This window comes from Streptomyces krungchingensis, assembly GCF_054729265.1.
This window is the reverse complement of the sequence record NZ_JBPUKY010000001.1, coordinates 4,742,464-4,800,134: the sequence shown is the minus strand read 5'-3', so window position 1 is coordinate 4,800,134 and position 57,671 is coordinate 4,742,464. Positions and strand designations below refer to the sequence as shown.

Here is a 57,671-nt window from a genome sequence, read left to right as displayed (position 1 = left end):
GAGGAAGCCCTTGACGGCGTCGCGCTGGACGGCCTTCGGGATCGCGAGCTCGGTCTTGCCCTCGATGTCCAGGGACAGCAGGACGTTCGGGGTGCGCAGCGCGAGCAGCAGCTCGTGGCCCGGCAGCGTCACGTGGATGGGGTCGGTGCCGTGACCGTAGACGACACCGGGAACCTTGTTCTCGCGGCGGACGCGGCGGGCGGCGCCCTTGCCGAACTCGGTGCGGGTCTCGGCGGTGAGCTTGACCTCGGACATCTTCACTCCTCGTAGATCTCGGGGATGGGGTCACCCGGCCAAACCATCGGCCTGCTACGAAGAGCGCGTCGATAACGGACCGCCGTGTCCGCATCTGAACGCGGAACGGCCTCCCTCGCCGAGCAACTGTGACAGCTTACGCGGCGGGGAGGCCGTATCCGAAATCGATCTCGGCGGACCGGGGCCGGCCCGGTCCGTCGACCGGTGCGGGCGAGGCCTACTGCTCCTCGAACAGGCTCGTCACCGAGCCGTCCTCGAACACCTCACGCACCGCGTTCGCGATCGTCGGCGCGATCGAGAGGACCGTGATCTTGTCGAGCTCCAGCTCGCCCGGGGTGGGCAGGGTGTCCGTGAAGACGAACTCGCTGACCTTGGAGTTCTTCAGGCGGTCGGCCGCCGGACCGGACAGCACGCCGTGCGTGGCCGTCACGATGACGTCCTCGGCGCCGTGCGCGAACAGCGCGTCCGCGGCGGCGCAGATGGTGCCGCCGGTGTCGATCATGTCGTCGACCAGGACACAGACGCGGCCCTTCACGTCACCGACGACCTCGTGCACGGTGACCTGGTTCGCGACGTCCTTGTCACGGCGCTTGTGCACGATCGCCAGCGGCGCGTCCAGACGGTCGCACCAGCGGTCGGCGACCCGTACCCGGCCGGCGTCCGGCGAGACGACCGTGAGCTTCGACCGGTCGACCTTGGCGCCCACGTAGTCCGCGAGGATCGGCAGCGCGAACAGGTGGTCCACCGGGCCGTCGAAGAAGCCCTGGATCTGGTCGGTGTGCAGGTCGACCGTGAGGATGCGGTCCGCGCCCGCCGTCTTCATCAGGTCCGCGATCAGACGCGCCGAGATGGGTTCACGTCCGCGGTGCTTCTTGTCCTGCCGCGCGTAACCGTAGAAGGGCACGATCACGGTGATGCTCCGCGCGGAAGCCCGCTTGAGAGCGTCGATCATGATCAGCTGTTCCATGATCCACTTGTTGATCGGAGCCGTGTGGCTCTGCATCAGGAAGCAGTCGGCGCCGCGGGCGGACTCCTGGTAGCGGATGTAGATCTCGCCGTTCGCGAAGTCGAAGGCCTTCGTCGGGACGACCCCGACACCCAGCTGGTGGGCGACCTCCTCGGCAAGCTCGGGGTGGGCGCGGCCGGAGAAGAACATCATCTTCTTCTCGCCGGTCGTCTTGATCCCGGTCACAGCACTGTCTCCTCAGAGGTGTCTCAGCTGGGTGATGAGAGGTGGTCTCAGCTGGGGATGCGGGTGCACGGTGCGGATGTGCACTTATCACGGTACGCCGTGTCAGACGTGCCTGTTTCCGGTCAGGCTTCGCCGTCCTGCTCCCGGGAGGCCGCCTCGGCCGCCTTCGCGGCCGCGCTTCCCGGACGCTTGCGGGCCACCCAACCCTCGATATTCCGCTGCTGGCCACGGGCCACGGCCAGTGAACCGGGCGGCACGTCCTTCGTGATCACCGAGCCCGCCGCGGTGTACGCGCCGTCCCCGACCGTGACGGGAGCCACAAACATGTTGTCCGAACCGGTGCGGCAGTGCGAGCCCACCGTCGTGTGGTGTTTGTCCTTTCCGTCATAGTTCACGAAGACGCTGGCGGCGCCGATGTTCGAGTACTCGCCGATCGTCGCGTCCCCCACGTACGACAGGTGCGGCACCTTGGTGCCCTCGCCGATCGAGGAGTTCTTCGTCTCGACGTACGTGCCCACCTTGGCCTTCGGGCCCAGGCGCGTGCCCGGCCGGAGGTAGGCGAACGGGCCGACCGAGGCCTGCGGGCCGACCTCCGCGCCGTTCGCCACCGTGGTGTCGACGCGGGCTCCCGCGCCCACCGTGGTGTCCGTCAGGCGGCAGTTGGGGCCGACCTCGGCGCCCTCGCCCAGGTGCGTCGCGCCCTGGAGCTGCGTGCCCGGGTGCACGATCGCGTCCTGCTCGAACGTGACCGTGACGTCCACCCACGTCGTCGCCGGGTCGACGACGGTCACCCCGGCGAGCATCGCCTCGGTGAGCAGCCGGTCGTTGAGGATCCGGCGCGCCTCGGCCAGCTGTACGCGGTTGTTGATGCCGGCGATCTCCCGGTGGTCGCCGGCCACGGCCGCCCCCACGCGGTGCCCCGCCTCGCGCAGGATCCCCAGGACGTCGGTCAGGTACTCCTCGCCCTGGCTGTTGTCCGTGCGCACCTTGCCGAGCGCGTCCGCGAGGAGCTGCCCGTCGAACGCGAACACCCCGGAGTTGATCTCGCGGATCGCCCGCTGCGACTCGCTCGCGTCCTTGTGCTCCACGATCGCGGTGACCGCGCCGCTCGCGCCGTCCCGCACGATGCGGCCGTAACCGGTGGCGTCCGGGACCTCCGCGGTCAGCACGGTGACCGCGTTGCCGTCCGCGCTGTGGGTGGCGGCGAGCTCGCGCAGCGTCCGGCCGCTCAGCAGCGGGGTGTCGCCGCAGACCACGACGACGGTGCCGTCCACCTGGCCGCCCAGCTCCTCCAGACCCATCCGCACGGCGTGCCCGGTGCCGTTCTGCTCGGCCTGCACCGCCGTCCGTACGGCGGAGTCGGTCCCGGCGAGGTGCGCGGTGACCTTCTCGCGTGCGTGGCCCACCACGACGACCAGATTCTCGGGCTCCAACTCGCGGGCCGCGGCGAGTACATGACCCACCAGGGAACGGCCGCACAGTTCGTGCAGGACCTTGGGTGTGGCCGACTTCATACGGGTGCCCTCACCCGCTGCGAGGACGACGACGGCTGCCGGGCGATTGGCGCTCACGGGACTGCCCTTCGGCTTCGGATGACTGCGGGGTCTTGGGGGTCTTCGGGGGGTGTGGACATCCGCAGGATACCGGGGCGTATCAGGGGCGACATGGGAGTGGGCCCTGACGATGCTGTCAGGGCCCACTCCGTGCGAGCTCCCGGGGAAGGAATCGAACCCTCATTCAATGGACCAAAACCATTTGTCCTGCCATTAGACGACCCGGGATGGATCGCGCGCCATGTCCGTATTGGTTGATCGGCGCAGTGCGCGGACAACACTATGCCGTACCGGGCGCCTTCGGTGCGACGGTGCGAGTGCGCGCTTCGGCGAACTTCGGCGAACTTCCGTGAACTTCGGCGAGTGGGCGGTCCGGCTTCGGTGAGCGGGGTCCGGCTCGGGCTGACGGTCCGGCTCGGGTGGGCTGATGGTCCGGCCTGGCGGGAGGGAGTACCCGGGGCATACCGGCCGGGCGGAATGTGGCGTTCCGTGGTCGAACGGTGATCGATTCAGCAGTTCGAGGGATAACGGGGAGTTTCGCTTCTGTTCGATTTCACGGTGTGGTGTAGGCCAGTAGCCGAAACTCACCGGAAAAGGGGCGGGGCGCGCCCGTAGGCTGGAGACATGACCACGACGGGGGAAGAGCACACCACGGCCGGGACCGGGCCGTGGTGGTGGGTCAGGTGGCGCAGCGCGGTGCTCGACGGAGGCCTCGCGCTGGCGTCGGCGGCCGAGTGCGCGGGAGAAGGAGTCCGGTTCGCGAACGACGCGGGACTGCCCGTTCCGGTGGGAGTCGCGTTCGGGGCGATCGCCGGGTCGGTGCTGCTGCTGCGGCGGAAGTGGCCGATCGCCGTCGTCCTCGTGTCCATCGCCATCACACCCGCCCAGATGGGGTTCCTGATGGGACTCGTCGGGCTGTACACGCTCGCCGCGTCCGAGCTGCCGCGGCGCATCATCGGGGCGCTGGCGGGGATGTCCTTCGCCGGCATGCTCATCGTCACGTTCGTGCGCGCCCACCAGGGCGTGGTGCGCGGCGACGTGACCATGGGGGACTGGTTCGTCCCCTTCATCTCCATCACGACCGCCATTGGCATGACCGCTCCGCCCGTGCTCCTCGGGCTCTACGTGGGGGCGCGGCGCAGGCTCATGGAGAGCCTGCGGGAGCGGGCGGACTCGCTGGAGCGGGAGCTCCAGCTGCTCGCCGAGCGGGCCGAGGAGCGGGCCGAGTGGGCCCGCAACGAGGAGCGGACGCGGATCGCGCGGGACATGCACGACGTGGTCGCGCACCGGGTGTCCCTGATGGTCGTGCACGCCGCCGCCCTCCAGGCCGTGGCCCGCAAGGATCCGGAGAAGGCCGTGAAGAACGCGGCGCTCGTCGGGGACATGGGGCGGCAGGCGCTGACCGAGCTGCGCGAGATGCTCGGTGTGCTGCGGACCGGGGAGGGGACGGACACGCGGGCCTCGTCCGCGGCGGTGCCGCCCGCACCCTCCGTGCCGCTCGCGGCGGTGGGGGCGGCGGCCGCGGCCGCGGCGTCGCGGGCCGCCGACGACTCCGTGGACGGGCCCTGTCTCGCCGAGCTGGACGAGCTCGTCGGGCAGTCGGCCGCGGCGGGGATGGTGGTCGAGCTGTCGGTGCACGGGGACGTACGGGACTACGCGCCCGCGGTGGAGCAGACCGCTTATCGCGTGGTGCAGGAGGCGCTGACGAACGTGCACAAGCACGCGGCGGGCGCGAAGACGCACGTCCGGCTCGCCCACCGGGTCTCGGAGATCGCCATGCAGGTGGAGAACGAGTGCCCGCCGGAGCCGGGGGACGTGTCGTCCGTGCGGCTGCCCAGCGGGGGGAACGGGCTGCTGGGGATGAAGGAGCGGGTGGCCGCTCTGGGGGGTGTGTTCGTGTCGGGGCCCACGGATGCGGGCGGGTTCCGGGTGTCGGCGGTCATCCCGGCCTAGGCGTCGGGCCCGCCGGGCCGGGCTGTTTCGCCTCCGGCGCGGGGGGTGGGGCTCGGCTCTGGTCCGGTGGGGCTGGCCTCGCCGTCTGTCCGGTGGCCGTTTCGCCGTCTGTCCGGTGGGTGGGTCGCGCCTTCGGTTCGGTGGGTGGGTCGCGCCCTTCGGTCCGGTGGGTCGGTGCCGGTCCGGTGGGTGGGTCGCCGCCGGTGCGGTGGGTGGGTTGCCGCCGGTCCGGTGGGTGGGTCGCGCCTTCGGTTCGGTGGGTGGGTCGGGTCCGTGCCGGTGATCCGCCCGTTGCAGCCGTCGTGTGGTCCGGTGGTTCAGTGCGGTGGGGTCGTGTTGCCGTCCGCAACGGGCATGTGATGCACCGGCACGGCCCCTTCTGTGACAGGGCGAGTGCGGGTGCGTGCAACGTGGGTTCCCGCCACATCCCACCTGTGCGGCACCGTGTGCCCGCTCCGCCCGCTCCGCGGAGTTCCCTTCCGGTGCTGGCCCCGGCCCGCCCCGCCCCGCCTCGCGGCGGTTCCCTTCCGGCGCTGGGCCCTGGCCCGTCCGGCGGCGGTTCTCTTCTGGCCCCGGCCCGTCCGGCGGCGGTTCCCTTCCGGCGCTGGCTCCCGGCCCGTCCCGTCTTGAGGGCAGAGAGCCACCTCTCAGCCCGTCCCGCGTTTGAGGACGAGGCCGTTCAGGCCGAACGGGGGTGCGGGGGCGGAGCCCCCGGGGGTTCGGGTCGGGTAGGGGCGGAGGGGGCGAAGGACGGTTAGACGGCCGTCAGGCGGGTGGGTTCCGTGCCGGAGAGCAGGGCGGTGAGGGCGGTGTCGATGTCGGGGCCGAGGTACCAGTCCCCGGTGTGGTCGAGGGTATAGACACGGCCCTCCGCGTCGATGGCGAGCAGGGCACGCGAGTCGGCCTCCTCACCCAGCGGGCACACCTCGGTGTCCAGGGCCCGCCCGAGGTCACCGAGCGTGCGCGCCATGTGGAGCCCGTGCAGCGGGTCGAGATGCAGCGCGGCCGGGGCGAGCTGCCGCCCCGGCCCCGACGCGGCGACCCGCAGGCCCCCGAACTCTGCCCAAGCCTCCACCGCGGCCGGGAACACGGTGTGCCGGTGCCCGGCGGGCGACTCATGCCCGCGCAGCGCGTCGGCCCAGTACTCGGCCTGCTTTATGTCCCAGCGTCCGGGCTGCCACCCCGCGGAGCGGAGCGCGGCGTCCACGGGGACGGAGAAGCGTGTGGAGGAGCGGTCGGCGTGCATCTGCCCTTCGTTCGTCGAGGGTCGGGACATCGGCGTGCGGGGACGCCGTCGTACGGGGTGGCGGAGTTCACTCGTCCGGTGTCGTCGGGTCGACGATGCGGACGCCGAAGTGGTCGCTGAGCGCCGTGCAGGAACGGCAGGGCTCGGCGAAGCTGCCGTGCAGCGGGTCGCCGTCCTCCCGGATGCGCCGGGCGGTGAGCTTGGCCTGCTTGAGCGCCTTGCGTGCCTCGCCGTTGGTCATCGGTTTACGTGCCGCGCGTTTGCTGCGGGTGGCGTCGATGGACGCGATGTGCCGGGAGATGAGGATCGCCTCGGCGCAGCGGCCGGTGTAACGGTCGCGTTGGGCGCTCGTGAGGGTGTCGAGGAAGTCCTGGACGAGGGGATGCAGCGCGGGCGGCTGGTCGCCGCGGGCCGCCGTGCCGGTGAGAGTGGCGCCGCGCACGGAGAGCGCGGCGGCGACGGTGGGGAGTATTCCGTCGCGGCGGTGCAGGAGGGCGGGGGCCTGAGGCGCCTCGGCGCTGCTCCAGCCGACCCGAGGGTCCCCGGACGTGCCCGTATGCGTCGCGTTCATGATCGTTCTTCCCTCCCATGCATCCCCCGGTGCGGAGACAGACTGCCAAATGGCGTGGCGGGTGCGGAAGCTGGGGCGGTGCGACACGCCCGGGCTTCGTCGTACGGTCACGGCGGGGTGACGGCAGGTCACGGAACCGGAGGCCCGGTGACCGGTGTCGTACAACCGCATAGGCTGTCGACATCCGCGATCCATCCAGCTACTGAGAACGCCGCAGGGGGCAACCGCCATGACGACAGGTCGGCTCGGGCAGCAAGCCGCGCCGCCGAACGCGGCCTACGCCGGGCAGGTCGTGCATTTCCCGGACCCGGTCCGGGCCGCTCGCCATCCCAGAGGTGTTCGGGTCGACGCGCACGGCTACCCCGACTTCTCGCTCTACGCGCGTGCCGCGGCGGAGATCGCCGAGCCCCCGGAGGGCTTCGGCGTCGACGAGTTGCGGCTGACGGACTACGTGTCGGCGAACGCCGCGCTGGCCGCGACCGGCCACGACCTGTGGGACACGATCCCGGCGGTGGCCACCCCGCACGGCTGGACCTGGCACCACGTGGTGGGCACCCGGCGGCTCGAACTCGTGCCGGTCGAGGTCAAGGCGCTGCTGCGGCACCACGGCGGCATCGCGACCGCCATGGTCGACCACGACAAGCGGGGCACCCGGCCGTTGCAGGAGACCCGTCCCGCGCACTTCGGACTGCCGAAGTCGTCGGTGGCGGTGACCGAACAGCAGGTGCTGGGTGTCGAGGAGGACCTCGGCTACCGCCTGCCGGGCGCCTACCGGTCCTTCCTGAAGGCGGCGGGCGGCTGCGCGCCGGTGGGTGCCGCGCTCGACGCGGAGCTCGGACTGCTGGTGGACCAGCCGTTCTTCACGGTGCGCGACGAGGCCGCGGTCAACGACCTCGTCTACGTCAACAAATGCCTGCGCGACCATCTGACCAAGGACTACCTGGGCGTCGGTTTCGTGCAGGGCGGCCTGCTGGCGGTGAAGGTGAAGGGCGAGGGGCTCGGCTCGGTCTGGTTCTGCGCGTACGACGACGCCCGCGACCAGGACGCCTGGCCGCCGGCCGAGCGTGTGCAGCGGCTGCTGCTGCGGTGCGGTGACGACTTCGACCACTTCCTGTCCCGGCTCGCCGGCAATCCGCCGGAGCTCCGGACGGTGGCGAACCTGATGGTGGACGGCGGTTTCGCACGCGCCGTGCCCGTCTCTTCAGTGTCTTCGGTGGGGGAGTGAACGTCCGATGGTGACCTTCGCGCAGGCGCAGGAGCGCGCGGAAGAGTGGATCAACGGGGACGTGGCCGCGTACCAGCACCGTGAGGTGCGGGTACGGGAGTTCGAACTCGGCTTCGTGGTGTGGGGCGAGGACCGCGCCGACGGCCCGCGCTCCGACGGGGGAGCGCAGCGGCTGGTCATCGCGCGGGACAGCGGTGAGGCGACGCTGTGGCCCGCGCTGCCGGTGGGAGAGGTCATCCGCCGGTTCGAGGAGGAGTACGGGGTGACGGACGCCTCCCCGGAGCCGGCACCGGCGCCTCCGGCCCGGGTCGACCTGAACCAGACGTCGTTCCTGCTGAGCCCGCCGGAGTGGCTGCAGGAAGCCGCGGACAAGCTGGGTATTCCGGACCGGCGTTCGGGGTCCGACGGGTCCGGGCGCTCCGAACGTTCCGAGCGGTCCGACGGGGCGGGGGGCCGGCCGGCCGCCGCTTCCGCGCCCGGTGCGCCGTCGACGCCGGGTGCGGGGACGCCGTGGCCCGCCGCGGCGGCCGACGAGCCTGCCCCGCCGCGGGACGCCGTGCCGGCGGGTGCGCCGGCCGACGCGACGCCGTGGGCCGGGACCGACACCAACGCCGATGCCGGGGACGACCGTTCCGTACCGCTGCCGGCGACCGTGTTCGCGCCGCCGCTGACCGACGTCGACGTTCCCGACACCCCGCCGCCCGGGGTGACGTCGGACGCCAAGACCGCCCTGATGTCCGGGGGCAGCCAACTCCCGCGTACCGCCGTGTCACCCGCGGTCGGCGACCCCGACTCGGCCGCGCCGTCCGGTGCTTCGCGGGGCGGCCAGGGCGCACCGCAGGGCACGCCTTTGCCGACCGCGCCCTCCTACGGTCATCCGCAGGGACCGGGGACACCGCCGCCGGGCGCGCCGCAGGGAGCGGCCGTTCCCGGTACGCCGCCGCCCGGCGCACCGCAGGCCGCGGGTGTCCCGCCCACGCCTCCGCCCGCCGCGCCGTCGCGGCCCCTGCCGCCCAACGCCGGTGACATCGCGGACGCCGCCACCAGCAAGGCGTCGCCGCCCGCCCGCGGGGCACGGGGCGGTGGCGCGAGCACGCCGCATCCGCCGAGCGCCCCCGGCGTGCCGGGCGCGCGTCCCGGGGCCGCACCTCCGGCGTCCGGGCCGGGTGCCCCGGGGACCCCGGCGGGCGGGTACGTGCCGACGCAGCTCGTGTCGCAGCTCGGCCCCGACGGCCCCGAGGGGCCCGCTGGTCCTGCTGGGGCGCCCGCCGCTCCTGGTGCTCCGGGGCAGCCGGGTGTTCCCGGTGTGCCGCAGGCGCCGGGTGGTACGCCTCCGGGTGGGGTGCACCATGCGGCGACGATGCTTGCCGGTCCTTCTGTGGGTGGTCCGGGTGCGCCGCAGCCGCCTGGTGCGCCTGGTGTTCCGGGTGCTCCGGGGCAGCCGGGTGTTCCTGGTGTGCCGCAGGCGCCGGGTGGTACGCCTCCGGGTGGGGTGCATCACGCGGCGACGATGCTTGCCGGTCCTTCTGTGGGCGGTCCGGGTGCGCCGCAGCCGCCTGGTGCGCCTGGTGTTCCGGGTGCTCCGGGGCAGCCGGGTGTTCCTGGTGCGCCGCAGGCGCCGGGTGGTACGCCTCCGGGCGGGGTGCACCATGCGGCGACGATGCTCGCGGGTCCGTCCGTCGGCGGTCCCGGCGCGCCGCAGCCCCCGCAGGCCCCCGGGATGCCCCCGGGCGCCCCGCAGCCCCTGCCCGGCCAGCAGCCTCCGGCGTACGGCTACCCCCAGGCGGGGCAGCCGACCGTCGGCCCCGGCTATCAGGCCGTGCTGCGCTACCGCGCGCAGGACGGCTCCGAGCAGCAGCTGATCAGGCGTTCCGCGCCTGGTACGCCGCACCCGGAGTGGCAGATCCTGCACGAGCTGCGCGCGATGAACGTGCCGCCGCAGCAAGTGCTCGAACTGCACACGGAGTTGGAGTCGTGCGAGCTGCCGGGCGCGTACTGCGCGCGGATGATCCGGGAGAGCTGGCCGCAGGCGCGGATCACGAGCATCGCGCCGTACGGCACCGATCACGCGAGCCGGCAGCAGGGCATGCACCAACTCCTCGCGCACCAGGGTGAGTTGCACCAGGTCGCGGACGGTCCCGCGCGCCCGGCGCCGGTGCGGGCGCCGATCCCGCCGGTGCAGCCCGCGCCGCCGGTCCCGCCGGAGGCGATCGGGCAGGAACTGGCGGCGGCGTTCGGGCCGGGCGTGTTCCGCTTCGACCAGGCCGCCGTGTCGCGGCAGGGCGTGCCGAACATCGTCGCGCACACCCTCGTCGTGGCCGGACTACCGGTCGACATGGGCCCGTTCTTCTGGGCGCAGGCCCAGCCGGGCCGCCCGGTGCCCACCCTCGCCGAGCTGGCGCAGGAGCGCGGGGTGCAGCCGGCCGCGGACGCGGGCTCGTACCTCGTCATGGGCAGCGACTTCGGCAAGGCGATCTGTGTCCAGTACGGCACGGCGAACATCGTCGCGGTGCCGGTGGAGGCCGGACCGGGTGGCGCTCCCGTCCCGCCGCAGTTCGTGAACAGCGGACTGCCCGAGTTCGCGCGCTGCCTCGCCCTGCTCGGCCGCATGTGGCGGCTGCGCTTCGGCCTCAACCAGGAGCAGGCGGGCCGCTGGACCGTGGACTTCCAGGCCCAGCTCGCCTCCCTCGACCCGGCGGCCCTCGGTTCGCCGGAGAGCTGGTGGTCGGTGCTGCTGGAGCAGATGTGGGACGGCCTGTTGTAGTCCGTCGGGGGTACGGGCGCGTACGCGTCCGCCCCGCGTGATCGAGGCGTCCGACCCGTTCGACGGGTCGGGCGCCTTCGTCGTTCCCGGCCGAACAGGGCTGCGCGGGGCGCCTGATGACAGCAGAGCTTCTGTTTTTGACCTCGAAGAGCTCATCTCCGACCGAATGGGTGGGCGGAGTGTCGCGTTATGAACACTTCCGTGCGATCCATCAAGATGTCCGCGAAATCAATGATGTGCGCGAAATCTGCATTCCGGGACCGTCGTCCCGGGTGCTCCGGGCGGAGAAGGGGTCCAAGGATGAGCAGCGCACCGGGGTCGCCGCACGGCTTCAAGGCCGTACGGGGGCGTGGTTACCGTCCCGACCAGGTCGACGCCTACGCGACGGCCCTCTCCCGCGACCGCGACGCCGCCTGGGAGCGTGCCGCCCGGCTGACCGTGCTGGCCAAGGAGATGGACGCGGAGGCCGAACGGCTGCGGCAGACCGTGGCAGGGCTCGCCCCGCAGACGTACGAGACGCTCGGGGAGGGCGCGCGCCGGATCTTCGAACTCGGCACGGAGGAAGCCGGGACCTTGCGGGAGAACGCGCGCGGCGTAGCCAGGCAGCTCCTCGACGACGCGGAGGCGGCGGGCCGTCAGGTGGACGAGGCCGCGCAGGCGTACGCCGACGAGGTGCGCCGTGCCGCCGAGGAGTACGCCGGGGAGCGGCTCCTCGCCGCCCGAGCGGAGGCCGACGAGGTCCGGATCTCCACGCGGCGCGGCATCAAGGAGAGCCGCGGCGAGGCGTTGGCCGCGCTGCGCGAGGTGCGGCAGCGCACGCAGGAACTGCTCGCCGAGCAGGAGGAGGTGCACGCCGAGCGCTGGGCCGAGGCCGAACGGGAGGCCGTCGGGCAGGAGGCCGAACTCGACGCCCGGCACGTCGAACTCGTCGTGCGCGCCGAGGCCGCGCTGTCCGAGGCGGTGCGGGAGTTCGCCGAGGCCGAGGAGTGTGCTCGGCACCGGCAGGAGGACGCCGCGGGGCGGGCCGCGGAGGTGCTCGCCGAGGCGCGGGTGAGTGAGGAGCAGGTCGCCCGGGAGACCGAGCGGGTGCTGCGGGAGCACCGGGAGCGGTGGGAGGACGTGCGGGCGCAGATGGACCAGGTGCAGACGAGTCTGACGTCTCTGACGGGGCGGGCCCCGGCGGAGTAGCCCCCCGAGGGGGGGGGCCGCTGTCCACCGGGGTTGCCCGCTCCGCGGTGTGGTGCTTCTCCGCTCCGCGGGGCGGTGCTCCCCGGCTCCGCCGGGTGGTGCTTCCCCGCTCCGCGGGGATACTTCGCCGCTCCGCGGCGGGGTTGCCCACCCGCCCACCCGTCTCGGTCGGGTGTCAGGTTCGCCTGCGTACCGCTCCTGCCAGGATCCAGCCCTCCACCGCTTCGTACTGGCGGCGTTGTTCGTCGGACTTCCTCCGGCCGGAGACCACCGTGCCGAGCCAGCCGTAGGCGAAGCCCAGGGGGATGGAGACGATGCCCGTCGTGGTGAACGGGAACCAGTTGAAGTCGACGCCGGGGAACGCGGAGGTGGGGGAGCCGGAGACGAGGTTGGTGCCCGGCATGAGGACGAGGACGGTGAGGGTGCCGCCGATGAGGGTGGCCAGCAGGCCCGCTCGGGTGTAGCGGCGCCAGAACAGGCTGTAGACCAGGGCGGGCGCGATCGCGGAGGCGCCGAGGCAGAACGACAGCGTGATCAGGGGCTGAAGGCTGTGGTGCTGGACGAGCGTGGCGAGCAGGATGGCCCCCGCGCCGACCGCGAGGGCGGACAGGCGGGCCAGGAGCATCTCGTGACGCGGTGACATCTCGTCGTCGTGGCGGCGGGTGCGGAAGAGCCCGCCGCGTGCGAACACGTCGTGGGCGAGGGAGTTGGCGCAGGCCAGGATCATCCCGGCGACGGAGGCGAGCAGGGTCAGGAAGATCGCCGCGGTGACCGTGGTGAACAGGAGGGTCTCCGCCGTCGACACGTCGGGGCCGAACGCCGCCCGGGAGCCGAGGAGATAGGCCGTGTTGCCCTGCGGGTCTGCGGCGGCGATCACCTTGCGGCCGATCAGCGCGGTGGCGCCGAAGCCGATGACGCTGATGACGACGACGAACAGGGCGACGCAGGTCACGGCCCAGGACATCGAGCGGCGTACCTGCCGGGCGCTGTTCGCGGTGTACATCCGCATGGTGATGTGGGGCAGGCAGGCTCCGCCGAGGACGACGGTCAGCTCCGAGGTGATCATGTCCAGGCCGGGGCTCGCGCCGCCCGCGAACTGCAGGCCGGAGCGCAGGAACGCGGAGCCGACGCCGCTGTTGTGGCCGGCCGCGGCCAGCAGGGCTCCGGGGCTCCAGTCGAAGCGGTGCAGGATGAGGGCGGCGACGACGGCGCCCGATCCGAGCAGCATCACGATCTTCATGATCTGGATGAGGGCGGTGCCCTTCATTCCGCCGATCGCCGCGTAGCTGATCATCAGTGCGCCGAGTCCGATGACGCAGCCGGTCTTCAGGGAGTCGTTGGAGAAGCCGAGGATGAAGGCGAGCAGATCACCGGCGCCGGCGAGCTGGACCAGCATCAGAGGGAGCAGCGCGATCAGGGTCACCGCGCACGCGGTCATGCGGACCGCGCGGCCGGGCATGCGGCGTGCGAGCGCGTCGCCCATGGTGAACCGGCCCGCGTTGCGCAGCGGTTCGGCCAGCAGGAACATCAGCAGCATCAGGGAGAGCGCGGTGCTCAGGGCGAGGACGACACCGTCGTAGCCGGTGAGCGCGATGATGCCGCTGGTGCCGAGGACGGTGGCGGCGGAGATGTAGTCACCGGCGATGGCGAGTCCGTTGCGCATCGGCGACATCGACCCGTATCCGGTGTAGAACTCGTCGAGGTCGTCGCGGTCGGGTCCGGTCATCACGCACAGCAGGAGCGTGACGGTGGCCACCGAGGTGAACGCGACGAGCGACATGGCCTGTGCGGAACTGCTGAAGCCGGTCATCGGGCTGCCTCCCGCCGCGCGTCCAGTTCGGTCTGCTTGCGGATCCGGTCGGCGATCGGGTCGACGGTCCGGCGGGCCGTGTACTCGTACAGTCCGATGGCCAGGCAGGTGACGGGGACCTGGAGCAGCCCGAGGAGCAGTCCGGTCGACAGTCCGCCGGAGACCGTGTTCGTCATCAGGGACGGGGCGAACGCGGACAGCGTGAGGAAGAGGACGAAGTAGCCGAGCGCGGTCAGGGTCGCCACGCGCCGCTGCCAGCGGTAGGCGCCGCGCAGCAGTCTGATGTCGCTGTGGTGTCCCAGAGCCTGACGGCGCGGCATGCGCCGGGGTTCGGGTGCGGGCTTGGGCGGCGGTGGCTGCCAGGGGTAGGTGACGTGGGCGGGGGAGACGCTGTTCGGGTGCGGTGCGTGCTGCGGTTGCGGTGCGTGCTGCGGGTACTGCGGGTACTGCGGGGACGGTGGCTGTGCGGCGGGCTGTGCGGTGGGCGGCTGGGCGGACCGGGGCCGTTGGTGGCGGGGCTGGTACGGGGGCTCGGCCGGTGTGGGGAACGGCCGTGGGTGAGGCGGCTGGTACTCGGGGGACGAGAACGCGTCTGGCATCCCGTTTCTCCTTGCGTGGCTCGGGTCCGGTGCGGACCGCAGGGAGCTGGGGGGTGAGCAGCGCACGCTACTCGCAGGTATCCCGGATGCGCTGCACTTTCATCAAACTGAGCGGTCGGTATGCGCTTACTTCGGTGACCTGGGGTGTTACCCGCGTTTACAGGGGTGTGAGTGTCTGGACTCGGGGTACACGAGGGCACCGCTGATGCCCGTGTTGCCGCTGGTGGGAGCGGATGTCGCCCCCCCCGCGCGGCCCGGTCGGGGAACCAAGTCGCCCGCGCCGTAACGATGGTGTGTGCCCCGGGCCGGTGTTGTGTCCGCCGGTCCGCCGGTCCGACGGTCCGCCGTGTCGCGTGGACCGGCCGACTGGCCGACCGGCCGTGCGGGCGGATCGCGGCCCGCGTGCACTGCGCACCGGCCGTCCGCGGGAGCGGATCGCGGCGGTCCTCACTCCGCGGGAGGCTTCAGCACCGGGAAGCGGCGCGGTGCGACGAACAGCAGGACCAGGAAGGCGAGGGCGGCGGCACAGGCCGCGCCCAGGTAGACGGCGTGCACGGCGTCGGCGACCGCGTGCCGCAGGTGTTCGGCGGGCGCGCCCGAGTCCAGCGCGCGGGTCACCGAGTCGAGGTCGCCCGCGCCGCCGAGCCGCGCGGCGAGCACCCCGTTGGCGACGGCGCCGAACAGGGCGGCGCCCACGGTCTGTCCGGTCTGCCGGCAGAAGAGGACGGAGGCGGTCGTCGTCCCGCGTTCGGACCAGCCGACGGTCGACTGGACGCCGATGATCAGCGGCAGCTGGAACAGGCCCAGGGCGCCGCCGAGGAGCAGCATGAGGAGCGCGGGCTGCCACGGCTCGCCCGGATAGGGCAGGAAGGGGAAGGCGAGCAGCAGCAGGGTCGCCGTGCCGATGCCGAGCATCGCGGTGTTGCGGAACCCGATGCGCCGGTAGACGTGCTGGCTGAGCGCCGCGGACACCGGCCAGCTCAGCGTCCACACGGAGAGCACGAAGCCCGCGGCGATCGGGGCGAGCCCGAGGACGGCCTGCGCGTAGGTGGGCAGGAAGACGGTGGGCGCGACCATGAGCAGGCCCAGGGCGCCGAGGGCCAGGTTCACCGCGGCGATGGTGCGCCGGCGCCACACCCAGCCCGGGATGATGGGTTCGGCGGCGCGCCGCTCGACGGCGACGACGACGGCGATCAGGGCGAGGCCGGCGGCGAACAGGGCCAGGGAGGGCGCGGACAGCCAGTCCCAGGCGACACCGCCCTGCACCAGCGCGGTGAGCAGGACGCCGCCGCACGCGAAGACGGCGAGGGCGCCCGCCCAGTCGATGCGGGGGCGTCGCGCGATGTCCCGTTCGCGTGTCGGTTCGTGCAGGTGACGGACGATCAGCCACAGGGCGAGTGCGCCGATCGGCAGGTTGACGAGGAAGATCCACCGCCAGTCGGCGTAGGCCGCGAGGACTCCGCCCAGCGCGGGCCCGGCGACCGCCGAGGTCGCCCACACGGTGGACAGCTTCGCCTGGATCCTGGGACGTTCCTGGAGCGGGTAGAGGTCGGCGGCGAGCGTCTGCACGGTGCCCTGGAGGGCCCCGCCGCCCAGACCCTGCACGATGCGGAACGCGATGAGCGCGCCCATGTTCCAGGCGGTGGCGCACAACAGGGAGCCCGCCAGGAAGAGGACGGAGCCCGCGACGAGGACGGGTTTGCGGCCGAAGGTGTCGGAGAGCTTGCCGTAGACGGGCAGCGTGACCGTCACGGCGAGCAGGTAGCCGGAGAACAGCCAGGAGAACACGGAGAAGCCGCCGAGGTCGGCGACGATCTGCGGGACCGCCGTGGAGATGATGGTGGAGTCGAGCGCGGCCAGCGCCATCGCCAGCATCAGGGCGGCGACCACGGCGCGGCGCCCGCGCGTTCCGTTTCCCGCTGCGCCGGCCGGCGTGCCCGCGGGCCGTGCGGCCGGTATCTGCGTCTCTCCCTGGCCCACCCGGATTCCTTTCCCCCTGCATCCATCCGCCCCGGACAGCTTCCCACTTGACCCTCACGTCGCGGGAGGGTGGACGCTGACTGGGCCCGAGGGTGGATCTGACCCCGAGAAACAGTCCACCGAAGGGTGGAGAGCCCCTAGGGGTACCTCCGTACCAGGGGTCGGGGAGGGTTCGTACCGGCGGAGGACGAGACGGGCGGGGACGCCTCCTTAACCTGGCTTTACGCCGCTGGGGAGCGCGTCCGGTCGTACGGACCGCACCCACGGGGGTGGGGTTTTCCCCAGCAGAAGACTGGGCCGGGCACCAGAGCGCCGGGGCCCCCGCCGCCACCAGACTTACCGACGTAGCCAGACGCACTTCGTCCAGGACTCAGATCCGGCAGACATCGCTGCCGACCGACATAGGAGATATACCGTGACATCGGCTGTGACCATTCCCAGGCACGGGGGCACTGGAGGGCGTACGGCCGTTGCCGCGCGGGCGCGGCAGGTCGTGAAGGCGTACGGGTCCGGGGAGACCCGCGTCGTCGCCCTCGACCACATCGACGTGGACATCGCACGCGGTCAGTTCACCGCCATCATGGGCCCCTCCGGGTCCGGCAAGTCCACGCTGATGCACTGCCTCGCCGGACTCGACACCGTCACCTCCGGCCAGATCCACCTCGACGAGACCGAGATCACCGGCCTCAAGGACAAGAAGCTCACCCAGCTGCGCCGCGACCGCATCGGCTTCATCTTCCAGGCGTTCAACCTGCTGCCCACGCTGAGCGCGCTGGAGAACATCACGCTGCCGATGGACATCGCGGGCCGCAAGCCCGACAAGGCGTGGCTGGCCCAGGTCGTGGAGACCGTCGGGCTCGCCGGCCGGCTCAAGCACCGGCCCAACCAGCTCTCCGGCGGCCAGCAGCAGCGTGTCGCGGTGGCCCGCGCCCTGGCCGCCCGGCCCGAGATCATCTTCGGTGACGAGCCGACCGGAAACCTCGACTCGCGGGCCGGCGCCGAGGTGCTGGGCTTCCTGCGCCGCTCGGTCGACGAGCTCGGCCAGACCATCGTGATGGTCACGCACGACCCGGTGGCCGCCTCGTACGCGGACCGGGTGCTCTACCTCGCCGACGGCCGCATCGTCGACGAGATGTACCAGCCGACCGCCGACCAGGTCCTGGACCGCATGAAGGACTTCGACGCCCGGGGGCGCACGTCATGACCGTCCTGAAGACCTCGATGCGCAACTTCTTCGCGCACAAGGGACGCATGGCGCTGTCCGCCGTGGCGGTCCTGCTGTCGGTGGCCTTCGTCTGCGGCACGCTCGTGTTCACGGACACGATGAACACGACGTTCGACAAGCTGTTCGCGGCGACCTCATCCGACGCGACGGTGTCGCCGAAGGACGCCAAGTCCGACGACACCCCGCAGAACGGCAAGCCCGACTCGATGCCGGCCTCCGTGCTCGCGCAGACGAAGAAGGCGGACGGCGTCAAGTCCGCCGAGGGCGCCGTCAGTTCGATGAACGTCACCGTCGTGAACAGCGACAACAAGAACATGGGCTCCAGCAACGGCGCCCCGACGATCGCCGGCAACTGGACCCGCAACGACCTCCGTTCGATGGAGATCACCGAGGGACGCGCCCCGCGCGGACCGACCGAGGTGATGGTCGACGCCGACACCGCCGACAAGCACCACCTCGGCATGGGCGACGAACTGCGCACCATCGCCGTCACCGGCGACTTCAGGGCGAAGATCGTCGGCATCGCCTCCTTCAAGGTGACCAACCCCGGTGCCGCCGTCGTCTACTTCGACACCGCCACCGCACAGCGTGAACTGCTCGGCTCCACCGGCCGGTTCACCCACATCAACGTCACCGCCGCGGCGGGCGTCACCGACGCGCGCCTCAAGCAGGACGTGGCCGCGACGCTCGGCGCGGGCACCTACAAGGTGCAGACGCAGAAGGAGACCGCGGACGAGAACCGCAGCGACGTCGGCTCCTTCATGGACGTCATCAAGTACGCCATGCTCGGCTTCGCCGGAATCGCCTTCCTCGTCGGCATCTTCCTGATCATCAACACCTTCTCGATGCTGGTCGCCCAGCGCACCCGCGAGATCGGCCTGATGCGGGCGATCGGCTCGTCCCGCAAGCAGATCAACCGCTCCGTCCTCGTCGAGGCGACCCTGCTCGGCGTGTTCGGCTCGATCCTCGGCGTCGGCGCGGGCGTCGGCCTCGCGGTCGGCCTCATGAAGATCATGTCGTCGATGGGCATGGAACTGTCCACCCGCGACCTCACCGTCAAGGCGACCACCCCGGTCGTCGGCCTCCTCCTCGGCATCGTCGTCACCGTCCTCGCCGCCTACCTCCCCGCCCGCCGCGCCGGCAAGGTCTCCCCGATGGCCGCGCTGCGCGACGCCGGCACCCCCGCCGACGGCAAGGCCGGCCTCGTACGCGGCCTGATCGGCCTGGTCCTCACCGGCGCCGGAGCCGCCGCCCTCTACGCGGCGGCCACCGCGGACAAGGCGAGCGACGGCTCCCTCGTCCTGGGCGCCGGCGTGGTCCTCACCCTCATCGGGTTCGTCATCGTCGGCCCGCTGCTGGCCGGCGGAGTGGTCCGGGTGATCAGCGCGGTCCTGCTGCGCGCCTTCGGACCCGTCGGACGCATGGCCGAGCGCAACGCACTGCGCAACCCGCGCCGCACCGGCGCCACCGGCGCCGCCCTGATGATCGGCCTGGCCCTCGTCGCCTGCCTCTCCGTCGTCGGCTCCTCCATGGTGGCCTCGGCGACCAGCGAGCTCGACAAGTCGGTCGGCGCGGACTTCATCGTCCAGGGCAACCAGCGGATCGTCCCGCAGGCCGAGAAGGCCATGGAGACGACACCCGGCCTCGCCCACGTCACCCGCTACAAGGACGTCAAGGCCACGCTGACCTCCCCGGACGGCAAGACCGACGACAGCGGCATCACCGCCGCCGACCCGTCCTACGCGGACGACCTGCGCCGCGAGACCACCGCCGGCGAGCTGAGGGCCGCCTACGGCAAGGACGCTCTGTCCGTCGGCTCCGACTACGCCACCAAGCACCACGTCAAGGTCGGGGACACCCTCACCGTCGCCTTCGACCACGGCTCCACCGCGAAGCTCAAGGTCGCCGCGATCACGGACGACGACACGTCCATCGACCAGGGCGCCCGCTACACCAGCATCGCGACGATGAAGAAGTACCTCCCCGCGGACCGCATCCCGCCGAACGAGATCATGTTCGCCAAGGCCAAGGACGGCCAGGAGAAGGAGGCGTACGCGGCCCTGAAGAAGGCCATGGAGCCGTACCCGCAGTACCAGGTACGCGACCAGACCGACTTCAAGCAGGAACTGAAGGACCAGGTCGGCCAGCTCCTCAACATGGTCTACGGCCTGCTGGCCCTCGCGATCATCGTCGCCGTCCTCGGCGTGGTGAACACCCTCGCCCTGTCCGTGGTGGAGCGCACCCGGGAGATCGGCCTCATGCGGGCCATCGGCCTCTCCCGCCGCCAGCTGCGCCGCATGATCCGCCTGGAGTCCGTGGTCATCGCCCTGTTCGGCGCACTCCTCGGCCTGGGCCTGGGCATGGGCTGGGGCGCCACCGCCCAGAAGCTCCTCGCCCTCGAAGGCCTGAACGTCCTCGACATCCCCTGGCCGACCATCATCGGGGTCTTCATCGGCTCCGCGTTCGTGGGCCTGTTCGCCGCGCTGATCCCGGCGTTCCGCGCGGGCCGGATGAACGTCCTGAACGCGATCGCCACCGACTGACCCGACAGCCACCGTGCACGGGGGTCACGGGGGATGAGGCCGAGCCCGGCCCGGAGAACACCACTCTCCGGACCGGGCTCGGCCCTTTCCCGTACGGTGCCGCGCGCGGCATCTCAGCCCGTCCGGCGTTCGAGGACGAGGCCGTCCAGGCCGTCCAGGCCGATCCGGGGGTCCGGGGGTCCGGGGGTCCGGGGGTCCGGGGGTCCGGGGGCGGAGCCTCCGGGTACGGGACGGGAGGGGGCGGAGGGGGCGAGAACCACCCGGCCCGGCCCCCGGCCCGGCACGAGCGCGGGCCCGGCACGAGCACCGAACCGGCACGGGCGTGGCCGGCACGAGTGCCGGCCACGACGAACCGCACCGACCACGACCAACTGCACCGGCCACGTCGAAGGCACCGGCCACGACGAACCGCACCGACCACAACCAACCGCACCGGCCACGTCGAAGGCACCGACCACGCCGAACCGCACCGAGCAGCTCAGGACAGGCCCCGCCCGGGACGCGAAGGCCGGCGCCGTCCACGGCCCGGCCGGACCACGACGGGACCGGCGTCAACAGCGCGGCCGGCGCCGCCGCAGGCCCCGCAGTCCAGGCAGGGCCGGGCAGCCGCAGGGGCCGTTGTCCACAGCCCCGGCACAGCCCAGCCCGGCGACGTACGCTGGAGACCCCCGGCCCGTCCCACGTGTCGGGCCCTTCGCGTTGCCCACCCTGGGATGGAAGCCCTTCATGAGCCTGCACGGTCTGCTCGACGCCGTCGTCAAGGACACCGCCCTCGCAGAAGCGGTGAAGGCCGCCACCGACGGCAACCGCATGCACGTCGACCTGGTCGGCCCGCCCGCGGCCCGCCCCTTCGCGATCGCGGCCCTCGCCCGCGACGCCGCCCGCCCCGTCCTGGCGGTGACCGCGACGGGCCGGGAGGCCGAGGACCTCGCCGCCGCCCTGCGCTCCCTCCTGCCGTCCGAGACAGTCGTCGAGTACCCGTCGTGGGAGACCCTCCCGCACGAGCGCCTCTCCCCGCGCAGCGACACCGTGGGCCGCCGTCTCGCCGTCCTGCGCCGCCTGGCCCACCCGCGCACCGACGACCCCGACACCGGCCCCGTCTCCGTCGTCGTCGCCCCCGTGCGCTCCGTGCTCCAGCCCCAGGTCAAGGGCCTCGGCGACCTGGAGCCCGTCTCCTTGCGCACCGGCTCGACCGCGGATCTCGGCGCCATCGTCGAGGCGCTCGCGGCAGCCGCGTACTCCCGGGTCGAGCTCGTCGAGAAGCGCGGCGAGTTCGCCGTCCGCGGTGGCATCCTCGACGTCTTCCCGCCTACCGAGGAACACCCGCTGCGCGTGGAGTTCTGGGGCGACGACGTCGAGGAGATCCGCTACTTCAAGGTCGCCGACCAGCGGTCCCTCGAAGTCGCCGAGCACGGCCTGTGGGCGCCGCCCTGCCGCGAACTGCTCCTCACCGACGACGTACGGCAGCGGGCCGCGGCCCTCGCCGAGGCCCACCCCGAGCTCGCCGAACTCCTCGGCAAGATCGCCGAGGGCATCGCCGTGGAGGGCATGGAATCCCTCGCCCCCGTCCTCGTCGACGACATGGAGCTCCTCCTCGACGTCCTGCCCGAGGGCTCCATGGCCGTCGTCTGCGACCCGGAGCGCGTCCGGACCCGGGCCGCCGACCTCGTGGCCACGTCCCAGGAGTTCCTCCAGGCGTCCTGGGCGGCGACGGCCGGCGGCGGAGAAGCCCCCATCGACGTCGGCGCCGCATCCCTGTGGTCCATCGCCGACGTACGGGACCGCGCCCGCGAACTGGACATGATGTGGTGGTCGGTGTCCCCGTTCGCCGCCGACGAGGAACTCGACGCGGACACCCTCAAGCTGGGCATGCACGCCCCCGAGACCTACCGCGGCGACACCGCCCGGGCCCTCGCCGACACCAAGGGCTGGCTCGCCGACGGCTGGCGCACCGTGTTCGTCACCGAGGCCCACGGCCCCGCCGCCCGCACCGTCGAGGTCCTCGGCGGCGAAGGCATCGCCGCCCGCCTCGACACCGAGCTGACCGACATCAGCCCGTCCCTGGTCCACGTCTCCTGCGGCTCCATCGACTACGGCTTCGTCGACCCCGCGCTCAGACTCGCCGTCCTCACGGAGACCGACCTCTCCGGACAGAAGGCGGCCGGCAAGGACGGCGCGCGCATGCCCGCCCGCCGCCGCAAGACCATCGACCCGCTCACCCTCGAAGCCGGCGACTACATCGTCCACGAGCAGCACGGCGTCGGCCGCTACATCGAGATGGTGCAGCGCACCGTCCAGGGCGCCACCCGCGAGTACCTCGTCGTCGAGTACGCCCCCGCCAAGCGCGGCCAGCCCGGCGACCGCCTCTACATCCCCACCGACCAGCTCGAACAGATCACCAAGTACGTCGGCGGCGAAGCACCCACCCTGCACCGCCTGGGCGGCGCGGACTGGACCAAGACCAAGGCCCGCGCCAAGAAGGCCGTCAAGGAGATCGCCGCCGACCTCATCAAGCTGTACAGCGCCCGCATGGCGGCCCCGGGACACGCCTTCGGCACCGACACCCCGTGGCAGCGCGAACTGGAGGACGCCTTCCCGTACGCGGAGACCCCCGACCAGCTGACCACGATCGCCGAGGTCAAGGACGACATGGAGAAGACGGTCCCCATGGACCGCCTGATCTGCGGCGACGTCGGCTACGGCAAGACGGAGATCGCCGTGCGCGCCGCCTTCAAGGCGGTCCAGGACGGCAAGCAGGTCGCCGTCCTCGTGCCCACGACGCTCCTGGTGCAGCAGCACTTCGGCACGTTCTCCGAGCGCTACTCGCAGTTCCCCGTCAACGTGCGGGCGCTCAGCCGCTTCCAGACCGACTCGGAGGCCAAGGCCGTCCTCGAAGGCCTGCGTGAGGGCTCCGTCGACGTCGTCATCGGCACCCACCGCCTGTTCTCCTCGGAGACCAAGTTCAAGGATCTCGGCCTCGTCGTCGTCGACGAGGAGCAGCGCTTCGGCGTCGAGCACAAGGAACAGCTCAAGAAGCTCCGCGCGAACGTGGACGTACTGACCATGTCCGCGACCCCCATCCCCAGGACCCTGGAGATGGCGGTCACCGGCATCCGTGAGATGTCCACGATCACCACCCCGCCCGAGGAACGCCACCCCGTCCTCACCTTCGTCGGCCCCTACGAGGAGAAGCAGATCGGCGCCGCCGTCCGCCGCGAACTGCTGCGCGAGGGCCAGGTCTTCTACATCCACAACCGCGTCGAGTCGATCGACCGCGCCGCCGCCCGGCTGCGCGAGATCGTCCCCGAGGCGCGCATCGCGACCGCCCACGGCCAGATGTCCGAACAGACCCTGGAACAGGTCGTCGTCGACTTCTGGGAGAAGAAGTACGACGTGCTCGTCTCCACGACGATCGTCGAGTCCGGCATCGACATCTCGAACGCCAACACGCTGATCGTGGAGCGCGGCGACAACTTCGGCCTCTCCCAGCTGCACCAGCTGCGCGGCCGCGTCGGCCGCGGCAGGGAACGCGGCTACGCCTACTTCCTGTACCCGCCGGAGAAGCCGCTCACCGAGACCGCCCACGAGCGCCTCGCCACCATCGCCCAGCACACCGAGATGGGCGCCGGTATGTACGTGGCGATGAAGGACCTGGAGATCCGCGGCGCGGGCAACCTCCTCGGCGGCGAGCAGTCCGGCCACATCGCCGGCGTCGGATTCGACCTGTACGTCCGCATGGTCGGCGAGGCCGTCGCCGACTACCGGGCCTCCCTGGAAGGCGGTGTCGAGGAGGAGCCGCCCCTGGAGGTCAAGATCGAGCTCCCCGTCGACGCGCACGTCCCCCACGACTACGCGCCCGGCGAGCGGCTGCGCCTCCAGGCGTACCGCTCCATCGCCTCCGCCAACTCGGAGGAGGACATCAAGGCCGTCCGCGAGGAACTCGTCGACCGCTACGGCAAGCTGCCCGAACCCGTGGAGAACCTGCTCCTCGTGGCCGGCCTGCGCATGCTCGCGCGGGCGTGCGAGGTCGGCGAGATCGTCCTGCAGGGCAACAACATCCGTTTCGCCCCCGTGGAGTTGCGCGAGTCGCAGGAACTGCGGCTGAAGCGGCTCTACCCCGGGACGGTCATCAAGCCGGCCGTCCACCAGATCCTGGTGCCCCGCCCCAAGACCGCGAAGGTCGGCGGCAAGCCGCTGGTCGGACGCGAACTCCTCGGGTGGACGGGCGAGTTCCTGGCGTCGGTCCTCGGGTCGTAGGGGCCGCGGGAGCGTACGGGCGCGGGGGTGTACGGGCCGCGGGCGCCACGGCCGGACGGGACTTTCGGTCCGGCGTGCCTGCGGCCGTGACACCTGCGGCCGTGACACCTGTGGCAGTGACACGTGCGGTCGTGACACCTGTGGCCGTGGCACCTGTGGCCATGATGCCTGCCGTCGTGACACCTGCGGCGGGCGGGCTCGGAGGTGCCTCGGCAGATGACCCTGTGACGGTGCCGGGGTCTCGGCGGGCGCGCCCGGACCCGTGGGCGTGCGTCGGCACGCCTGGGCCCGGGGCTCCTACGGCCGGGGCTGCTGCGGTGAGGACGTCCCGTCCTCGCGCGGCCGTGACTGGAACAGCATCCCGGTGAGCGCCCGGAACACCTCGTCCGGGTCCTGCTCGCCCACCGGCCCGTCCAGGTTGTGACTGAGGAGCAGCGTCGCGAAGCCGTGGGCCAGTGACCAGGCCGCGACCCCGGCGAGCCGGCTGTCGGGGCCCCGGCCCTCCTGCGGCACGGCGGAGACGGCACTGCGCAGCCGCTCGCCCGCGAGGGTCCTGGCCGTCGTCAGCTCCAGGTCGTTCGCCCGCAGCAGCTCCGGGGAGAACATGACCTGGAAGTAGGCCGGGTGCTCCCGCGCGAAGCGCACGTAGCGGACGCCGGCGTCCCGCAGGTCGTCGGCGTCGGCGAGCGCGGCCGCGAGCAGCTCGTACCCCTCCGCGGCGATCGCCGTCAGCAGGCCCGTGCGGTCCTTGAAGTGGTGGGCCGGGGCCGCGTGCGAGACACCCGCCCTGCGGGCCAGGTCGCGCAGGCTCAGCGCGGACGGCCCGTCGGCGGCGATGGCGTCGAGCGCCGCCCGCAGGATCGCGCGCCGCAGATCGCCGTGATGGTAGGGGCGTTGGGGCCCGGTGTCCCCGGAGCTCCCCGTGGTCTCGGCGGCCCTGGCGGTGTTGGCGGTGCGTGCGGTCCCGGCGGCCCCCGTCGCCGGGCCGGCCCCGTCGGCGTCGGCGGTCCTGCTCGTCCCGGTGTTCTTACTGGTCTCGGCCATGCTCAAAAGCCTACGCGGAATCTAGGCATTGACAAGTTCCCCCTCCTTCGGCAATCTAGTCAATGTCAAGTTACGCATCGAGCCGGACCGTGACGAGGGGATGAGTCATGTCGGAGAGCGTCAGCACGACCAGCGCAACCAGCAAGACCGAAGGGACTGCCCGGACGGGCACCGGCACGGACGTCGAGCTCGGACGGGTGCGCCAGCTCTGGCACCTCCTCGAACCCCTCCACGCCGTCTTCTACTACGCACCGGAGACCTTCGAGGAAGCCGCAGCCCTCGGCTACGACACCGAGGAACGCTGGCCGAGCTACTTCCCCTACCGCGCAGCCCCGCTGGGCACCGCCGGCAGCGAACGCGTCACCTCCGCCTTCTACAGCTTCAGCCCACGCATGGTCGCCGCACACATGAAGTCCGCCTGGAAGACCGCGAGTCCGGAGCAGGTCCTGAACGCCCGGGAGCGCGCAGTCGACCGCGCCTACCGCGCGATATTCGGAGACCGCATCACCTCCCCCGAACTCGCCGAGGCCGCCGCACTCGCCCGCAGCGCAGCGGAAGCCGCGAACACCGCGGCCCGCCCACTCGCCGCGGCCAACGCCGAGTCGGCCTGGCCCGAAGCCCCCCACCTCCAGCTGTGGCACGCGGCGACGATCCTGCGCGAACACCGGGGCGACGGCCACCTCGCCGCACTCCTCGTCGCCGGCCTTGACCCCGTCGAAGCCCTCGTCTCCTTCGCGGCGATAGGCGCGGCCTCCGTGGAACGCTTCGAAAGCCGCGGCTGGAGCCAGGAGGAATGGACCGCCGCCCGCGAACGCCTCACCGCCCGGGGCCTGGTGGACGAGGACGGCATCGCCACACCCGCCGGCCGCGAACTGCGGCGCCAGGTCGAACAGCACACCGACGAACTCGCCGCCGCGCCCTGGCGTGCGCTCGGTCCGGACGGCGCCGCCCATCTCGCCGACCTGCTCGGCGAGTTCTGGGTCGCGGCACTCGGCTCGGGCCTGCTCCCGTCGGAGACGACCCTGGGCATCGGGAAGGTGTGACCTACGGGCACGCCCAGCAGGCACTCAGCAGCACAGGGGGAGGGGGAGGGGGGAGGGGCCCCATGGGCATCGAAAACGTCGCCGGTCCCCTCCCGCACCGAAAGCCGCCCGCCGACCTCATGGTGTCGGTCTCGGCGGACGGCTCGGGTTGCGGGGGTTCAGTCGATCCGGCCGGCGCTGGGCTTCTCGAGTCCTCGGCGTTGGCGTTACGGCTGGTCGGGGCGGTCACGCTTCAGGCCTGCCGCGCCTTCGATCCTCTGTTGCGCGTCGTCGACCTGGTCCGTGTACTTGTCGCCCGTCTTCTCGTTGACCTTCTTCTCCGCCACGTCGGACATTTCCTTGGCCTTGTCCTGTCCGTGGCCCCTGAACCTGTCGAAGATGCCCATCCAGAGCTCCTTCCCGAGGTGACTCACCACCGACGATACGCCCGGCGTGCACCGATTGCCCGTTGGGTCAGGTATGGGGGAGGAGTACCGGCGGCTACGGTGGGCACTGGGAAAACGCGCCCGTCAGGGGCGGATCCGGGGAGCTCGGGGAGGGGTGGCGTGGTGCGTCTGAGGGGTGGGGCGGTCGCGGCCGCGCTGATGATGTTCGCCGTGGGGGCCGGTGTCGCCGGCTGCCGCACGGGGACCGAGGACTCGCCGGGAGCGAAGGGGACGGCGGCCGGTGGTGCGGCTCTCGCCGCCGTGGACTCGCTGACCGTCAAGGGGCGAGCGCCGAAGACGGGATACAGCCGGGAGCGGTTCGGCACGGCCTGGGCCGACACGGACTCCAACCGGTGCGACACCCGGGACGACATCCTCAAGCGGGATCTGAAGGACGTGAAGTTCAGTGACGGCACGTGCAAGGTGTCGTCCGGGCTCCTCACCCCCGACCCGTACGGCGGTCAGGACGTGAAGTTCGCCCGCGGCCGCAGCCTGGTCGACATAGATCACTTGGTCGCGCTCTCGGACGCCTGGCAGAAGGGCGCCAAGTACTGGGACGCGAGCAAGCGGATCGCGCTGGCCAACGACCCGCTGAATCTGCGTGCCGTGGGCGCGAGCGCCAACCGCAGCAAGGGCGACGGTGACACCGCGACCTGGCTGCCGCCCAACAAGGCGTACCGGTGTACGTATGTCGCCGCGCAGGTCGCGGTGAAGAAGAAGTACGAGCTGTGGGTGACGAGTGCCGAGAAGGCGGCGATGAAGAAGGTCCTCTCCGGCTGCCCCGGTCAGAAGCTTCCCTCGGGCGGCAACCCGACGAGCGCACCGGCCCGCTTCCACGCGAACTGACGGCGTCCCGGGCGCCGGTCCGCATCCGCCCGCCGCGCCCGCGGGACGCCCGCCTTCCCCCTCACGCCCGCACTCTCGGCTCCCCGGAACCCTCGGCTCCCTGGAACTCGCGGCTCCCCGGATCTCTCGGCTCCTCGCAACTCCCGGCTCCTCGCAACTCCCCGACTTCCGTCCCCGGCACTTGGGAACCCCCCCCGGGGAACGCGCTACCGGGCGTGAACCCGTTTCGCCGTGTTGGACAGGCGCCTACGGTGACGGGCATGGAGCTGAAGGTGTCGAGTCTTGCCGAACGTCCCGAGATGCTCGGGCAGGTGGTGAGGATGGCCAACAGCTGGCCGGAGTTCCTGCTGCACGACCCGGTGGGCAACTCGCACTACGGGCGGATCGCCACCGAGCTGCCGCAGTACGTGCTGTTCGCCGAGGACGAGCACGGGCGTGTGGTGGCGCACGCGTACAGCGTGCCGTTCGCTCTCGCGTCCGAGGAGCGGGGCGAGCTGCCCGCGCGGGGCTGGGACGAGGTGTTGTCCTGGGCGTTCGCGGATCTGCGGCGCGGTACGCCGCCGGACACGGTCAGCGCCGTGTCGATCGTCGTCGCCCCGCATGCGCAGGGCGGCGGGCTGTCGGCGCGGATGCTCGCCGCGATGCGGGACAACGCCCGGGCGCACGGTTTCGGTGAGGTCGTCGCGCCCGTGCGTCCGAGTGCCAAGCATCTGGAGCCGCGTGCGCCGATGGAGGAGTACGCGTTCCGGGAGCGTGCCGACGGGCTGCCGCACGATCCGTGGCTGCGTGTCCATGTCCGGGCGGGCGGTGTCGTCGAGGCGGTGGCGCCGGCGTCGATGACGGTGGCGGCGTCGCTGGAGGAGTGGCGTGGCTGGACGGGGCTGCCTTTCGACACGGTGGGCCTCGTCGAGGTGCCGGGCGCGCTGGTGCCGGTGCACTGTGAACCGGCGCGCGGATACGCCGTGTACGTCGAGCCCAATGTGTGGGTGCGGCACACCCTGTGAGCTCGACGTACGGCGTGGGTCCGGGGTGGGTCAGCCGGACAGCTCGTCCAGGTCGAGGACCTTGCCGGCGGGCTTCTGCGCGGGGACGGGCTTGTCGTAGTCGCTGAAGGTGAGCGTGCCCGGGTCCTTGGCGGAGGTGCTGTCGACGCGCAGCAGGTACGGCTTGCCCTCGGTGGCGATGTAGAGGGTGTAGCGGTCCTTGCCGTCCTTCTCGTGGAGGATGATCGCCGGGGTGCCTTCGACGGTGGTGGTCTTGCCGCGGGTGGCGTCGGAGTTCACGTCCTCCGCGCCGGCGAGGACGCTGTCGAGGTCGCAGAAGCCGGCGATGTCCTTGGCGTCGGAGCCGGTGGCGGCCATCTTGGTCCACTTGTCGGCGAGCAGTTCCACCACTCCGTCGGTCTCGGACTTGGACTGGCCCTTGCCCTGGGCGCGCAGGAACTTCTCGTCGTACTTCATGTAGATGGTGTCGCCGGTCTTGATGAGGTCGGCCTTGCCCTGGCCGTTCATGCTCATGGTGCCGGCGCACCGGCCCTTCTTGTCGAGGGCCATGTCGATGCGGATCGTGCCGCCGTCCTCGTCGTCGGGGATGTCGCCCTTCATGCGGAGCGAGGTGGCGCCTGTGGTGGCCTTGACGGCCCGGTCGGCGATGTCGCCGCCGGTGAGGCCGGCGAAGGGGCCCTTCGGCTTGCTGTCCGCCTTCGTCTCTCCGGGCAGGCAGCCGGTGAGGCCCGCGGTGGCCGCGGCGGCGAGGCAGAGTGCGGCAAGTGCGGTGCGACGCATGAGAGTTCCTTGGTGTGAGGTGGTGAAGAGGTGTGGGGGGAGGGCGAGGACGGCGGCGGGCGGCTGGTGTCAGCCCGTCTTCTTCCAGTCCCCGCAGCCGGTGGTCTTGAAGTAGCTGTCGTTGGCGCTGATGGTGACGACGGCCGTGCCGGTGACGTTGTTGTTGGCCACGATCGAGTTCATGGAGTGCGTGGCGTCCTTGTCGCGCTCCCAGTAGCAGCCGTCGTCCTCGTTGCCGGTGGACTTGTAGGTGCCGGGGGCGATGTCCGCGCCGACCCGGAACATGCCGCCGTCGCCCTTGACCTGGGTGGCGGGTGAGCCGGACGGCTTGGCGGCGACGGCTTCCCAGTCGTTGCAGCTGCTGGTCTTGAAGAGCTTGTCGCCGGCCTTGATGGTCACGTAGCTGGTTCCGGTGACGTTGTCGTTGGCGATGAGGGAGTCCATTTCGCCCGAGGCGTCCTTGGCGCGCTCCCAGTAGCACATGCCGTCGTCGTTGCCGGTGGTGCGGTAGGTGCCGGGCTTGATGTCGGAGCCGACCTGGAAGTCTCCGTCGCCGTCGAAGGCGGCCTTCTTCTCGGGCTTCTTCTCGGCCTTCTTCGTCTTGTCGCTCGTTCTGCTGTCGGCCTTCTTGCCGGACTCGCGGTCGGCGGAGGCGGAAGTGTCGTTGCTCTTGTTGCTGGATTCGTTGTCGCTGTCGCTGTTGCCGGCGTTCGCCGACACGGCGCCGATGACGACGATGCCGACCACGGCCCCCAGACCCACCTTGGCCTTGATGCCCATGACTGTGCCCTCCCCTGGCTGTGAACAGATCCCCCGAACGCATCGAGTTGCCGGTTCGTTCCGGTGGCTCGTCCGTTCGATGGGTCAATAACAACAGACTGTGTGAACCGAGTCAACACGGTTTACAAGAAAGGTTGTGTACACGCCTGTGAAGGGATAGATCTTGCGTACGCCGGTATGCTCGGCGTCACAGGCGAGGACGCTTCACGGACCAGGGCCGCGAAGACCGGCCGCAGGGGCGCACAGGGCGAGGGGCCGCGTGGCTCCGGGCGCGACAGACCAGAACGAGGGGAGCCGGCGGGTGCAGGACAACGCGACAGAGGTGACCGCTGCCGGGATCGCGCGGCTCGCCGGGGTCGGCCGCGCAGCCGTCAGCAACTGGCGGCGGCGCCACGCCGACTTCCCCAAGCCCGTCGGCGGAACCGAGACCAGCCCCTCCTTCGCGCTCGCCGAGGTCGAGGCGTGGCTGCGCGAGCAGGGCAAGCTCGCCGAGGTCCCGCTGCGCGAACGCGTCTGGCAGCAGCTCGCCGGACACCCGCAGGGCCCCGTCACCGCCCTCGTGCACGCCGGCTGCGTCCTGCTGCTCATCCACGACCGGCCCACCGACTGGCTGGAGCTGAGCGCGGGCTCCGACGAGCGCCTCGCCGCACTGCTGCCCGCCGCGCTCGACCAGGTCGTCACCCCCCGGTTCGGAGCGCCCCGCGACCGCGCCGTGCACACCCCGACCGGTCCCGAACTGCTGCCCTCGGCCCCGCTCCTGCGCGGTGCCGCCGAGCTCGCAGCCGAGCTGGGCGCGCGGCAGACGTACGAGTTCCTGCTGGGACGGCACCTGGACGCCAACCCGCGCCAGTACACGCTCACTCCGGGCGACCTCGCCTCGCTGATGGCGGAGCTCGCGGGACCGGCCCGTACGGCGTTCGATCCCGCGTGCGGCACCGGCGCGCTCCTGCGGGCCGTGGCGCCGAGGCCGGACCAGGAGCTGTACGGGCAGGACAGCGCACCCGAACTGGCGGCGCTGTCCGCGCTGCGGCTCGCCCTCCAGGGGAAGGCCGCCGTGCGCACCGCCTCCGGGGACAGCCTGCGCGCCGACGCGCACCCCGCGCTCAGGGCCGACGCCGTCCTGTGCCACCCGCCGTTCAACGAGCGCAACTGGGGGCACGACGAACTCGCCTACGACGCCCGCTGGGAGTACGGCTTCCCGGCCCGTACGGAGTCGGAACTGGCCTGGGTGCAGCACGCGCTGGCCCACCTCAGGGACGGCGGCAGCGCGGTGCTGCTGATGCCCCCGGCCGCGGCCTCCCGCCGCTCGGGCCGCCGTATCCGCGCCGACCTGCTGCGCCGCGGGGCGCTGCGCGCGGTGATCGCCCTGCCGGTCGGTGCGGCGCCCCCGTACAACATCCCGCTCCACGTGTGGGTGCTGCGCCGTCCCGAGAAGGCGCCCGCGCAGCCCGAGTTGCTGCTGGTGGACGCCGGTGCGTCGGCCGGCGACGGGCGGGCCGGACTGGACTGGCAGGCCGTGCGGACGGCGGTGCTCGGCGCGTGGCGGCCCTTCGAGCGCACCGGCACTGTGCGGGAGGAGCCGGGGTTCAGCCGTGCGGTACCCGTCATCGAACTCCTCGACGACGACGTCGACCTGGCGCCGGCCCGCCATCTGCCGCCGGCCACGTCGGGCGGCGGCGCCGAGCAACTGGTCGGCGTGCGGGAACGACTCGGCGAGACCCTGCGGCTCACCGGCGACCTGACGCCCCCGAAGGCCCAGGGCACCCGGCCCGCACGCTGGCCCCTCATCACCGTCGGCGAACTCGCGCGCGGGGGTGCGCTGGTGCTGCGCACGGGCGGTAACGGCGCGCCCGCGCGCGTGCCGGTGCTCACCGACCACGACGTGCTCGCCGGAACCGACCCGTCCGGGACGCTGCCGGAGGGCGAGGAGGAAGCGGTGCTGGTCGAGGCGGGGGACGTCGTCGTGCCCGTGCTCGGCGGAGGGTCCGTCGCGCGCGTGGTGGACGAACGCACGGCGGGCGCCGCCCTGGGGCGCAACCTCACGCTCCTGCGCCCCGACCCGGCCGCGCTCGACCCGTGGTTCCTGGCCGGCTTCCTGCGCGGCACCGCCAACAACCGGCAGGCCAGCAGCTACGCGTCCACCGCGACCCGGCTGGACGTGCGCCGTCTCCAGCTGCCCCGGCTGCCGCTCGACGAGCAGCGCCGCTACGGCGAGCGCTTCCGCGCGCTGGCCGAGTTCGAGGACGCGCTGCGGCGCGCGGGCCGGCTCGGCGAGCAGCTGGTGCGCGGCATGTACGACGGCCTGACGGACGGGACGGTCGCGCCGGACTGACGGCCCGACGGACTGGCGGGCCGACGGTCCGGCGGCCCGACGGATTCCCGCACGGGGAAGGGCAGGCCGGCGCACGCGGTGAGGCCGCTCCGCACAAGGGGCTTCAGCGGCTCCGCGCGCGGTCCGGCCACCCCGGGCGGGCGGTTCGGACGCAGCCGACGGGCGATTCGGGCATGGCGGGCCGGGCGGTTCGGGCGTGGCGGGCCGGGCGGTTCGGGCGTAGCTGACGGGTGGTTCGGGTGCAGCCGACGGGCGGTTCGGGCGTGGCGGACGGTCGGTCCGGGCGCGGCGGGCAGACGGAACGCGGACCTCCGTCGTGGCCTGCGCGGGCGCTGCGGGACGGCGCGATGTGATCAGCACGACAACGGTTCGGCGCAACCCTTAACCGCTTGTCCTTGTCGGCCTATACGCTCGGATCCGAACTCGTACGTCCGTCCTCATCAGGCCTCCAGGAGCAGCCATGCAAGGCCACGGCCAGGCGCAGCCGGTGAAATCACCACCCCCCACCGGGTGGCTGGTCTTCCTGCGCGTGTTCTTCGTGGTGATCTCCGTGTTCACCCTCGGGCTGCTGGCCTGGACGATGATGCTGCGCCTGGCGATCGTGACGCGGAAGTCGGTCGACTGGGGGCTGTTCGTCGCCTCGATCGCGGCTCTGGTCCTCAGCCTCGTCCTGCTGGGCACCGAGCCCGGCGAGGAGGTCCACACGCCGGGTGGCTGGACGGGCATGGCGCTGCTCCTCGGCTCGCTGGTCGCCGAGATCGCGTACTACCTGGCGGCGGACATACGCCACTTCCACCAGCTCCGCTTCCCGGGCTACGTACCGCACCAGCCCCCGCCGCAGGCGTACGGCTACCCGCACTCTCCGTACACCGCCACGACGGTTCCGCAGAGCCAGGGCCCGCACACGCCGCCGCCGATGCCCCGGCCGACGCCGCCGCCCGCGACGACGGCACCGCCCCAGCGGCACGCGCCCGCGCGGATCGACCAGGTGCGGGCCGAGCTCGACGAGCTCAGTGACTATCTGCGCAAGCACGACGGACATCAGGACGACGGCAGGGACGGCAGGGACCGCGGGTGAGCGTGGCGACAGGACGTGTGGTCGCGGACCGGTACGAGCTGTCCACGCTGATCGGACAGGGCGGTATGGGCCAGGTGTGGACGGCCTACGACCAGCGTCTGGACCGGCGGGTGGCGGTGAAGCTCCTGCGGCCGGACAAGGTCGCGGGCCAGGAGGCCGACGAGCTGCGCCGCCGCTTCGTGCGCGAGTGCCGGGTCACCGCGCAGGTCGACCACCCCGGTCTGGTCACGGTCCACGACGCGGGCAGCGAGGGCGAGGAGCTGTTCCTCGTCATGCAGTACGTCGACGGGGCCGACCTCTCCGACCACCTCGCCGAGCACGACCCCTACCCGTGGCAGTGGGCGGTCGCGGTCGCGGCGCAGTTGTGCGCCGTGCTGTCCGCGGTGCACGCCGTCCCGATCGTGCACCGCGACCTGAAGCCGCGGAACGTGATGGTCAAGCAGGACGGCACGGTCACCGTCCTCGACCTGGGCGTCGCGTCCGTCATGGACACCGACACCACGCGTCTGACGCACACCGGCTCGCCCATCGGCAGCCCCGCCTACATGGCCCCGGAGCAGGCGATGGGCGGCGCCGTCGGCCCGTACACGGACCTGTACGCGCTGGGGGTGCTGCTGCACGAACTGCTCAGCGGGGACGTGCCGTTCTCGGGTTCGACGGCGCTCGGCGTGCTGCACCGGCATCTCTACGAGCCGCCGCTCCCGGTGCGCCGGCTGCGCCCCGAGGTGCCGCCCGCGCTGGAGAGCCTCGTGCTGCGCCTGCTGTCCAAGGACCCGCAGCACAGGCCGGGTTCGGCGCAGGAGACGTACGAGCAGCTGCTGCCGCTGCTGCCCGCGCGCGGTATGCCCACCGGCGCCCCGCTCGACCCCACCCGCCCCTTCCTGCGCCCGCACGCGCCGTGGCCGGACCGGGCGCGCATCCCGGCGCCGCAGCCGCAGCCGCAGGCCCCGCCCGCCGTGGAGCGGGCCGATGTCGCGGGTGCCGTGGACGAGGTGAAGCGGCTGCTGGGCGAGGGGCGCATCACGCAGGCCGTGGACATCCTCGGGTCGATCCTGCCGGCCGCCGCCGCCGAGCACGGGGAGCATTCGCCCGTCGTGCGGACCCTGCGCAAGCAGTACGCGGCCACGCTGATGGACGACGGCCAGTACCGGCGGGCCCTGCCCGAGCTGCGCCGTCTCGCCGACGAACGGGCTGCCGAGGCCGGCCAGGCCGATCCGCAGTCGCTGCGCTTCCGCTACGAGGCCGCGCAGTGCCTGGAGCAGCTCGGTGAACCCGCCGCGGCGCTCGCGGAGTACCGCGCCCTGCTGCCGTACTACGAGAACCAGTACGTGGCCGGGGACCCGGAGATCTCCCTGGAGGTGCGCCGTCGCATCGGCCACCTGCTGCTCGCCCTCGGCGACCGGGGCGCCGCCCACGACACGCTGGCGCGGCTGCTGCACGACGTGGAGCGGCTGCGCGGGTCCGGGCATCCGATGGCGGCGGAGATCCGCCGCACCTTGCAGTGGCTGGGCCAGGTCCGGGGCTGAATCCGCACCGCACCCTTCGCGCCACCGTGGCCGAAGCCTGTGATGATCAGGGTGCCGCCCACCGGCACAGGGTGAACAGCAAGGAGTCCCGCGGCGGTTGCGCGATCACCGTGGACCGGGGCGCGTGGGACGCGCCGGTGGCGGTCACGGGCTGACAATCGTGTGACACGTGATGCCCGTGTGAGAGTGGGACGGTGCCCGAAGGGCGGGCGAATCGTTGGTCGAAAGGGTGGCCGAGAGCTGGGCCACTGCCTACCATCGATCACCGCAAGACTTTGTGCACCGTCGCACAATCTCCTCGGGAGGCTTCCTTGCACCGCCGCCGTCGCACCGCGCTCGTCCTCTCCGCCGCGATCGTCGCCGCGGCACCCCTCCTCACCGCGTGCGGTGGCGACGCGCATCCGGGCGCGGCCGCCGTCGTCGGCGGTCAGCGGATCACCGTCGCGCAGCTGGAGAGCCGGGTGAACGAGGTGCGCGACGCGCAGCGGGCCGCCACCCAGGACGACGCCCAGTACGAGCAGGCCGTCGCGAAGACCGGCAGCCTCACCCGCGACACCCTGCACAGCATGGTCCTCGACCGGGTCCTCGACCGTGCCGCGAAGAACGCCGGCGTGACCGTGACCCGCAAGGACACCCAGCAGATGCGCACGGCCCTCGAACAGCAGGCGGGCGGTGCGAAGGCCCTGGAGACGGCCTGGCTCCAGCAGTACGGGGTGGCCCCGCAGCGCCTGGAGGACAGCCTGCGCACCGAGATCGAGGCCCAGAAGCTGGCCTCTGCCCTCGGCGCCGACATGAACACCGCAGAGGGCAAGGCCGCGTTCTGGAAGGCGATGTCGGCCGCCTCCAAGCAGCTCGACGTCGACCTGAACCCGCGCTACGGCGCCTGGGACGTCCAGAAGAGCAGCCGCGTCGACGCGAAGACGCCCTGGCTGCGCGAGGTCACCTCGGCGGGCACCCAGCAGACCGCGTAGCGGCCCGCCGGCCCGGACGCGCCGGTGCCGGGCCGGACCGCGGGGCCCGGCAGCGGTGGCGCCAGGCACCCCGGACGGCTCGGCCGGACAGCTCGGCCGGACGGTTGGACCGGGCAGCTCGGCCGGACGGTTCGCGAACGCCTGCCGTACGGCCGCCCACAGCCTGTGGACAACCGTCCGGGCCGTCGGCGGCGTGGGTTACGTTCGAGGGGTGAACGCAACCAGCAGCTTCGACGGCGCCCCGACCGCACCCGGCCCCGAAGGCGACCCGGCCGCCGCCGACGGCCCGGCCGTCCCCGACCCGGGCCGTGTCGTCCTGCTCACCACCAGCCACCGGGTGGCGCCCGGCCTGCTGTCCTGGCCCGCCTGGCAGGTGCTGCGCGACGCCGACCAGGTCGTGTGCGCCGACGGCACGCATCCCCAGCTGCCGTATCTGCGCGACGCGGGCGTCACCGTCGACGAAGGAGCCCCGACCGCGCAGGACCTCGTCGACGCCTGCGCCGGCGGCCGCACCGTGGTCGTCGTCGCCACCGGCGAAGGTGAGCCGAGGCTCACCGACGGCCTGGCCCGGCTGGCCGGCTCCGGCCGCATACGGATGCCGGACCTGGAGCTGCTGCCCGCCTCGTACGACCTGCCGGGCGCGCGGCTGCTCGACCTCGTCCAGGTCATGGACCGCATCCGTGCCGAGTGCCCCTGGTCGTCCCGGCAGACCCACGAGGGCCTCGCCAAGTACGGCATCGAGGAGGCGTACGAACTCGTCGAGGCGATCGAGGCCGGTGACCGCGACGAGCTGCGCGAGGAGCTCGGCGACGTCCTCCTCCAGGTCGTCTTCCACGCCCGTATCGCGCAGGAGGGCCGGCCCGAGGACGGCTCCGAGCCTTTCTCCATCGACGACGTGGCCGGCGGCATCGTCGCCAAGCTGATCCACCGTCATCCGCACGTGTTCGGCGAGGAGACGGCCACGACGCCGGAGGAGGTCAAGGAGCACTGGCTGCGCACGAAGGCGGTGGAGAAGCAGCGGTCGTCCGTGACCGAGGGGGTGCCCCTGGGGCAGCCCGGACTGGCGCTGGCCACGAAACTGGTCTCCCGGGTGCGCACGGCGGGCCTCGACGTCGAGCTGCCGCACGGCGAGGGCGTGGGGTACGAGCTGCTGGCCGTCGCCGCGCGCGCCGAGGCCGAGGGAGTGGACCCGGAGGCGGCGCTGCGGGCCGCGGCACGCGCCTACCGCGACGCGATCCGCACGGCCGAGGGCTCCGCCCCCGACGCCGACTGACCCACCGGCCCGGCCCGGACTGCGGCCATGTCTGCGCCGCGGTCACATCCGGGCCGCGGTCACGTCCCGGCCGAGGCGGGTACGGGCCGCGGTCATGTCCCGGCCGAGGTACGTACGGGCCGCTGTTTTGTCCCGCCCGGAGCTCGTCCGGATCGGTGTCCCGTCCCAGCGGTGGCACGTCCGGATCGGAGTCACGACAAACCCTGTGTGCCGCCCGACCGGAGTCACGTCCGGGCCGTGCGGCCCGACGGGTTGTGCCAGCTCGGGCGAGGGCGGCCGAGCAGCCACTCCGCCGCGCCCAGCGGCCGGGGCTGCCCCGCCGGCCCCGGCACGTCGTGGAAGATCCGCTCCAGGGGCGTGCCGAGGGCGGGAAGGGTCTCGCGGACCTCCTCGACGAGTTCGGGAGGACCGGCCAGATAGACGTCGTGCCGGGACCAGCCGGCCCGGTTGCCCAGCGCGGTCAGGAGGCGTTCGGTGGCCTGCGTCCGCGGGCGGCCGGGCGCGGGCGTGATGAAGGTGACGGCGAGCCGGGGCAGCCGGTGCCGTAACCGCTCCACGGCATCCCGGCCGTACAGGTGCTCGATGTCGCGGGCGACCAGGAACAGCCGGGCCTCGTGCGACGCGTCGAGCTGCTCCAGCAGCGCCTTCACGGGAGCCCAGCCCGTGCCGGCCGCGATGAGGGTGACGGGCCGCTCCACGGAGCTGCGCAGGGTCAGTTCGCCGCCGGGCGCGCTCAGCCGCAGGACGTCGCCCTCCCGGGTCTGCCGGACGAGAGCGGTGGACAGCACCCCGTCCTCGACCCGGCTGACGTGCAGATCCACCGAGTGGTCGGGGCGGGGCGCGTTGGCCAGCGAGTAGGGCCGCCAGACGCCCGGCAGATGGGGGACGTTGACGCCGACGTACTGGCCGGGGGAGTAGGGCAGTGGCCGTCGCGGCCGCAGGGTGAGGACGACGAGGTCGTCGCCGTGCCGCGTCCTCGCGGTCACCTCTGCGTCCCACCAGGGCGGTTCACCGCGGTGCTGCGCCTCCCACGCGCCCTGGAGCATCAGGTCCGAGATCGCCTCGTACGCCTCGTGCCAGGCCTTCTCGACCTCCGCGTTCCACGCCGAGCCCGCGACGGCGGCGAACGCGGCGATCAGGCTCGCTCCGACGGCCGCGTAATGCTCGGGCTCGGCGAGGTACTTGCGGTGGTCACGGCCGAGTTCCCGCAGATAGTCGGGCAGTCCCGGGTCCTCCAGCCGCTCCGTCACATGGGTGAGCGCCGCGAACAGCCGGTCCCGCTGCCGCTCCATGTCCTGCGGGAGGTCCAGCGGGAACAGCGCGCGAAGCTCCGGACGGTGGCGGAACAGATGGGAGTAGAAGTACTTGACCGCGAACTCGGCGCGCCTCTCGACGACCGCGAAGCTGGATCGGAGTATCTCGGGGTCCACCGCGCGAATGTATGGACTCGTCGAGCCGCGTGGTCAAACAGCAGGCGATTTACGGACAGTCCGGATGAAGGGAACGGGGCGCCCCGCCGGCCAGGTATCGCGGCTCCCTGTCCGGCACGCGCGGCGCCCCGCCGGCCCCGTCTCGCGGCTCCCCGTCCGGCACGCGCGGCACCCGGGCCCCATGCACGCGGGCCCCGGCCGGCCACCCCCGACCGCGCGCCGCAGCGACAGCCCCGGACCGTGCGCCGTGGCGGCAGCCCCGGACCGTGTACCGCAGCAGCAGCCCCGGACCGTGTGCCGCAGCGACAGCCCCCGACCGTGTGCCGCAGCGACAGCCCCCGACCGTGCGCCGCAGCGCCGCACGGTCCGGTCCGGGGCCGTCGCGAGCCGCCCGCCGCCGAGGGAGCCCGCACGCGGCCGGTGCGCGCCGTGCCGGGACCGTCCGTCCGCCCCGGCCGCCGGTCGGTCCCGGCACCCCCGGGCGCTGCGGATACCGTCGGGGAGTGACCGAGCCCCACGCCTCCGCCAGCCCCGCCCCCGAACTCTTCACCTGGGAGTTCGCGACCGACCCCTACCCGGCGTACGCCTGGCTCCGAGAGCACGCCCCGGTGCACCGGACCCGGCTGCCCAGCGGGGTGGAGGCCTGGCTCGTCACCCGGTACGCGGACGCCCGCCAGGCGCTCGCCGACCAGCGGCTGTCCAAGAACCCCGCCCATCACGACGAACCCGCCCACGCCAAGGGGAAGACGGGCATCCCGGGCGAGCGCAAGGCCGAGCTGATGACCCATCTGCTGAACATCGACCCGCCGGACCACACCCGGCTGCGGCGGCTGGTCAGCAAGGCGTTCACCCCGCGCAGGGTGGCCGAGTTCGCGCCGCGTGTGCAGGAACTGACCGACCGGCTGATCGACCGGTTCGCGGGCGAGGGCTCCGCGGACCTCATCCACGACTTCGCGTTCCCGCTGCCCATCTACGCCATCTGCGACCTGCTCGGCGTCCCCCGCGAGGACCAGGACGACTTCCGGGACTGGGCGGGCATGATGATCCGGCACGGCGGGGGGCCGAGGGGCGGGGTGGCGCGGTCCGTCAAGAAGATGCGCGGCTATCTGGCCGAACTCATCCACCGCAAGCGGGAGGCGCTGCCCGAGCACCCCGCACCCGGCGAGGACCTCATCTCCGGACTCATCCGTGCCTCCGACCACGGCGAGCACCTCACCGAGAACGAGGCCGCCGCGATGGCGTTCATCCTGCTCTTCGCGGGATTCGAGACGACGGTCAACCTCATCGGCAACGGCACCTACGCCCTCCTCACCCACCCCGGGCAGCGGGCCCGCCTCCAGACCTCCCTCGCCGCGGGGGAGAAGGGGCTGCTGGAGACCGGGGTCGAGGAACTCCTGCGCTACGACGGGCCGGTCGAACTCGCCACCTGGCGGTTCGCCACGGAGTCCGTGCGGATCGGCGGACAGGACATCGCGCCCGGCGACCCCGTCCTCGTCGTCCTGGCGGCTGCGGACCGTGACCCCGCACGGTTCGAACAGCCGGACACGCTCGACCTGTCCCGGCGTGACAACCAACACCTCGGGTACGGCCACGGCCTGCACTACTGTCTCGGCGCGCCGCTCGCCCGTCTGGAGGGGCAGACCGCGCTCGCCACGCTCCTCACCCGCCTGCCCGATCTGCAACTCGCGGTGGATCCTGCCGATTTGCGTTGGCGTGGCGGGCTCATTATGCGTGGATTGCGCACCCTTCCGGTGGAGTTCACGCCGATCAGGTAGGCATGCCGCGGAACGGCGTCCTGGTGGGCGGTGGGTGACGGTCCGTCATATCTGTGATCTTCACGTGATCTGCGCTGCATCGACTTGTGACAAGCGTTCGAGTACGGATACGTTCACCCAGCAACGCGGCCCATCTGTCGCTGTAGCCGCTGTAGTCACCTGCTGTCACGCGAAAGGCTTCCGCATGCTCTCCGGGAACGGCCGTCACCGTCGCCCCCGTCAGGCCCCGGCCCTCATCGTCGCCGCAGGAGTGACCGGATCGGCCATCGCGATCCCGTTGCTCGGTGCCACCAGCGCGAGCGCCGCCGACGGCACCACGTGGGACCGGGTCGCGGAGTGCGAGAGCGGCGGCGCCTGGAGCGCCGACAACGGCAACGGCTACTACGGCGGCCTCCAGTTGACCCAGGACAACTGGGAGAGGTACGGCGGTCTCGCCTACGCCCCGAGCGCCGACCAGGCCAGCCGCTCGCAGCAGATAGCCATCGCCGAGAAGGTCCTCGACGGCGAGGGGCTCGCCGCCTGGCCGACCTGCGGGCCGCTCTCCGGGCTCAGCAAGCACTCCGGTGACGTCGAGGTCGACACGGGCCTGGGCAACGGCTCCTCGGACGAGGGCGGTTCTTCGGACTCGTCCGGTTCGTCCTCTTCATCTGATTCTTCCGACTCCTCCTTCTCGTCCGGTTCGTCGTCCCTGACCGACACCTCGCGCGAGGGCGGGAACTCCACCAAGTCCGACACCTCGTCCGACGAGGACTCCCAGGGCTCCCAGGACTCGGACCGCTCGGACCGGGCGACGCCGAAGAGCGATGAATCGGACAAGTCGGGCCGGAACGACGAGTCTTCGGAGGCGTCCGAGGGAGGCACGGCCGGAGCCGGCCGCCACCGCGGCGACAGCGCCGACGAGGACGCGACGGAGGACGCGGGCGACGCCCGCAAGGACGCCGCTCCGGGACGGCACGCCTCCCGCGACTCGGGTCCCTCGCGCGAAACGGCCGACGGCTCCTACACCGTGCGCGACGGCGACAGCCTCTCGACGATCGCCGACACCCTCGACCTGCCGGGCGGATGGTCCGGGCTGTACGACGCGAACAAGAAGACCGTGGGCGCCGACCCCGACCTCATCCTCCCCGGTCAGAGCCTTGCAGTTGATGCCGAATCGGGCGAAAAGTAGCGGGAGTTCGCGTCATGGTTCGCCGCGGAATGTCCGGTTTGGTGCGAGTGAGAGATGAGTCTCAGAGGCCCTGATCGTCTTTGGAATTCCGTCGGCCGCATGCCTACGGTCGTGATCGCTCGCCACAGCGGGCCCCGACGGTCGCAACGCCGAATCCTGCCGACGGCCGTACGGGAACAGTCGACGCGTCAAGCGCCGTGGGCAGGAGCGGGGGACCCAAGGTAAGTGCCGCGACCGGTAGTTGAACCGGGAGCGGCTAGGGGTGGAGCCGAGCGCCGAGCGCACGGCCGGGCACTCACCCGCCCGAACCCGACAGCTCACCTCGCAGGCGTCGGTGAGGGGATCCTCCATGCTGTTTTCCGACAAGGGCAAGCACCGTCGTCCGTCCAAGGCCGCACGTGTCGCCACCCTCGCCGGTGTCACCGGTGTCGCCATCGCCGCCCCGCTGATGGCCGCCGGCAACGCCTCCGCCGCCACCGCGTCCGAGTGGGACGCCGTCGCCCAGTGCGAGGCCGGCGGCAACTGGGCCATCAACACCGGCAACGGCTACTACGGCGGGCTGCAGTTCGCCGCCTCCACCTGGGCCGCGTACGGCGGCACCGCCTACGCCTCCACCGCCGACAAGGCCTCCAAGGCCCAGCAGATAGCCATCGGCGAGAAGGTCCTCGCCGCGCAGGGCAAGGGTGCCTGGCCGAACTGCGGCACGGGCCTGTCGAGCACCCCGTACAACGGCGGCACCGCCGACTCCGCGTCGAGCACCCCGAGCACCACCACCCGTACGACGGAGCAGCCCGCCTCGCGTTCCGCCGAGCGCCCGGCCGCCGAGAAGACCGTCACCACCCCGACCGGCGAGAAGGTCAAGAAGGGTGACGGCGAGTACAAGGTCGTCAAGGGCGACACCCTCAGCTCCATCGCCGAGAAGAAGCACGTCAAGGGTGGCTGGCAGCAGCTGTTCAAGCTGAACAAGGACATCGTCGACGACGCCGACTTCATCTTCCCGGGCCAGCAGCTGCACCTCGGCTGATCGGCCCTCGCGCGGCGGCCTCTCCCCCCACGGGCCTGCGTGCGTCCGTCCGCGTCCGCAGCCCCCACCTGCGGCCGCGCCCCCACCGGCCGTGCGCGGTCCGGACCGGCGTCCACGCCGTCCGGTCCGGCCCCGCACCGCCGGCCGCGGTCCGGCACCGGCCCCGAAAGGCCTCGGCCGGTCCATGGCCCTCCCCTGGAAGGGGTCTCCGTAGCGGAGGCCTCGTGAGGGTCCCCCCGTCCCCACGGGCTCCCCGCCCCGGCACGTGTTCCCCCGCACGCGCCGGGGCGGGGCTTTTCGTGCGGGGCGGTATTCATGTACGGGGCAGGTTTTTGTTCCGTTCGGAAACAATTTACGCTCGGTTCTGCTCAAGGGGTGGTCGTCAGGCTGGCCGATCCCCCCGAGGCGGTTAGGCTCATGTCGCGAAGCCGTCCCAGGCTCCGCGCCGTGCCGGGCCCGGTGTCCGGCGTACCCGCGTCACATCCCAGAAGGAGATGATCGTGCCGTCCATCGACGTCGTCGTAGCCCGGGAAATCCTGGACTCCCGAGGCAACCCCACGGTCGAGGTCGAGGTCGGCCTCGACGACGGCAGCACCGGTCGTGCCGCCGTCCCGTCCGGCGCCTCCACCGGTGCCTTCGAGGCCATCGAGCTCCGCGACGGTGACCCCAACCGCTACCAGGGCAAGGGTGTCGAGAAGGCCGTCCTCGCCGTCATCGAGCAGATCGGCCCGGAGCTCGTCGGCTACGACGCCACCGAGCAGCGCCTGATCGACCAGGCGATGTTCGACCTGGACGCCACCGACAACAAGGGCTCGCTCGGCGCCAACGCCATCCTCGGCGTCTCCCTCGCCGTCGCGCACGCCGCCTCCGAGGCGTCCGACCTCCCCCTCTTCCGCTACCTGGGCGGCCCGAACGCGCACCTGCTGCCCGTTCCGATGATGAACATCCTGAACGGCGGCTCGCACGCCGACTCCAACGTGGACATCCAGGAGTTCATGATCGCCCCGATCGGCGCGGAGTCCTTCTCCGAGGCCCTGCGCTGGGGTGCCGAGGTCTACCACACCCTCAAGAAGGTGCTGAAGACCAAGGGCCTGTCCACCGGCCTCGGCGACGAGGGCGGCTTCGCCCCGAACCTGGAGTCGAACCGCGCCGCGCTCGACCTCATCCTCGAGGCCATCAAGCAGGCCGGTTACATCCCGGGCGAGCAGATCGCGCTCGCGCTCGACGTCGCCGCGTCCGAGTTCTACAAGGACGGCAAGTACGAGTTCGAGGGCAAGTCCCGCTCGGCCGCCGAGATGACCGAGTACTACGAGGAGCTCGTCTCCGCGTACCCGCTGGTCTCCATCGAGGACCCGCTGTACGAGGACGACTGGGCCGGCTGGAACGTCATCACCGAGAAGCTGGGCGACAAGGTCCAGATCGTCGGCGACGACCTCTTCGTCACCAACCCGGAGCGCCTGGCCCGCGGCATCGAGGAGGGCTCCGCCAACGCCCTGCTCGTCAAGGTCAACCAGATCGGCTCGCTGACCGAGACCCTGGACGCCGTCGAGATGGCCCAGCGCAACGGCTTCAAGTGCATGATGTCCCACCGCTCCGGCGAGACCGAGGACGTCACGATCGCCGACCTCGCGGTCGCCGTGAACTGCGGTCAGATCAAGACCGGCGCCCCGGCCCGCTCGGACCGCGTCGCCAAGTACAACCAGCTGCTGCGCATCGAGGAGATCCTCGACGACGCCGCGGTGTACGCCGGCCGCAGCGCCTTCCCCCGCTTCAAGGGCTGAGTCGCACTGGCTTAGGAAGCGTCGTACGTACGTCCCCGTACTCGGTCCCGTACCGTGTGCGGGGACGTACGCACGTGACGGGCCGGCGGACGCGCAAGCACCGGGGAGGCGGGATACATGGCCGTGAAGGACCGGGACCGGTTCTCCACCGCGACCAGGCTGCGGCTGCTCGGTGAGCAGACGGCGGCCCGGGTGTACCGCTCGCAGACGAAGCGGCAGGCCCGTCGTTCCCGGCTGACCGGCCGGGCCGCGCTGCTCGCCCTCGTCCTGTGCTCCCTGATCGTCGCGCTCGCGTACCCGATAAGGCAGTACGTCTCCCAGCGCGCCGAGATCGCCGACGTGGAGCGGCAGCGGGAGCAGGCCCGGCAGCGGGTCGAGCAGCTGCGCGACCTCAAGGCACGCTGGCAGGACGACGCGTACGCCGAACAGCAGATCCGGGACCGGCTGCACTACGTGATGCCCGGCGAGACCGGCTACATCGTCGTCGACCCGGACGCGGCGAAGCAGTCCCGCGCCGACCGGCGGGCGGCACCGCGCCCCTGGTACGCCAACGTCTGGGACGGCGTGGACAAGTCCGACGCCGCCGACAAGTGAACTGACCAGAAAGACATGTGACACACGGCATGGAAACGCCACCGCCGCCCACCCCGCGCACCGAACCGACCGACGCGGACGTCGAGGCCTTCAAGCAGCAGCTCGGCCGGCCGCCGCGCGGACTGCGCGCGATCGCGCACCGGTGCCCGTGCGGGCAGCCGGACGTCGTCGAGACGGCGCCGCGTCTTCCCGACGGGACACCGTTCCCCACGACGTACTACCTGACGTGCCCGCGGGCCGCGTCCGCCATCGGGACGCTGGAGGCCAACGGGGTCATGAAGGAGATGACCGAACGGCTGGCGACCGACCCGGAGCTGGCCGCCGCGTACCGTGCCGCGCACGAGGACTACATCGCGCGCCGCGACTCCATCGAGGTGCTGGAGGGCTTCCCCAGCGCGGGCGGCATGCCGGACCGGGTGAAGTGCCTCCACGTGCTGGTGGCGCACTCGCTGGCCGCCGGGCCGGGTGTGAACCCCCTCGGGGACGAGGCGATCGCCATGCTCCCGGAGTGGTGGAGCAAGGGGGCCTGTGTGGTCCTGCCGGACGGGGACCAGGACTGACGAGCCGCGGGTGACGGGAGCGGCCGCCCTCGGGCCGCCGCCCCGCGTCCCCGCACCCTTCGCCCCGGGACCGACCTGCCCCGGGCCCGCGCCCGCGTACCGGGGGACCGCCCTTCGGGGAGGAGCCGGTCCGGGACGGCCGGCGGCGGGGACGACCACGACAGGAGACCAGAGACCATGACCAGGGTCGCCGCCATCGACTGCGGCACCAACTCCATCAGGCTGCTCGTCGCCGACGCGGATCCGCACACCGGTGAACTCGTCGAGCTGGACCGCCGGATGACGATCGTGCGGCTCGGACAGGGCGTCGACCGCACCGGACGGCTCGCCCCGGAGGCGCTGGAGCGGACCTTCGCGGCCTGCCGGGACTACGCGGCGCTCATCAAGGAGCTCGGCGCGCAGCGACTGCGCTTCGTGGCGACCTCGGCCTCCCGGGACGCCGAGAACCGGGACGAGTTCGTGCGCGGGGTGCTGGAGATCCTCGGGGTCGAGCCGGAGGTCATCACCGGGGACCAGGAGGCGGAGTTCTCCTTCACCGGGGCGACCAAGGAGCTGACGGGACGCGACGACCTCGCCCGGCCCTTCCTCGTCGTGGACATCGGCGGCGGCTCCACCGAGCTGGTGGTGGGCGAGGAACACGTGCGCGCGGCCCGCTCGGTGGACATCGGCTGCGTACGCATGACGGAGCGGCACCTCGTGCACGAGGGCGCGGTCAGCGATCCGCCGACGCCCGCCCAGGTCGAGGCGATCCGCGCCGACATCGAGGCCGCGCTGGACCTCGCGGAGCGCACCGTGCCCCTGCGCGAGGCGCACACGCTCGTCGGGCTGGCCGGATCGGTGACCACGGTGTCGGCGATCGCCCAGAACCTCCCCGAGTACGACTCCGCGGCGATCCACCACTCCCGGGTCTCCTACGACAAGGTCCGTGAGATCACCGAGTGGCTGCTCGCCTCCACGCACGCCGAGCGGGCCGCGATCCCCTCGATGCATCCGGGCCGTGTGGACGTCATCGCCTCGGGGGCCCTCGTCCTGCTCTCGATCATGGAGCGGATCGGCGCCCGGGAGGTCGTGGTGAGCGAGCACGACATCCTCGACGGCATTGCCTGGAGTGTGGCCGGGGACTCCGGCGCGTAGCGGCCCGGCCTGCGGTGTCCCCCGGGGTTCCGGCCTCGGCGGCACCGGCCCGGCGGTGACGCGGGCCACGGCTCCGCCGTGGTCTGGCTCTCCTTTTACTACCAATCGGTAGCCTCGGCTGAGCAGGTCGAATAACGTATGAGCGCCCCTCGGGCGGCTGGAACGGCACCGGGCGACACGCCGTCGGAAAACTTCGTGAAGTTCTTCACAAGGAAAAAGGCCCTGCTGGGCGAGGATTTGGCCCCCAGGGCCCCGTGCGAGGGCTCACGCGGCCCGGGAGCGTGCTCACCGGAGCGTCTCCGGGGCGGCGCGGGAGGGTCCCGCGGGGCAGTGGTCCTGTCGGCCGGTGGGGCCGGAGCGGCAGCTCACGCGGTGTTGACAACGGCCTTCATGGCACAGTGGTTCCCCCGCGGCGACATGACCTGGGTCACGTGGGCGGCGCAGTGTAGCAGAGCCCCTGTCAAAGCTTGTGAAGGGGCGCACGAGCGACCCCCCGGGGGCGGGTGGATACTCGATGGCATGAGCACCACGGAGCGTCCCAGGATCCTCGTAGTAGGCGGTGGGTACGTAGGCCTGTACGCAGCTCGGCGCATTCTCAAGAAGATGCGCTACGGAGAGGCGACCGTCACGGTCGTCGACCCCCGGTCGTACATGACCTACCAGCCCTTCCTCCCCGAAGCCGCCGCCGGCAGCATCTCCCCTCGGCATGTCGTCGTCCCGCTGCGACGCGTGCTCCCGAAGGCGGAGGTCCTCACCGGCCGGGTCACCACCATCGACCAGGACCGCAAGGTCGCCACGATCGCCCCCCTCGTGGGTGAGGCGTACGAGCTGCCTTTCGACTACCTCGTCATCGCGATGGGCGCGGTCTCCCGCACCTTCCCGATCCCCGGCCTCGCCGAGCAGGGCATCGGCATGAAGGGCATCGAGGAGTCCATCGGCCTGCGCAACCACGTCCTCGAGCAGCTGGACAAGGCCGACTCGACCACGGACGAGGAGGTGCGGCGCAAGGCGCTCACCTTCGTCTTCGTCGGCGGTGGCTTCGCCGGTGCGGAGACCATCGGTGAGGTCGAGGACATGGCCCGCGACGCGGCCAAGTACTACAACAACGTGTCCCGTGAGGACATGCGCTTCATCCTCGTCGACGCCGCGGACAAGATCCTTCCCGAGGTCGGCCCGAAGCTCGGCCAGTACGGCAAGGAGCACCTGGAGAGCCGCGGTGTGGAGATCTACCTCTCCACCTCCATGGACTCCTGCGTCGACGGTCACGTGGTGCTGAAGAACGGCCTGGAGGTCGACTCCAACACCATCGTGTGGACGGCCGGCGTCAAGCCGAACCCGGTCCTGTCCCGCTTCGGTCTGCCGCTCGGCCCGCGCGGCCACGTGGACACCCAGACCACCCTCCAGGTGCAGGGCACGGACTACATCTGGGCCGCCGGCGACAACGCGCAGGTGCCGGACGTCGCCGCCCGCAAGGCCGGTGTCGAGAACGCCTGGTGCCCGCCGAACGCCCAGCACGCGCTGCGTCAGGCCAAGGTCCTCGGCGACAACGTGATCTCCGGCATGCGGGGCTTCCCGCAGAAGGAGTACGCGCACTCCAACAAGGGTGCGGTGGCGGGTCTCGGCCTCCACAAGGGCGTCGCGATGATCGTCATGGGCAAGATGAAGATCAAGCTCAAGGGCCGTCTCGCCTGGTACATGCACCGCGGCTACCACGGTCTGGCCATGCCGACCTGGAACCGGAAGATCCGCGTGTTCGCCGACTGGACGCTCGCGATGTTCCTCAAGCGCGAGGTCGTCTCCCTCGGCGCCATGGAGACTCCGCGCGAGGAGTTCTACGAGGCCGCCAAGCCGGCGCCCGCAGCGGCGGCCGCTCCGGCGCCCGCCGTGAAGACCGAGGAGAAGGCCAAGGCCTCCTGACCTCCGGTCACCGAACGCCCTGAAGGGGCCGCCCGCCATCCGTGGTGCGGGCGGCCCCTTCGGCGTTCCGCCGGACGGGTCAAGGAGGTGCGGGCCCGCGCCGACGAAAAGCATGGCCGCTACACCTGTTTTGCGAAGCCGTAACGCGTAAGGGGGACTGCGCGAGGGGCGCGATGGTGTTTACGTGGTGTCGGAGCGTTCGGGAGTGTCCACCCCGAGCCCTCGGCTTCGTTCGAGTGGGGGAGACCCCCATCGGAGGTGTGCGCCATGCAGGACGCCGCACTGCGGCTGAAGAGCCTTGTCGAGCAGATGCTGGGAACCCCCCTCCCCGTGCGCGTCCGCGCCTGGGACGGTTCGGAGGCGGGGCCACCCGGCGCTCCCGTCCTCGTCGTACGCAATCGGCGGGCCCTGCGCCGACTGCTGTGGAAGCCGGGCGAGTTGGGGCTGGCACGCGGCTGGGTCTCCGGTGACCTCGGCGTCGAGGGCGACCTGTACGCCGCCCTGGACCTGATGTCCGGGCTGGTGTGGGAGCGCGGGGAGGACGCCCGGGGGCTCGTCGAGTCACTGCGCGACCCCCAGGTGCGGGCCGCCGTCCGCGGCCTGGTGGCCATGGCGGGCCCGCCGCTGCCGCCCGCCCCGCCGCGCGAGGAGACGCGCAGACGCCGTCACCTGCACACCCGCCGCACCGACAAGCGGGCCATCAGCCACCACTACGACGTGGGCAACGACTTCTACGAGATCGTCCTCGGCCCCTCCATGGTGTACTCCTGCGCCTACTGGGAGGACGGCGGGACCCTGGAGGACGCCCAGCGCGACAAGCTCGAACTGATCTGCCGCAAGCTCGGTCTGAAGCCCGGCCTGCGGCTGCTGGACGTCGGCTGCGGCTGGGGATCGATGGCCATCCACGCCGCCCGCGAGCACGGCGTCGGCGTCGTCGGGGTGACGCTGTCGCAGGAGCAGGCCGCCTACGCCCGCAAGCGGGTCGCCGACGAGGGCCTGACCGACCGGGTCGAGATCCGGGTGCAGGACTACCGCGACGTCACCGACGGTCCCTACGACGCGATCTCCTCCATCGGGATGGCCGAACACGTCGGCGCCGAACGCTATCTGGAGTACGCACAGGTGCTGCACGGGCTGCTCAAGCCCGGCGGCCGGCTGCTCAACCACCAGATCGCCCGCCGCCCGCAGCGGGACGAGACGACGTACTCCGTGGACGAGTTCATCGACGCGTACGTCTTCCCGGACGGCGAGCTCGCGCCGGTCGGGACCACGGTGACCCAGCTGGAGCGCGCCGGGTTCGAGGTGCGCGACGTCGAGTCCCTGCGCGAGCACTACGCGCTCACCCTGCGCCGCTGGGTCGCCAACCTGGAGGCGCAGTGGGCACGGGCGGTCAAGCTCTCCAGCCCTCCGCGCGCCCGGGTCTGGCGCCTGTACATGGCGGCCAGCGCGCTCGCCTTCGAACACAACCGCATCGGCGTCAACCAGGTCCTTGCGGTCAGGACACCCGAAGCGGCCGGTGCCTCCGGGCTGCCGCTGCGGGCGCGGACCTGGAACTGACCCGCACGCGCCGGGGCCCCTCCCGTATCCGTACGGGAGGGGCCCCGGCCCCGCGGTCCGGGCCGACCGGTGTCACTCCGACTTGATCGCCGTCAGCATGTTCAGGCGGGCCGCCCGGCGCGCCGGCCACAGCGCCGCCAGGACGCCGACCGTCGCCGCGAGGAGCAGGAAGACGGCCATCCGGCCCCAGGGCAGGACCAGTTCGTACGTCGACATCCTGCTGCCCAGCAGCTCACCGGCCGCCCAGCCGAAGAACACGCCCAGGCCGATGCCGAGGACACCGCCGAACAGCGAGATGACCAGGGACTCCAGGCGGACCATGCGCTTGATGCCCTTGCGGTCGAGGCCGATCGCACGCAGCATCCCGATCTCCTGAGAACGCTCGAAGACCGACATGGCCAGGGTGTTGATGACGCCGAGGACGGCGACGACGACCGCCATCGCGAGCAGGCCGTACATCATGTTCAGGATCAGGGTGAACATCTGCGCGATGCCGTCGGAGAGGTCCTGCTTGTCCTGCACCTTGATGGCCGGATTGTCGCCGAGGGCCTTCTCCAGCCGGTCCTTGGTCGCGTCCGACGCGCCGTGCGACGTCTTCAGCATGACCTGCATGTCGGAGGCGTCGCTCTGGTGGGGCGAGAGGGTGGCGTTGTCCAGGATGATGCCCTGGATCATCTCGTTGCCCTCGTAGACACCGGCGACCGTGAGGCGCTGCTTCTTCCCGTCCTCGTACGAGACGGTGAACCGCGAGCCGGCCTTCCAGTGGTGGGAGGCGGCGGTGTCCTTGTCGACGACGACCCGGGTGCCGCCGACCTGGAAGGAGCCGTCGGTGACGTCGAGGTCGGTCAGCTCGGTGATGGCCGGTCCGTTGACGCCGGTCAGGAACTCGGTCTGCCGGTCGATGCGGGAGGGCGCGTTGCGCAGCGAGCTGGTGTCGGTGACCCCGTCGACCCCGGCGAGCTTCTTCTCGACGTCGGGGGAGAGCGAGTTGCCGTTCGCCATCGAGACGACGTAGTCCGCCCGGATGGCCGAACTGGCCATCTTGTCGATGGACTTCTGCAGGCTGCCCGCCATCACCGTCATGCCGGTGATCAGGGTGAGACCGATCATCAAAGCGGAGGCGGTCGCCGCCGTACGGCGCGGGTTGCGGACCGAGTTCTGCCGGGCCAGCTTGCCGGAGATGCCGAAGACGCGCAGCACCGGGGCCGCTGCCGCGATCAGCGGCCGGGACAGCAGCGGGGTGAGGACGAAGACGCCGATGATGAGCAGGACCGCGCCGAAGCCCATCGGGGCCTGGCCGTCCGAGCCGTCCAGGGTGGTCGCGTACAGGACCACGGCGACACCGGCGGCGGCGAGCAGGGCCCCGAGCGTGTTCCGCAGCACCAGCGACTTCGTCGTCGCCTTCGCGTGCACGCTGCTCATCGCCGCGACCGGCGGGATCTTCGCGGCGCGGCGGCCCGGCAGCCAGGCGGCGAGCATGGTGACGAGGACGCCGACGAGCAGCGCCGTGCCGACGGTGCCGGGCGACACGACCAGCGGGCCGTCGGGCACGGTGGCGCCGAAGGTGCCCATCAGGGAACGCATCCCCGCGCCGATGCCGATGCCCGCGGCCAGGCCCGCGACGGCGGCGACCGCGCCCACCACGAACGCCTCGACCAGCACCGACCGGGTGACCTGCCGGCGGGAGGCGCCGACCGCGCGCAGCAGGGCCAGCTCCTTGGTGCGCTGCGCGACCAGCATGGTGAAGGTGTTGGCGATGATGAACGTGCCGACGAACAGCGAGATCCCGGCGAAGACCAGCAGACCCGTCTTCATGCCGCTCATCGCCGAGGCGATCTGGGTGGCCTGGTCGTCGGCGAGCTGCCGGCCGGTGGTGGTGGAGGCGACGTCCCCGGGCACGACCCGGTCGATCGCGGCCCGCAGCGCGGTCTGGCTGGTGCCCGCGGCGGCCTTCACGTCGATCTCGTCGTAGGAGCCGACCGAGTGGAACAGCCGCTGCGCGGTGGCCGTGTCGAACAGGGCGAGGCTGCCGCCCGCGGCGACGTTGCCGTCGTCCGTGGTGAAGATGCCGGTCACCGTGGGGTTCAGCACGGGCCCGTCGACCGAGATCCGTACGGTGTCGCCGACCTTGTAGCCGGCCCGCCGCGCGGTCTCGGAGTCGATGGCCACCTCGTCCTCGCCGTGCGGCGCGTGACCCTTCGTCAGCGGGTACCGGGGGTCGTCGGTGCCCCAGTAGTTCCCGCCCTGCGACTGGAAGCCGCCGCCGATGAGCTTGCCGTCCTTGCCGGCGATGGCGGTGAAGCCGTTCACGACACCGACGGCGGTGCCCGCGCCGGGGGCGGCGGCGACCTTGTCGAGCAGCGGCCGGGTGAGCTTGTGCTCCTTGCCGACCGTGTCGCCCCTGTCCTCCTGGCTCTTGGGCCGGACGGCGACGTCGACCTGGTCGAAGCCCTTGGCGGAGCTCTTCTGGTAGGCGTCCGAGATCGTGTTGGTGAAGACCAGGGTCCCGGACACGAACGCCACGCCGAGCATCACGGCGAGCACGGTCATCAGGAGCCTGGCCTTGTGCGCGAGCACATTGCGCAGGGCGGTACGGAACATGGGTCTTTTCTCAGTCCAGGGAAGGTACGGCGGCGGGGTGGGCGGTGGTCGGACGGGGCGTCAGCTCGTGCGGCCCTTGCCGTCGAACTGCTTCATCCGGTCGAGCACGGACTCGGCGGTCGGCCCGTACACCTCGTCGACGATGCGGCCGTCCGCCAGGAAGACCACGCGGTCCGCGTACGCGGCGGCCACCGGGTCGTGGGTGACCATGACGACGGTCTGCCCCAACTCCCGTACGGAGTTGCGCAGGAAGCCCAGCACCTCCGCGCCCGAGCGCGAGTCGAGGTTTCCGGTCGGCTCGTCACCGAAGATGATGTCCGGCCGCGAGGCCAGGGCGCGGGCGACGGCGACGCGCTGCTGCTGGCCGCCGGAGAGCTGGGAGGGCCGGTGCCCGAGGCGGTCGGACAGCCCGATCATCTTGATGACCGTGTCCAGCCACTGCTTGTCGGGCTTACGGCCCGCGATGTCCATGGGGAGGGTGATGTTCTCCAGGGCCGTCAGCGTCGGCAGCAGGTTGAAGGCCTGGAAGATGAACCCGATCTTGTCCCGGCGCAGCTTGGTCAGCTGCTTGTCCTTCAGGGAGCCCAGCTCGGTCTCGCCGATGCGCACGGAGCCGTTGCTGAAGGTGTCGAGGCCCGCCACGCAGTGCATGAGCGTGGACTTGCCGGACCCCGAGGGCCCCATGATCGCGGTGAACTCGGCCTGCCGGAAGTCGACCGAGACCCGGTCGAGGGCGACCACCTGGGTCTCGCCCTGTCCGTAGACCTTCGACAGTTCCGTGGCGCGGGCGGCCACGGCGGTGGTGGTGCCGGCGAGGGGCGTGGTGGTCACGGGAGAGTGCTCCTGTCGGGACGACGTTCGGGGATGTCTCCCATCGTCGGTCCCGATCCGCGCGCTGTAGTCAGCCGCTGTTCCGGTTCCGGGGACAGACTGCGGTCGGACCGGCGGCGGCCGAGTCATACCTGGGGATGACGGAACCCCCTGAGAGACCCCCCGGGTGCGACGTCACACAGTGCGCTCGTTCGGACGGTGAAATTCCGTCATTCCGCATGCGATGCCGTGGGGCGTCCGAAAGGCTATTGGCAAGTGCGGATGGCCCGTACCGAGTGCTGATGCACCCTCAGACATCAATAAAATAAGACAACATCGGGTCGCCCGGCCGCTGTTCGGGGGATGCGTCCCGATAGGCTCGGAATCTCGATGCGGAGCCCATGGCCTGCCCGGATGGTGGAATGCAGACACGGCGAGCTTAAACCTCGCTGCCCCTCGCGGGCGTACCGGTTCAAGTCCGGTTCCGGGCACCTCCGACCCTCTCGTCCATCCGTGGCGCACCGCGGAACGCGGCCGTGCGCGGGTTCCCGCGGGAGCTTCGTCTCACACCGTTGACAGCAGGCCGGTGCGGTCGGAGACTCACCCCAGAGGAAAACAGTGAAGGAAATTTCACTGAGCGAACAACACGGGAACGCGAAGGGGCGTGCCGATGCGTACCACCGTCGGGATCGTCGGGGCCGGGCCGGCCGGGTTGCTGCTGGCGCGGCTGCTGCACACCGCGGGGATCGACTCCGTCGTGCTGGAGAGCCGGGACCGTGCGTACGTGGAGCAGCGTCAGCGGGCCGGGATCCTGGAGCAGGGCACGGTGGACGTGCTGCGGGCCGCCGGGGCCGGCGAGCGCATGGACCGGGAGGGTCTGCGGCACGACGGGATCGAGCTGCGCTTCGACGGCCGGCGCCACCGCGTCGACTTCCCCGCCCTCACCGGTGGACGCTCCGTGACGGTGTACGCGCAGACGGAGGTCTGCAAGGACCTCATAGCGCTCCAGCTCAAGGAGGGCGGTCCGCTGCTCTTCGGCGCCGAGGCGCTGGCCGTCGAGGGCGCCGGGACCGACCGCCCGCGCGTCCGGTTCCGGTACGAGGGCCGCGAGGACGTCCTCGACTGCGACTACGTGGTCGGATGCGACGGGTTCTGGGGAGTCGCGCGGCAGGCCGTGCCCTCCGGACTCTCCCGCGTCTTCGAGAGGACCTACCCGTTCGGCTGGCTCGGCGTCCTCGCCGACGTGCCGCCCTCCCACGACGAACTCGTCTACGCCCGCCACGAGCGCGGCTTCGCCCTGCTCAGCATGCGTTCCCCGGACGTCTCCCGCCTCTACCTCCAGGTGCCGCAGGGCACCACCGCCGAGGAATGGGAGGACGAGGCGATCTGGGACGAGCTGGAGCGGCGCCTGGAGACCCACGACGACTGGCGGCTGCGGCGGGGCCCCATCACCTCCAAGTCCGTCACCCCGATGCGCAGCCACGTCCACGAGCCCATGCGGCACGGACGGCTCTTCCTCGCCGGGGACGCCGCGCACATCGTGCCGCCGACCGGCGCGAAGGGCCTCAACCTCGCCGTCGGCGACGTCGTCACCTTCGCGCGGGCGCTCACGCACGAGAAGGAGACCGGCTCCGCCGCCCTGCTCGACGCGTACTCCGCGACCTGCCTGCGCCGCGTCTGGCAGGCGGAGCGCTTCTCGTACGACATGACCACGCTGCTGCACAGCGACCCCGGCGCCTCGCCCTTCGACGGACGCATCCAGCTCGCCCGCCTGGAGCGGATCGCGGGCACCAGGGCCGCCGAGGCCGACCTGGCCGAGGGGTACACCGGCTTTCCGCTGGACTAGGGGGTGTCGTCCGCGGGCACGGCCCCGCGGACGGAGCAGCGCCCGGGGGCGCAGGGGGCACGGCGGGCCGCGAAGGGCCGGGCCGGGCAGCCGGCGCGACAGCGGGCATAAAGAGGAGGCCACGGGTGCTGTCACGGCTTGGTACCAGTGCGGGCAGCCTCGAGACCGCACGCGTACCGTGGCAGCACGAGGGAAAGATCCTCCCCAAGCACTAGGGTCAATCCTTTGCCTACCTATTACCCTTGAGGCCAAGGCCGCGCAGGGTGGCCATGGAGGAGTGAAATGAGGAGCAGTAACCCGGTCTTCTCGCGACGGGGGTTCAGCCGCGACAACGGTTACGCGGGGTTCAACGCGGCGCCGCAGGCCGGGGGACCCGCTGCCGGAACCCAGGGCAACCCGTACGCCCAGCAGGGCGGCAACCCCTACGCGCAGAACCCGTACGCACAGCAGGACCTCCAGTACGGCGCTCCGCCGCAGGCCCCGGCCACCACCGGCCGTATGACGATGGACGACGTCGTCATGCGCTCGGCCATGACGCTCGGCACGGTCGCCGTCGGCGCCATCCTCGCCTGGGCCCTGCTGCCGGTGTCGTCCACCAGCTACGGCCTGGCGATCGGCGCCGCGCTGGTCGCCTTCGTGCTGGCCATGGTCCAGTCCTTCAAGCGCACCGCCTCGCCCGCGCTGATCCTCGGTTACGCCGCCTTCGAGGGCGTCTTCCTCGGGGTCATCAGCGAGATGTACAACAGCCAGTGGTCCGGCGCGCCCTTCCAGGCCGTGCTCGGCACCATGGCGGTCACCGGCGCGACCCTCCTCGTCTACAAGGCGGGCTGGATCCGTGTGACCGCGCGGTACGCGCGCATCGGCATGACCATCGCGATCGCGTTCGTCGTGGTCATGGCGGTCAACCTGCTGCTGGTCGTGTTCGGCGTCGCCGAGGACGGCGGACTGCGCAGCATGGGCCCGCTCGGCGCGATCGTCGGCATCCTCGCGATCCTGATCGGCGCGTTCTTCCTGACCCTCGACTTCAAGCAGATCGAGGACGGCATCGCCTACGGCGCGCCGAAGGAGGAGGCCTGGCTGGCCGCGTTCGGCCTGACCCTCACCCTCGTGTGGATCTACGTCGAGATGCTGCGCCTGGTCGCCATCTTCAGCGGCGACGACTAGCCGGCTGCCGGCGGTGCGGCGACAAGGGTCTCCGCACCGGCCGGCCACCTGGCCGGACGACCCGGCCACAGGCACTTGAAGGGCCCGCGAACCACCGGTTCGCGGGCCCTTCGCCGTGGGATGCCTGTCGTCGGATGCCTGATGTCACTGCGGTGCGCGCTCAGAGCAGTTTGCGCGCGGCCCTCCTCAGGTCGTACTCGTGAATGATCGCTTTGGCGTGGCCGTACGCGAGGTTGTGCTCGGCGCGGAGCCAGCTGACCTTCTCCTCGAAGCGGAAGAGGGCGGGGCCTTCCTCGACGGTGCGAAGCCAGTCGGAGATCTCACGACCGGTGCAGTGGGGGATTCGGGCGAGCAGATTGCGATGGGTCTCCTCGGAGAAGACTTGGGACATCGGCGCCTCCGGACGCAATGGGGATGTAAGCCGGTCCTTCACGCCACCGTGCCTGAGGGTTGGGTTGTTGGCAACAGTCCTGTCGCGGCGCGTAGTCTCGCGACGTGCTTGATACGACGCCGCTGACCCGAGCCGTGGATCACTTCGCCGACCGGTTGCGGGCCGCGCCGCAGAGCCGCCTGCAACGCAGCGCGGCAGCCGAGGCACTGGGTCTGGCCAGGGAGTTGGCACTGCGTGCCCAGCATCTGGAGGACCCCGCCGCGGCCCCCCGGGAGATGCCCGACGCGGGCATGTTCGCCGCCGCCGACCAAATCACCGTCGCGGCGCACGACTTGGCTCTCGTACTGACGACCGAGGAGGAGCTGGCGCAGGCGGTGGCCCTCGTGGAGGAGGCACAGAAACGCGCCGGGGTCTGATCGGCTGACCGACTCCGGCGCGGGGTGATGCTTCTGGGCG

The 57,671-nt window shown here is 71.7% G+C and carries 43 protein-coding genes, 2 tRNA genes, 1 pseudogene and 1 riboswitch (1 of these 47 running past the window's edge); of the genes and pseudogenes, 29 read left to right on the top strand and 17 right to left on the bottom strand.

Annotated features, from left to right (window positions below; genetic code table 11):
- The 4 genes from ACSYGO_RS21085 to ACSYGO_RS21070 all read right to left on the bottom strand — a co-directional run.
- A protein-coding gene (locus tag ACSYGO_RS21085; RefSeq protein ID WP_426677753.1) for a 50S ribosomal protein L25/general stress protein Ctc crosses the window boundary here: on the bottom strand, positions 1 to 255 show its start. It extends 345 nt beyond the left edge of the window; the window shows 255 of its 600 coding nt (coding positions 1–255); its start codon is at positions 253 to 255; its stop codon lies beyond the left edge, outside the window.
- 217 nt (positions 256 to 472) lie between these two features.
- On the bottom strand, positions 473 to 1,447 hold the full coding sequence (locus ACSYGO_RS21080; protein WP_345649643.1) for a ribose-phosphate diphosphokinase: 975 nt from the start codon (positions 1,445 to 1,447) through the stop codon (positions 473 to 475).
- A gap of 122 nt (positions 1,448 to 1,569) precedes the next feature.
- Complete coding sequence (gene glmU, locus ACSYGO_RS21075) at positions 1,570 to 3,018, bottom strand: bifunctional UDP-N-acetylglucosamine diphosphorylase/glucosamine-1-phosphate N-acetyltransferase GlmU (protein WP_426677754.1); 1,449 nt, start codon at positions 3,016 to 3,018, stop codon at positions 1,570 to 1,572.
- Positions 3,019 to 3,157: 139 nt separating this feature from the next.
- Positions 3,158 to 3,228: transfer RNA gene (locus ACSYGO_RS21070), tRNA-Gln, on the bottom strand.
- 396 nt (positions 3,229 to 3,624) lie between these two features.
- On the opposite strand from ACSYGO_RS21070, the gene ACSYGO_RS21065 reads away from it, so the two are divergent.
- Positions 3,625 to 4,953, top strand: coding sequence for a sensor histidine kinase (locus tag ACSYGO_RS21065; RefSeq protein WP_426677755.1), 1,329 nt, complete (start codon positions 3,625 to 3,627; stop codon positions 4,951 to 4,953).
- Positions 4,954 to 5,707: 754 nt separating this feature from the next.
- On the opposite strand, the gene ACSYGO_RS21060 is transcribed toward ACSYGO_RS21065, so the two are convergent.
- Both ACSYGO_RS21060 and ACSYGO_RS21055 read right to left on the bottom strand, forming a co-directional pair.
- Positions 5,708 to 6,199: an SUKH-3 domain-containing protein gene (locus ACSYGO_RS21060; RefSeq protein ID WP_460387238.1), complete on the bottom strand. Its 492-nt coding sequence runs from the start codon at positions 6,197 to 6,199 to the stop codon at positions 5,708 to 5,710.
- A gap of 67 nt (positions 6,200 to 6,266) precedes the next feature.
- Positions 6,267 to 6,770, bottom strand: coding sequence for a YwqJ-related putative deaminase (locus ACSYGO_RS21055; protein WP_345649631.1), 504 nt, complete (start codon positions 6,768 to 6,770; stop codon positions 6,267 to 6,269).
- A 229-nt stretch (positions 6,771 to 6,999) separates the two neighbouring features.
- On the opposite strand from ACSYGO_RS21055, the gene ACSYGO_RS21050 reads away from it, so the two are divergent.
- From ACSYGO_RS21050 to ACSYGO_RS21040, 3 genes are all read left to right on the top strand, one after another.
- Positions 7,000 to 7,995 carry an SMI1/KNR4 family protein gene (locus ACSYGO_RS21050; RefSeq protein WP_426677757.1) on the top strand — a complete coding sequence of 332 codons (996 nt, stop codon included), beginning with the start codon at positions 7,000 to 7,002 and terminating at the stop codon, positions 7,993 to 7,995.
- A gap of 7 nt (positions 7,996 to 8,002) precedes the next feature.
- Entirely contained in the window at positions 8,003 to 10,759 is a 2,757-nt protein-coding gene (locus ACSYGO_RS21045) for an SUKH-4 family immunity protein (RefSeq protein ID WP_460387237.1), read from the top strand.
- A 300-nt stretch (positions 10,760 to 11,059) separates the two neighbouring features.
- Entirely contained in the window at positions 11,060 to 11,947 is an 888-nt protein-coding gene (locus ACSYGO_RS21040; RefSeq protein ID WP_460387236.1) for a cellulose-binding protein, read from the top strand.
- Between the two features lie 175 nt (positions 11,948 to 12,122).
- Here the strand turns inward: ACSYGO_RS21040 and ACSYGO_RS21035 are convergent, their stop codons facing one another.
- The 3 genes from ACSYGO_RS21035 to ACSYGO_RS21025 form a co-directional block, all read right to left on the bottom strand.
- Positions 12,123 to 13,757 carry a sodium/solute symporter gene (locus ACSYGO_RS21035; RefSeq protein ID WP_426677760.1) on the bottom strand — a complete coding sequence of 545 codons (1,635 nt, stop codon included), beginning with the start codon at positions 13,755 to 13,757 and terminating at the stop codon, positions 12,123 to 12,125.
- Positions 13,754 to 14,356, bottom strand: coding sequence for a DUF485 domain-containing protein (locus ACSYGO_RS21030; protein ID WP_460387235.1), 603 nt, complete (start codon positions 14,354 to 14,356; stop codon positions 13,754 to 13,756). The genes ACSYGO_RS21035 and ACSYGO_RS21030 overlap by 4 nt, the downstream gene beginning before the upstream one ends.
- Before the next feature lie 447 nt (positions 14,357 to 14,803).
- On the bottom strand, positions 14,804 to 16,315 hold the full coding sequence (locus ACSYGO_RS21025; protein WP_460389746.1) for an MFS transporter: 1,512 nt from the start codon (positions 16,313 to 16,315) through the stop codon (positions 14,804 to 14,806).
- Positions 16,316 to 16,751: 436 nt separating this feature from the next.
- Here ACSYGO_RS21025 and ACSYGO_RS21020 point away from each other — a divergent pair, with 436 nt between their 5' ends.
- The 3 genes from ACSYGO_RS21020 to mfd all read left to right on the top strand — a co-directional run bounded on the left by ACSYGO_RS21020 (position 16,752) and on the right by mfd (position 24,361).
- On the top strand, positions 16,752 to 17,540 hold the full coding sequence (locus ACSYGO_RS21020) for an ABC transporter ATP-binding protein (protein WP_095934847.1): 789 nt from the start codon (positions 16,752 to 16,754) through the stop codon (positions 17,538 to 17,540).
- Positions 17,537 to 20,104 (top strand): ABC transporter permease, encoded by a 2,568-nt coding sequence (locus ACSYGO_RS21015; RefSeq protein WP_460387234.1) that lies wholly within the window; start codon positions 17,537 to 17,539, stop codon positions 20,102 to 20,104. Before ACSYGO_RS21020 ends, ACSYGO_RS21015 begins: the two co-directional genes overlap by 4 nt.
- A gap of 726 nt (positions 20,105 to 20,830) precedes the next feature.
- Entirely contained in the window at positions 20,831 to 24,361 is a 3,531-nt protein-coding gene (mfd, locus tag ACSYGO_RS21010) for a transcription-repair coupling factor (RefSeq protein ID WP_432174231.1), read from the top strand.
- A 297-nt stretch (positions 24,362 to 24,658) separates the two neighbouring features.
- Here the strand turns inward: mfd and ACSYGO_RS21005 are convergent, their stop codons facing one another.
- Positions 24,659 to 25,234: a TetR/AcrR family transcriptional regulator gene (locus tag ACSYGO_RS21005; RefSeq protein ID WP_460389745.1), complete on the bottom strand. Its 576-nt coding sequence runs from the start codon at positions 25,232 to 25,234 to the stop codon at positions 24,659 to 24,661.
- Between the two features lie 278 nt (positions 25,235 to 25,512).
- On the opposite strand from ACSYGO_RS21005, the gene ACSYGO_RS21000 reads away from it, so the two are divergent.
- Positions 25,513 to 26,448, top strand: coding sequence for an SCO6745 family protein (locus tag ACSYGO_RS21000; RefSeq protein ID WP_426677765.1), 936 nt, complete (start codon positions 25,513 to 25,515; stop codon positions 26,446 to 26,448).
- A gap of 206 nt (positions 26,449 to 26,654) precedes the next feature.
- Here the strand turns inward: ACSYGO_RS21000 and ACSYGO_RS20995 are convergent, their stop codons facing one another.
- Positions 26,655 to 26,834, bottom strand: coding sequence for an Rv0909 family putative TA system antitoxin (locus tag ACSYGO_RS20995; RefSeq protein ID WP_095934843.1), 180 nt, complete (start codon positions 26,832 to 26,834; stop codon positions 26,655 to 26,657).
- 159 nt (positions 26,835 to 26,993) lie between these two features.
- On the opposite strand from ACSYGO_RS20995, the gene ACSYGO_RS20990 reads away from it, so the two are divergent.
- A complete protein-coding gene (locus ACSYGO_RS20990) occupies positions 26,994 to 27,719 on the top strand; it encodes an HNH endonuclease family protein (protein WP_460387233.1) in 726 nt (241 codons plus the stop codon).
- Between the two features lie 260 nt (positions 27,720 to 27,979).
- Positions 27,980 to 28,723 (top strand): GNAT family N-acetyltransferase, encoded by a 744-nt coding sequence (locus ACSYGO_RS20985; RefSeq protein ID WP_432174233.1) that lies wholly within the window; start codon positions 27,980 to 27,982, stop codon positions 28,721 to 28,723.
- A 30-nt stretch (positions 28,724 to 28,753) separates the two neighbouring features.
- Here ACSYGO_RS20985 and ACSYGO_RS20980 read toward each other — a convergent pair whose 3' ends face one another.
- On the bottom strand, positions 28,754 to 29,503 hold the full coding sequence (locus ACSYGO_RS20980; RefSeq protein WP_460387232.1) for a LolA-like protein: 750 nt from the start codon (positions 29,501 to 29,503) through the stop codon (positions 28,754 to 28,756).
- A gap of 69 nt (positions 29,504 to 29,572) precedes the next feature.
- Positions 29,573 to 30,283, bottom strand: a complete 711-nt coding sequence (locus tag ACSYGO_RS20975) for a hypothetical protein (protein ID WP_426677769.1) — start codon at positions 30,281 to 30,283, stop codon at positions 29,573 to 29,575.
- 301 nt (positions 30,284 to 30,584) lie between these two features.
- On the opposite strand from ACSYGO_RS20975, the gene ACSYGO_RS20970 reads away from it, so the two are divergent.
- The 6 genes and pseudogenes from ACSYGO_RS20970 (at position 30,585) to ACSYGO_RS20945 (ending at position 37,463) form a co-directional block, all read left to right on the top strand.
- Positions 30,585 to 32,615, top strand: a complete 2,031-nt coding sequence (locus ACSYGO_RS20970; protein WP_460387231.1) for an N-6 DNA methylase — start codon at positions 30,585 to 30,587, stop codon at positions 32,613 to 32,615.
- 460 nt (positions 32,616 to 33,075) lie between these two features.
- Positions 33,076 to 33,693 (top strand): hypothetical protein, encoded by a 618-nt coding sequence (locus tag ACSYGO_RS20965; RefSeq protein WP_426677771.1) that lies wholly within the window; start codon positions 33,076 to 33,078, stop codon positions 33,691 to 33,693.
- A 38-nt stretch (positions 33,694 to 33,731) separates the two neighbouring features.
- The gene (locus ACSYGO_RS20960; protein WP_426677851.1) at positions 33,732 to 35,219 is read left to right on the top strand and encodes a serine/threonine-protein kinase; all 1,488 of its coding nucleotides are present in this window, start codon (positions 33,732 to 33,734) and stop codon (positions 35,217 to 35,219) included.
- 56 nt (positions 35,220 to 35,275) lie between these two features.
- Positions 35,276 to 35,374 (top strand): annotated as a pseudogene (locus ACSYGO_RS20955) (glycoside hydrolase domain-containing protein); the annotation flags it as partial.
- 156 nt (positions 35,375 to 35,530) lie between these two features.
- Positions 35,531 to 36,190, top strand: coding sequence for a SurA N-terminal domain-containing protein (locus ACSYGO_RS20950; protein ID WP_426677772.1), 660 nt, complete (start codon positions 35,531 to 35,533; stop codon positions 36,188 to 36,190).
- A 211-nt stretch (positions 36,191 to 36,401) separates the two neighbouring features.
- Positions 36,402 to 37,463, top strand: a complete 1,062-nt coding sequence (locus tag ACSYGO_RS20945) for a nucleoside triphosphate pyrophosphohydrolase (RefSeq protein ID WP_460387230.1) — start codon at positions 36,402 to 36,404, stop codon at positions 37,461 to 37,463.
- A gap of 224 nt (positions 37,464 to 37,687) precedes the next feature.
- Here the strand turns inward: ACSYGO_RS20945 and ACSYGO_RS20940 are convergent, their stop codons facing one another.
- Complete coding sequence (locus tag ACSYGO_RS20940) at positions 37,688 to 38,893, bottom strand: globin domain-containing protein (protein WP_460387229.1); 1,206 nt, start codon at positions 38,891 to 38,893, stop codon at positions 37,688 to 37,690.
- A 503-nt stretch (positions 38,894 to 39,396) separates the two neighbouring features.
- Between ACSYGO_RS20940 and ACSYGO_RS20935 the strand changes: the two genes are divergently transcribed.
- From ACSYGO_RS20935 to ACSYGO_RS20895, 9 genes are all read left to right on the top strand, one after another.
- Entirely contained in the window at positions 39,397 to 40,668 is a 1,272-nt protein-coding gene (locus ACSYGO_RS20935) for a cytochrome P450 family protein (RefSeq protein ID WP_426677775.1), read from the top strand.
- Between the two features lie 184 nt (positions 40,669 to 40,852).
- Positions 40,853 to 41,836, top strand: coding sequence for a transglycosylase family protein (locus ACSYGO_RS20930; protein ID WP_460387228.1), 984 nt, complete (start codon positions 40,853 to 40,855; stop codon positions 41,834 to 41,836).
- Between the two features lie 183 nt (positions 41,837 to 42,019).
- Positions 42,020 to 42,182, top strand: a riboswitch (cyclic di-AMP (ydaO/yuaA leader).
- Positions 42,183 to 42,185: 3 nt separating this feature from the next.
- Positions 42,186 to 42,860 (top strand): transglycosylase family protein, encoded by a 675-nt coding sequence (locus tag ACSYGO_RS20925; RefSeq protein ID WP_426677777.1) that lies wholly within the window; start codon positions 42,186 to 42,188, stop codon positions 42,858 to 42,860.
- 494 nt (positions 42,861 to 43,354) lie between these two features.
- Positions 43,355 to 44,641 carry a phosphopyruvate hydratase gene (gene eno / locus ACSYGO_RS20920; protein ID WP_460387227.1) on the top strand — a complete coding sequence of 429 codons (1,287 nt, stop codon included), beginning with the start codon at positions 43,355 to 43,357 and terminating at the stop codon, positions 44,639 to 44,641.
- A gap of 117 nt (positions 44,642 to 44,758) precedes the next feature.
- Positions 44,759 to 45,235, top strand: a complete 477-nt coding sequence (locus ACSYGO_RS20915; protein ID WP_359496530.1) for an FtsB family cell division protein — start codon at positions 44,759 to 44,761, stop codon at positions 45,233 to 45,235.
- 29 nt (positions 45,236 to 45,264) lie between these two features.
- On the top strand, positions 45,265 to 45,795 hold the full coding sequence (locus tag ACSYGO_RS20910) for a DUF501 domain-containing protein (RefSeq protein ID WP_095934827.1): 531 nt from the start codon (positions 45,265 to 45,267) through the stop codon (positions 45,793 to 45,795).
- 177 nt (positions 45,796 to 45,972) lie between these two features.
- Positions 45,973 to 46,929 carry a Ppx/GppA phosphatase family protein gene (locus ACSYGO_RS20905; protein WP_426677778.1) on the top strand — a complete coding sequence of 319 codons (957 nt, stop codon included), beginning with the start codon at positions 45,973 to 45,975 and terminating at the stop codon, positions 46,927 to 46,929.
- A gap of 519 nt (positions 46,930 to 47,448) precedes the next feature.
- A complete protein-coding gene (locus ACSYGO_RS20900; protein ID WP_426677779.1) occupies positions 47,449 to 48,846 on the top strand; it encodes an NAD(P)/FAD-dependent oxidoreductase in 1,398 nt (465 codons plus the stop codon).
- Positions 48,847 to 49,113: 267 nt separating this feature from the next.
- Entirely contained in the window at positions 49,114 to 50,403 is a 1,290-nt protein-coding gene (locus ACSYGO_RS20895; RefSeq protein ID WP_426677780.1) for a class I SAM-dependent methyltransferase, read from the top strand.
- 72 nt (positions 50,404 to 50,475) lie between these two features.
- Here ACSYGO_RS20895 and ACSYGO_RS20890 read toward each other — a convergent pair whose 3' ends face one another.
- A complete protein-coding gene (locus tag ACSYGO_RS20890; RefSeq protein ID WP_460387226.1) occupies positions 50,476 to 53,004 on the bottom strand; it encodes an ABC transporter permease in 2,529 nt (842 codons plus the stop codon).
- Between the two features lie 60 nt (positions 53,005 to 53,064).
- Positions 53,065 to 53,835 carry an ABC transporter ATP-binding protein gene (locus ACSYGO_RS20885; protein ID WP_095934822.1) on the bottom strand — a complete coding sequence of 257 codons (771 nt, stop codon included), beginning with the start codon at positions 53,833 to 53,835 and terminating at the stop codon, positions 53,065 to 53,067.
- A 387-nt stretch (positions 53,836 to 54,222) separates the two neighbouring features.
- Between ACSYGO_RS20885 and ACSYGO_RS20880 the strand changes: the two genes are divergently transcribed.
- The 3 genes from ACSYGO_RS20880 to ACSYGO_RS20870 all read left to right on the top strand — a co-directional run bounded on the left by ACSYGO_RS20880 (position 54,223) and on the right by ACSYGO_RS20870 (position 56,824).
- Positions 54,223 to 54,305: transfer RNA gene (locus ACSYGO_RS20880), tRNA-Leu, on the top strand.
- 179 nt (positions 54,306 to 54,484) lie between these two features.
- Entirely contained in the window at positions 54,485 to 55,660 is a 1,176-nt protein-coding gene (locus ACSYGO_RS20875; RefSeq protein ID WP_460387225.1) for a 4-hydroxybenzoate 3-monooxygenase, read from the top strand.
- A gap of 282 nt (positions 55,661 to 55,942) precedes the next feature.
- On the top strand, positions 55,943 to 56,824 hold the full coding sequence (locus tag ACSYGO_RS20870) for a Bax inhibitor-1/YccA family protein (RefSeq protein WP_028803888.1): 882 nt from the start codon (positions 55,943 to 55,945) through the stop codon (positions 56,822 to 56,824).
- A gap of 160 nt (positions 56,825 to 56,984) precedes the next feature.
- Here the strand turns inward: ACSYGO_RS20870 and ACSYGO_RS20865 are convergent, their stop codons facing one another.
- Positions 56,985 to 57,215 (bottom strand): DUF4287 domain-containing protein, encoded by a 231-nt coding sequence (locus tag ACSYGO_RS20865; RefSeq protein WP_028803887.1) that lies wholly within the window; start codon positions 57,213 to 57,215, stop codon positions 56,985 to 56,987.
- 104 nt (positions 57,216 to 57,319) lie between these two features.
- Here ACSYGO_RS20865 and ACSYGO_RS20860 point away from each other — a divergent pair, with 104 nt between their 5' ends.
- Positions 57,320 to 57,631 (top strand): hypothetical protein, encoded by a 312-nt coding sequence (locus ACSYGO_RS20860; protein ID WP_426677784.1) that lies wholly within the window; start codon positions 57,320 to 57,322, stop codon positions 57,629 to 57,631.
- The last annotated feature ends 40 nt before the right edge of the window (positions 57,632 to 57,671 follow it).

Excerpts from the sequence above, each read along its gene's own strand:
- ACSYGO_RS21065 (WP_426677755.1), top strand. The coding sequence starts at position 3,625 with ATGACCACGACGGGGGAAGAGCACACCACGGCCGGGACCGGGCCGTGG.
- ACSYGO_RS21060 (WP_460387238.1), bottom strand. The coding sequence starts at position 6,199 with ATGCACGCCGACCGCTCCTCCACACGCTTCTCCGTCCCCGTGGACGCC.
- ACSYGO_RS21055 (WP_345649631.1), bottom strand. The coding sequence starts at position 6,770 with ATGAACGCGACGCATACGGGCACGTCCGGGGACCCTCGGGTCGGCTGG.
- ACSYGO_RS21050 (WP_426677757.1), top strand. The coding sequence starts at position 7,000 with ATGACGACAGGTCGGCTCGGGCAGCAAGCCGCGCCGCCGAACGCGGCC.
- ACSYGO_RS21045 (WP_460387237.1), top strand. The coding sequence starts at position 8,003 with ATGGTGACCTTCGCGCAGGCGCAGGAGCGCGCGGAAGAGTGGATCAAC.
- ACSYGO_RS21040 (WP_460387236.1), top strand. The coding sequence starts at position 11,060 with ATGAGCAGCGCACCGGGGTCGCCGCACGGCTTCAAGGCCGTACGGGGG.
- ACSYGO_RS21035 (WP_426677760.1), bottom strand. The coding sequence starts at position 13,757 with ATGACCGGCTTCAGCAGTTCCGCACAGGCCATGTCGCTCGTCGCGTTC.
- ACSYGO_RS21030 (WP_460387235.1), bottom strand. The coding sequence starts at position 14,356 with ATGCCAGACGCGTTCTCGTCCCCCGAGTACCAGCCGCCTCACCCACGG.
- ACSYGO_RS21015 (WP_460387234.1), top strand. The coding sequence starts at position 17,537 with ATGACCGTCCTGAAGACCTCGATGCGCAACTTCTTCGCGCACAAGGGA.
- mfd (WP_432174231.1), top strand. The coding sequence starts at position 20,831 with ATGAGCCTGCACGGTCTGCTCGACGCCGTCGTCAAGGACACCGCCCTC.
- ACSYGO_RS21000 (WP_426677765.1), top strand. The coding sequence starts at position 25,513 with ATGTCGGAGAGCGTCAGCACGACCAGCGCAACCAGCAAGACCGAAGGG.
- ACSYGO_RS20995 (WP_095934843.1), bottom strand. The coding sequence starts at position 26,834 with ATGGGCATCTTCGACAGGTTCAGGGGCCACGGACAGGACAAGGCCAAG.
- ACSYGO_RS20985 (WP_432174233.1), top strand. The coding sequence starts at position 27,980 with ATGGAGCTGAAGGTGTCGAGTCTTGCCGAACGTCCCGAGATGCTCGGG.
- ACSYGO_RS20980 (WP_460387232.1), bottom strand. The coding sequence starts at position 29,503 with ATGCGTCGCACCGCACTTGCCGCACTCTGCCTCGCCGCCGCGGCCACC.
- ACSYGO_RS20975 (WP_426677769.1), bottom strand. The coding sequence starts at position 30,283 with ATGGGCATCAAGGCCAAGGTGGGTCTGGGGGCCGTGGTCGGCATCGTC.
- ACSYGO_RS20965 (WP_426677771.1), top strand. The coding sequence starts at position 33,076 with ATGCAAGGCCACGGCCAGGCGCAGCCGGTGAAATCACCACCCCCCACC.
- ACSYGO_RS20930 (WP_460387228.1), top strand. The coding sequence starts at position 40,853 with ATGCTCTCCGGGAACGGCCGTCACCGTCGCCCCCGTCAGGCCCCGGCC.
- ACSYGO_RS20925 (WP_426677777.1), top strand. The coding sequence starts at position 42,186 with ATGCTGTTTTCCGACAAGGGCAAGCACCGTCGTCCGTCCAAGGCCGCA.
- eno (WP_460387227.1), top strand. The coding sequence starts at position 43,355 with ATGATCGTGCCGTCCATCGACGTCGTCGTAGCCCGGGAAATCCTGGAC.
- ACSYGO_RS20915 (WP_359496530.1), top strand. The coding sequence starts at position 44,759 with ATGGCCGTGAAGGACCGGGACCGGTTCTCCACCGCGACCAGGCTGCGG.
- ACSYGO_RS20910 (WP_095934827.1), top strand. The coding sequence starts at position 45,265 with ATGGAAACGCCACCGCCGCCCACCCCGCGCACCGAACCGACCGACGCG.
- ACSYGO_RS20905 (WP_426677778.1), top strand. The coding sequence starts at position 45,973 with ATGACCAGGGTCGCCGCCATCGACTGCGGCACCAACTCCATCAGGCTG.
- ACSYGO_RS20900 (WP_426677779.1), top strand. The coding sequence starts at position 47,449 with ATGAGCACCACGGAGCGTCCCAGGATCCTCGTAGTAGGCGGTGGGTAC.
- ACSYGO_RS20895 (WP_426677780.1), top strand. The coding sequence starts at position 49,114 with ATGCAGGACGCCGCACTGCGGCTGAAGAGCCTTGTCGAGCAGATGCTG.
- ACSYGO_RS20890 (WP_460387226.1), bottom strand. The coding sequence starts at position 53,004 with ATGTTCCGTACCGCCCTGCGCAATGTGCTCGCGCACAAGGCCAGGCTC.
- ACSYGO_RS20875 (WP_460387225.1), top strand. The coding sequence starts at position 54,485 with ATGCGTACCACCGTCGGGATCGTCGGGGCCGGGCCGGCCGGGTTGCTG.
- ACSYGO_RS20870 (WP_028803888.1), top strand. The coding sequence starts at position 55,943 with ATGAGGAGCAGTAACCCGGTCTTCTCGCGACGGGGGTTCAGCCGCGAC.
- ACSYGO_RS20865 (WP_028803887.1), bottom strand. The coding sequence starts at position 57,215 with ATGTCCCAAGTCTTCTCCGAGGAGACCCATCGCAATCTGCTCGCCCGA.